Genomic DNA, 55,536 nt, shown 5'->3' on the forward strand with positions numbered 1-55,536 from the left:
GGCCGATCCGCCGCATCAGGCGCGGCAGGTCGCGCAGGATGGCGCTAAGTCCCATCAGCGCGATCTCGCTGCCGTCGAACAATGGCGCCAGGCCGAGCGCCTGCAAATGGCGGCCGCCGATGCCGACAAGCCGAACGTCGCGCCCGGTCATGCGCTTTAACGCCTGCACAAGATCGGCGCCAAGCAGGTCACCGGACTCCTCGCCGGCGACGATAGCTATCTTCAACGGCCGCTCATTCGCCATGCGCCGGCTCCGCAGCAGGCAGCCCGATCACGAACAGGCCGAGCGCATTGGCACGCCCGATGGTGGCGGGACCTTCGAGCACCAGCGAGCGGCCGGCTTCTACGGCAATGCCGGCCAGTCCGGCGGCATGCGCCGCCTCGACGGTCAGCGGGCCAATGGAGGGCAGGTCGGCACGCAGTTCCTGACCGGGCTTAGCGCATTTGACCAGGACACCGCGCGTCCTGCCCGCCAGCCTGCCGTGCCCGCGCAACTCCCTTGTCCGCTCGAGCAGCCCGTCAGTCCCTTCGACGCCTTCCAGCGCAATGGCGCGGCCGCCGACCGCAACAGCCGCTTGGCCGATATCCAGCGCGCCGATGGCTTTTGCCGCCGCGTGCGCCGCCTCGATGTCGCGCCAGTCGGCTTTGCGTGGCGCCGCCTTGGTCAGCAGTCCTTCGGCGGCGACCAGCTCCGGCACGATCTCGTGAGCGCCGACGACTTTGATGCCGCTGCGCTCGATCCTGCGCACGAACAATTTCAGCACCGTATCATCTCCCCGAGTTACACCGACGAAGAGGCTGGGCAGCCAGGCGAGCAGGCCCAAATTGAGGCGCATGGCGCTCAGCCTGGGGCGGCGCGTGATATGACCCGCGGTCACCAGATGCGTAACGTGATGCCGCTTGAGGATCGGCAACAGCGAGCCGACGTCTTCCAGCCTCAAGGTTGCCTGCTCATAGGCCTCGAAATCGGCTATGCGATCGACCTCGCCCGCCGCCATCACGATGAAGGGCAATTTGCCTTGCCGGGCGAGCGCTCGGGCAATTTCGACCGGGAGGCTGCCGCCGCCGGCGATGATGCCGACCTTGGCATCTGGCGCGAGATCAAGGCCCTTTCCGGCAGCCTCAATCTTCGTCATCTGCTCTCAGTCTTCATCATCGGTATCGTCGCCGTCGCCACCCTTGAGCGACGGCACGGCATAGTGCCGCTTGCCGCGACCGGCGATGAAATCGACGATCTTCATGGCAGTCGGCGACGAGGCGAACTCCGCCTTGGCGAATTCGATGTTTTCGCCGACGGTCCGGGAGCGATCGAAGATCGTCTTATAGGCTTTGCGCAGCAAATGGATCTCCGAACGTGGCAGGCCGGCGCGCTTCAGCCCAATGATGTTGAGGCCGCGAAGGCTGGCACGGTTGCCAACGGCGATGGCGTAGGGAATGACGTCGCCGACGATCGCCGAGCAGCCGCCGAGAAAGGCGTTATCGCCGATGCGGACAAACTGATGAACCGCGGTAAGGCCGCCGATGTAGACATTGTCACCGACTTCGCAATGCCCGCCTAACGTCGCTTGATTGGCGAAGGTGGCGTTCTTGCCGACCACGCAGTCATGGGCAATGTGGGCATAGGCAAGGAAATTGCCGTTGTCGCCGATCGTCGTTTCGCCGCGGCTGGAATCGGTGCCGACATGCATGGTGACGCCTTCGCGGATCGTGCAGTTCTCGCCGATCACCAGCGTGGTACGGCCGCCCTTGTGCTTGGTGTTCTGCGGTGGTCCGCCCAGTATCGCCATCGGATAAACCTTGGTCGATGCACCGATGGTGGTCGCGCCAATCACCGAGACATGGCTGACCAGTTCGACGCGGTCGCCGATCACGGCATCAGGGCCGACGTGACAGAAGGGCCCGATGCGGGCGCCTTCGCCGATTTGGGCGCCTGCCTCGATGACCGACGATGGATGGATGACTGTCTGGATTTTCATTAGCATTCGTTTGTCAGCCGCTTGCGACCATCATCGCCGAGATCTCGGCTTCCGCCGCCTTGGCGCCATCGACGAGGGCCTCGCAAGCGAATTTGAGAAGATTGCCGCGTTTCTTGATTTTCTTCACATGAATTTTCAGCTGGTCACCTGGAACGACCGGCTTGCGGAACTTGGCATTGTCGATGGTCAGGAAATAAACCAGCGACGGCTTTTCCGTACCAAGGCTGCGGATGCAGATGGCGCCGGCCGTCTGCGCCATCGCCTCGATGATCAGTACGCCGGGCATGACCGGCTGGTCGGGGAAATGACCTTGGAAATGCGGCTCGTTTATGGTGACGTTCTTGATGCCGATTGCGGATTCGTCGCCATCTATGTCGACAATACGGTCGATCATCAAGAACGGATAGCGGTGCGGCAGGAGCTTCATCAGCCGCATTATGTCAACCGCTTCGAGCGTCGCCGCTGCGATGTCAGCCATTTCCCCCCTCACCCTGTTTGCGCGTCCGTGCAAGTCTGCGCAAGGCCGCTATCTCGCGCATAGCTTCCGCCATCGGCTGCGCCGGATATCCTCCCCAAATCTCACCGGCAGGCACATTGCTCATAAACCCGCTTCTTGCCGCAAGCTTGGCGCCGGACCCTATGGTCAAATGATCCGCAAGGCCGACGCCGCCACCCATGGTGACGTTGTCGCCTACCGTCACAGAACCGGAAATACCCGAAAGCCCGGCTATTATGCAATTGCGGCCGATGCGAACGTTGTGCGCGATCTGCACCAGATTGTCGATCTTGGTACCCTGGCCGATGATCGTGTCGGACATGGCGCCGCGATCGACGGTCGTATTCGACCCGATCTCGACGTCGTCCTGGATGATGACGCGGCCGATCTGCGGAACCCGCTCCGGACCCTTGGCGCCGGCCACGAAGCCGAAGCCATCCTGGCCGATCCTGGCGCCGCCATGAATGATGACGCGATTGCCGATCAATGCATATTGCACGCTGGCGCCTGGACCGACATAGCCGTCGCGGCCAATCTGGGAGGAAGGACCGATAACCGCATGAGGGGCAATGACGGTTCCGCTGCCGATGGCAGCGCGCGGTCCGATGACCGCGCCCGCTTCGATGATCGCACCGGGCTCGACATGGGCGGTCGCATCGATATGGGCGTGCGGCGAGATACCGGTTTCGCCGGTCATCGGCCCAGGCGTTGCAGCCGCCGGGAAAAGCAGGCGCCCGACCATTGCGAAAGCCTGCTGCGGGCGCGGATGCACCAGAACCGCGATGCCCGCCGGCGCCTTGGCGGCAAATTCGGCAGGGCAGAGAACCGCTGCCGCCCGCAGTGACTGCATCAGGGCGAAATTGCGCCTGCCATCGACGAAGACAAGGGCGTTCTCGCCGCCTTCGTTGGCGGGAGCCAGAGCGTCGATCGAAACATCGGAGAGAGCGGAATCGACAAGCATCGAGCCGGTCAGATTCGCGACTTCGCCGGCCGTATACCGGCGTGAGGGCGCGAAGAACACCGGATCGGTCATTCCAGAAGCAATATCCAGCTAGCGCATGACCCCGAAATCGGAAATCGATCCTCGGAAAGGATCATGCGCAAATCAAGTTGCTACAACGTTCTTTGAGCGTCCGATAGGACGCACTGCGCTGTAGTGTCGGATCACTGACATCCCGATCCAAACGAGCCGGAAGCATCGTTACCCGCACATCAGAAGCGGGTCGATATGCCGAAGTTGAATTCCTGCACGTCGTCGGTCTTTTCCTTCTTGACCGGGATCGCATAGTCGATGCGAATCGGGCCGAAAGGCGATGCCCACATCAAGCCGACGCCGACAGAAGCGCGCCATTCCATGCCGGTCGTCGACTGATTGACGAGGTTGGAGGCAATCTTGCTGCCGTAGAGCGTTGCCGCATCGGCGAATACCGCGCCGCGCAAACCGAAGCTTTCCGGGATGACCGGCAGCGGGAACTGCGCTTCCGCCGAGGCATTGAAGTAAGTGGTGCCGCCGAGATGGTCATTGCTGTTGTCCGAGGCAACCGGACCGATGCCGCCATATTCGAAACCGCGGATCATGCGATCGCTGCTCTGGAAATGGTCGAAGACACGCAGGTCGCCGCTGCCATATCCCTGGACATGGCCGGCACCGCCAGAAATGAGGCCTACCAGATCCAATTGTTCGGACAACGTCTGATAAATGCTGCCGCGCGCTGTCACCTTGATGAACTTGGCGTCGCCGCCCACGCCAGCCACTTCCGTGCCGACGTTGGCAAAAATGCCTTCATGGGGATTCTTCATGTCGTCAATAGTATTGTAAACTAGGCCGAGACTAACCGACGATTTGAGCCACGGACTCTCTTCGACACCGTTTATAATCGCCTGGGAGACATCGCAGGTGGCAGGGTCGCAGTTCTCGTCGAACTCATACTTCTCCTGAGCGATATTATACGCGAGCTGAGTCGAGATGTTGTCGGTAATCGGCAGACCGAAGCGCACTGTCGCGCCCGTCGTGTCGCTATCGTAATGGTCATAGTTTCGAGTCTGCTTGTAGATGTCGAATCCGGCAGCGATACGGCGACCAAGGAAGTACGGTTCGGTAAACGAGAAGCTGTAGTCGCGCGAGTTCTTGCCGCCGCCAGCCGCCACCTTGATGAATTGGCCGCGGCCGAGGAAGTTGCGCTCACTGATTGAACCTTCGACGGACGGACCAGCCGTCTCGCCACCAGTCGAATAACCGGCACCGACCGAGAACTCACCGGTCGATTTCTCGACCACGTCGACCACCAGTACGACTTGATCAGGCTCAGAGCCCGGAACGGTGGAAATCTCGACTTTCTCGAAATAATCAAGCGCTTCCAGCCGCCTCTTCGCGCGCTGGATGAGAACCTGATTGAAAGCGTCGCCTTCGCTGACATCGAACTCGCGGCGAATGACGTAGTCGCGCGTCCGATCGTTGCCGCGGATCTCGATGCGCTCGATATAGGCCTTGGTGCCCTGGTCGATCGTATAAACGACAGAGATGGTGTGGTTTTCGAAGTTGCGGTCACCGCGCGGCGTCACCTGGGCAAAGGCATAACCAGAACCGGCGACCTTTTCGGTCAGCGCGATGATCGTGTCCTCGACATCCTTGGCGTTATAGACATCGCCCTTGTGGGTCTCGACCACCGATTCAAGCGACTTGCTGTCGACCTCGGGGATCGTGCTTTCGACGCTGACGTCCCCAAACGTATACCGCTCGCCCTCCTGCACCGTGATGGTAACGGTGTATTTGTTGGTTGTGTCGTCGAGTTCGCCGACAGCCGAGACGACCTGGAAGTCGGCATAGCCGTGATTATAATAGAAGCGGCGCAGCAGCTCCTGGTCGGCGCGCAGCTTGTCCTCGTCATAAACATCGTCGCGCAGCACGAACGACAGGAAGGACGAGCGCTTGGTGGAGATGATGTCCGACAGACGGCGGCTCGAATAGGCGCTGTTGCCGACGAAATTGATCGCCGCAATCTGGGTGCGGCCGCCTTCGTTGATGTTGAAGACCACGTTTACCCGGTTGTCGCCGAGATCCATGATCTGGGTGGTCACGGCGGCATCGTCGCGGCCGATACGCCGGTAGGCGGCCTTGACCGCCTCGACATCGGCGTCGAGCTGTTGTTGCGAGAAGGTGCCGCGCGGCTTCAATTGCACCGCGGCTGCAAGCGCGTTGTCCTTGAGCTTCTTGTTGCCCTGGAACAGCACCTGGTTGACGACCTGGTATTCGGAAACCTTGATGACCAGCGTCGATCCGACCTGGTTGATCTGCACGTCCGAAAACAGCCCGGTGCCAAACAGCGCCTTGACCGCATCGTCGATGTCGGAGCTGGAAAACGCCTTGCCGGGCTTGATTGTCACGTAATTGCGGATGGTGTCCGCGTCGACACGCTGATTGCCGGTGACTTCGACTCTGGAGACGACAGCCGCCTCGGCGGCCGATGTGGCAACGAACTGCACTGCGAGCGCGCCTGGTACAACCAGAGCAGCGGACATAGCCACCGCGGACGCGGCGCTCAGAAACTTGGATGCTGCCTTCATCGGGCTTTTGTACCTTTTCTCGAAGTCCCCACGGCGAGAAAACCGGACGTGCGGTAATTTCCCCTACCGTATTAACCGGATTTTCCCTACACGCAAGGCTTCTGGTTAATTTGTATTTACTTAACCCTGTGGCGTGGCTTTCGCGTCACGCATATCCCCACGCATGGTAAACGGCGTCTCAACATTGGTCGCGCTGAAGCCAAATTTCTTCATGATTTCAGCACCCAAACAGATCGTTCCAGAAAACAAAACCCATGAAGCCGAGCACCAGGATGAGGCCGCTCCGATAAGCCATTTCCATCATCCGTTCGGACACCGGCCGTCGGATGACAGCTTCCACGCCGTAGAACAGAAGATGCCCTCCGTCGAGGGGGGGAATCGGCAGAAGATTGAGAATTCCTATCCCGACTGACAGATATGCAACAAGCTGGACGAGCAATTCGAAGCCGAGCTTTGCCGCCTGGCCCGACATCTTGGCGATCTTGATAGGCCCGCCCAGCTGGCACTTGTCCTCGCGGCCAACAACGAAACGCTGCAGGAACTGGCCGGTGCGCTGGATGACGTGTCCGGTTTCCTGGACGGCCGCCCCGACTGCCCCGGCCGGGCTGTAGGTGATCAGCCGCGGCTGGCCGAGTTCCTTGTTGTTGACGACGCCGATCACGGCCACCTGGGCTTTGTTGCCCAATGCGTCTTGTTGTTCCATCAAGCGCGGCGTCGCCGTGACGGTGATTTCCTTGCCGCCGCGTAACATAACGAAGGTGATGCTGTCGCCGGCGCGGCCCGAAACCAGACGCTGGACGTCGGCAAAGGTCTCGACCTTGCTGCCGTCGACGCTGACGAATCGGTCACCGGACATGATGCCGGCCGCCGCTGCCGGACTGCCTGCGGTGACTTCAGCCACCATCGGCTCGTAAACCGGCCGACCATATATGGAAAACAGCACGGCAAAGACGGCGATCGTCAGCAGGAAGTTGAACAGCGGCCCCGCCACGACGGTCGCCGCCCGCTTCCAGATCGGCTGCGTGTGGAAGGCAACCTTGCGTTCGTCGTCGCTCAGCGCCTCGACCTCCTCCGAGCTGGGCTGGCTCGACGTCGCGTTCATATCGCCGACGAACTTGACGTAGCCGCCGAGCGGTATGGCGCAAAGCTTCCAGCGCGTGCCGCGGCTGTCGTTGAAGCCGATGATCTCAGGGCCGAAACCGATCGAAAAGGCTTTTGCGCCGATACCGCACCAGCGGCCGACGAGGTAATGGCCCATTTCGTGGACGAACACGACCACGGTCAGCACGAACAGGAAAGGCACCAGCGTGCCGAGGACAAGGCCGTCCGTGCTGAAAACCGCGTGAAGAATCTCGTTCAATTCATGCCCTCAAATTCATCCACGGCGCAGATCACGCCGCGACTGTGACATCAATCCAGGCGAATCCATGACGCAGCCCCGCGCCGGCCCACCGACGATGCCGTTCAAACCGGAAACAGCCCCTGTGCCGGATGGTCGGCGGTCGCGGAAATCCAGCCGATGACGTATAGGGCGAAAGCCGCCGCGACAAGCCCATCGACCCGATCCATGATGCCGCCATGGCCGGGTATCAGCGTGCCGGAATCTTTACGGCCGTGGCGTCGCTTGACCCATGATTCGAACAGGTCGCCGGCCTGCGCGACGATCGAAAGCACCAGTGCGACCACGCCAAGCACGGCGAGGTTGCCCATTCCGGCTACTGCGGCCAGAAGCAGACCGGCCACTACGCCGCCGACCACCCCACCGAGCGCCCCGCTCCGCGTCTTGCCCGGCGAGATCGACGGCGCCAGCCTTGGGCCACCGACGGAGCGGCCGACGAAATAAGCAAAAATATCGGTCGCCCAAACCACGGCGAATAGGAACAGAATGGCCAGCAGCCCTGAATAGTCGCCATCACGCAAGAAGGCCAGCGACAAGCCGGACACGGCCGCATAGGCAAGGCCGGATGCTTCCCACGGTCCTGCCTTGCGCATCGACGCCGCGATGGCAGTGACAGCAACCAGAGCTGCGACAAGCGGCAGCAGCAAAGACGCAGGCAGGCCGGCGACGAGGGCACCAATAAAGACCACGATCAGCGCCTCGGGCAGAAAGCCGAGACCTGCCATAGCGCCAGCACCTGCCGCGGCAACGGGGCGGCTCATCCGCGTCCACTCGTAGAAGATCACCGCCGCCATGGCAGCGCAAAGCAACCGGAAGGGCAGTCCGCCGAGCCAGGTCAGGCCAAGCGTGACGATGGCAAGCACGACGGCCGAAATGACCCGGAGCTGGAGGTTGCTCATTCCTCAGCCTGAGGCGACATCTTGGGCGGCAAGTCCGCCGAAGCGGCGCTCGCGGCCGGCGAAATCGCGCAGTGCATCGGACAGGTGCTCGCGACTGAAGTCGGGCCAGTAGCAAGGCAGAAAAACGAGTTCACTATAGGCAGCCTGCCATAACAGGAAATTCGACAACCGAAGCTCGCCGCTGGTGCGGATGACCAGTTCCGGATCCGGAATGCCCTCTGTATCGAGCGAGCTGGCAAAGGACTCGGCCGTGATCGCCTCGCTGTCGATCTCACCGCGCGCCACCGCTGTGGCGAGCTTGCGCGCCGTGCGCACGATCTCGTCGCGGCCGCCGTAATTGAAGGCAATGACCAGTGTCAGCGCCTCGTTGCTAAGGGTGAGCGTTTCGGCTTCCTCGAGCAGCCCCCTTATGTCGGGCTGCAGCCCTGCCCTGTCACCGATGACCCTGATCCGCACCCCACTCTGGTGCAGCTCGGCGAGGTCACGTCGGATGAAAAGCTTCAGCAGGCCCATGAGGTCGCTGACTTCGGATTTCGGTCGTGACCAGTTTTCCGACGAAAAAGCGTAGACGGTCAGGAAGGAGATGCCGAGGCCGGGGGCGGCGCGCACTGTCTTGCGCAGCGCCTCGACGCCGGCGCGGTGACCAGCCAGCCGAGGCAAGCCGCGCGCCTTGGCCCAGCGTCCGTTTCCGTCCATGATGATCGCGACATGCGCGGGCGTTGCCATGTTCTCACTTCCGGGCCAGCCGTGGCCAGACCCTAGACCTGCATGATTTCCGCTTCCTTGTCGGAAAGCAGGTGGTCGATGGTGCTGATTGTCTCGTCGGTCAGTTTCTGAACCTGGTCGGCCCGTTTGCGATGGTCGTCCTCACTGATGTCGCCGTCCTTTTCCGCCTTTTTCAGAAAGTCCATGCCGTCCCGGCGAACGTGTCGTGCGGCGACGCGGGCATTCTCGGCATAACCGTGCGAGATCTTGACCAGCTCCTTGCGGCGCTGTTCGTTGAGCTCGGGCAGCGGAATCCTGAGATTGGTACCGTCGACGATAGGATTGAACCCGAGATTGGCTTCACGGATGGCACGGTCGACCGCGCTGACCATCGACTTGTCCCACACCGAAACCGAAATCATGCGCGGTTCCGGAACCGACACTGTTGCCACCTGGTTGATCGGCATGGTGGTGCCATAGGCCTGCACCTGGACGGCATCGAGCAGGTTGCTCGACGCGCGGCCGGTGCGCAGCGAAGCCAGATCATGCTTGAACGCGGCGATCGCCCCGTCCATGCGCCGTTTGAGATCGTCGTATTCGCCACTCATCATCGTCTCCTCGACCCGTTAACCCGGGTTCACTGCTTAGGGTAAGCCCTGTTCGAGCCTCATCCGCAACCGATCCCTTTCGGGTTCATGGTCCGGTCAATCGTCTGCGACGACCGTGCAACGGCCGCCACCCCTCAGGATATCGCCGAAACCACCCTTCTCGTGGATCGAATAGACGATTATCGGAATGTTGTTTTCGCGCGCAAGTGCAATCGCCGCCGTATCCATGATCGAAAGCCCGCGTTTGATGACTTCGTCATGGCTGATCCGCTCGAAACGTGTCGCGTGCGGGTCCTTCTTGGGATCAGCCGAATAGACACCATCGACCTGGGTGCCCTTGAACAGAGCATCGGCTCCGATCTCGGCGGCGCGAAGGGCTGCAGCCGAATCGGTGGTGAAGAACGGATTGCCGGTGCCGCCGGCGAAGATAACGACCTTGCCCTGGTTCATGTAGGCGGTCGCCTGACGCTGCGAAAAACTTTCGCAAAGCTCGGGCATGGCGATCGCCGACAGCACCACGGCGTCGACGCCGATCTTGTTGAGCGAGGTGCGCAGCGCCAGCGAATTGATGACGGTGGCAAGCATGCCCATATGGTCGCCGGTGACGCGGTCTCCGCCTTTTGACGCGACTGCGACGCCACGGAAGATGTTGCCGCCCCCTATGACGATACCGACTTCGATGCCCAATGCGCGGGCCTCGGCGATGTCGGCGGCGATGCGGTCGACCACCGATACGTCGATGCCGAAATGCTGCTCGCCCATCAACGCTTCGCCCGATGCTTTCAGCAAGACACGTCGGTAGAGGGGCTTCACCGTCATCTGGTCCTCGTCATCGTGCGTGTGACGCGTTTCGGCACGCCCCGAAACACTGGGCGTTCCGATACACGAAGGGCGCCACGATGTCACGCGGCGCCCGAGCCGGAAAACTCTCTTCCAGCTTCAGCTTACACGGCAAAAGCACCTTGCATGAACAGGTTCGGCATGTAGCCCGCCGGCTTGTCACCGACTGTCTGACCTCCGGTAAGGCCACCCTGTATTTCCGAGCCGAAGAACGAATACGAAAAAGGGTGTGAATGACCGGCTCACCGCATCGAGCCGTGCCCGAACGTCCTGCGCAATGTCGAAATCGAGCGCGCCGAGGTTGTCCTTGAGTTGATCCTACACCGCGCAAGAACTCGGCCGGGCATCCTCGCGGACACCCGGCCGAAAAAGCCTTTTAAACGAATAGTTTACTTCTTGACCGCTGCCGCGACTTCCGCCGCGAAATCGGTCTCTTCCTTCTCGATGCCCTCACCGAGCGCGAAGCGCAGGTAGGCAGCGATTTTGGCTGGCGCGCCGATCTCGCTTTCGGCATCCTTCAGCGCCTTCTCGACGGTGATGTCGGGATTGAGCACGAAAGCCTGCTTGAGCAGCACGACCTCTTCGTAGAACTTGCGCAAACGGCCCTCGACCATCTTCTCGATAATCGCTTCTGGCTTGCCGGACTGGCGTGCCTGGTCGGCGAAGATCGCCTTCTCGCGCTCCACCGCGGCCGGATCGAGCTCTTCAGTGGTCAAGGCCATCGGATTGGTGGCAGCGACATGCATGGCAACCTGACGGGCGAAGGCGTTCGCGGCATGCGCGTTGCCTGTCGTCTCGATGGCCACCAGCACGCCGAGCTTGCCGAGGCCGTCGGCGACCGCATTGTGAACGTAGGTTGCGACAGCGCCGTGCTCGACGGTGAGCTTGGCCGAGCGGCGGAAGCCCAGATTCTCGCCGATGGTGCCGACGGCGTCCTTGATGGTCTCGGCGACCGACTTGCCCGAGCCCGGATAGGGAGCAGCGGCAACGGCCTCGGTCTTGCCGCCATAGGCAAGCGCGACCTTCGCGACCTTGGCGACGATCTCCTGGAACGCAGCATTGCGGGCAACGAAGTCCGTCTCGGAATTGACCTCGACGATCGCTGCCTCGCGGATGCCCGAATCGACGCCGATCAGGCCTTCGGCAGCGGTACGGCCAGCCTTCTTGTCGGCCTTGGAAATGCCCTTCTTGCGCAGCCAGTCGATGGCTTCTTCCATATTGCCGTTGGTCTCGTTCAACGCCGCCTTGCAGTCCATCATGCCCGCGCCGGTCAAGTCGCGGAGTTCTTTGACCTGTGCAGCCGAAATGCTCATTGTCGCCTCTTTGTCTAAATGCACTGACGCACCATCGATTTTCGATGATGCGCCTGGTGCCGGTAGCGCTTACCGCGCCAACATATTGGAAAGATGAAGGCCGCAGCCGGCCTTCGCTACTATGCTTCCGGGGTCTGGGCTGCCGGGCTCTCGGCGGCCGGGGTCTGCTCGAGCGCCGGCTCGACCGGAGCCTCGACCGATGCGCCGATATCGACACCGAGCGCGCCCTGCTGACGGGCGATGCCGTCGATAGCTGCCTTGGCGATCAGATCGCAATACAGCTGGATGGCGCGGGCCGCGTCGTCATTGCCGGGGATCGGGAAGTCGATCTTGTCCGGGTCGCAGTTGGAATCGATGATGGCAACGACCGGGATGCCGAGACGCTTGGCCTCAAGAATGGCGATCGCTTCCTTGTTGGTGTCGATCACGAACATCAAATCGGGCGTCGAACCCATATCCTTGATGCCGCCCAGCGCCTTGTCGAGCTTTTCACGCTCGCGATCGAGGTTGAGGCGCTCCTTCTTGGTTAGGCCCTGAGCCTCGCCGGCCAGCATCTCGTCGAGCTTGCGCAGGCGCTGGATGGAATTCGAGATCGTCTTCCAGTTGGTCAGCATGCCGCCGAGCCAGCGCGAATTGACATAGTACTGGGCCGAGCGCTGCGCGGCATCGGCGACAATGTCGGAGGCCTGGCGCTTGGTGCCGACGAACAGCACGCGGCCGCCCTTGGCAACAGTGTCGGAAACCTGCTTCAGCGCCTGGTGCAGCAGGGGCACCGTCTGCGAGAGGTCGATGATGTGGATGTTGTTGCGGGCGCCGTAGATATAGGGCGCCATTTTCGGGTTCCAGCGGTGGGTCTGGTGGCCGAAGTGAATGCCAGCTTCCAATAGCTGGCGCATGCTGAAATCAGGCAGAGCCATTCTTATTTCCTTTCCGGTTAGCCTCCACGGACACAGGCATTTTTGGACTTTGTCCTCAAACGCCACCGGAGGTTTCAGCCGGATTTCTCCCGGGCAGACACCAAAGTCCGTGTGTGGAATGAGCGCGCATATAGAGGGGAAGCACGACAAACGCAAGCGCTGTGGCGTCTTGCGGCTCAGCGTGCGGCGATCAGCGCACCGGTGTCATTGTCGCATCTTCCCCTTCCGCACCCGCACACGCCGGAAAACAGCGACGATCTCCTCGCGGCTGCATTCGATGGCGCCTAACCGCACTGCGCGGTCACGCTCCAGCCCGGTTATGTCATAATGCGGCGCCGATGTCTTGGGCGGCCCTTGATAGGACGAGCGCTTGACGCCGAGCTGCGCGGCGAAGCGATGCAGCTCGTCAGTATCGTCTGCCAGCAGATGACACCAGCGGTGGCCGACCCATTTCCAGATCGCCGCATCGACATAGACCGCCATGAGGTTTGCCGCACTCCTTCATCTTGCGCCGACCAGCACGCCGCTAACGATGATAGAAGGGATTGGCATAGAAAATGAAGGCGCCGCCGGCCTCGAGTTGCGTCATCGTCCTGGTGACGGTCTCCTGCATCCGGTCGTGCAGTTCGGCGAGTGCCTCCTCGACGGAGCCTTGATAGGCGTGCAAGCCTAGCGGCTCCGGTACCCGAACATAGGCGCGGCGTGGGCCTGCCGGCTTCGGCACGAAACGGTTGATCGTATCGCGCAGCGTACCATTGCAATAGTCGTTGCGGATCCGCTTCAAATGTTCGGCGATCTCCTCCTGCGTGATGCGCGGACTGGTTGAGGCCCACGGCCCGACACGCTGCAGGCGCTGGATCGTATCTGCCAGCGTTCGGACCTGCGCCTGGTTTTCGGTGCCATCCGTGTTTTCCCGCAGCCGGCGCCGCGACCGGCGCAAAAGCTCGGCAGTGTCGAGCGTGTCGGCGTCGACCGAGACAAGTTCAGCAAGGCGACGGCCGAGTTCCGCGAGCAGGTCCTTTTGACGTGCGTCATACGAAACCCGCTCATCTGACCGCAGGCCATACGCAGCCTCATCGCGCGACAGCAACGTCGCATAGATATGATGGATGCGCTCCGGCAGCGAATCGGCGGCACGGCGTTCGATCTTCAGGCTGTGCTCGACATAGGCGCATTCCTTTGCCAGCGCTGCCTCGACATTCCCCGTGAAAGCAAGCTTCCAGATCACGGGCGCTATCCAAACCTTGAAGTCCGGATCGGTCAGGCGGCCGCGCTTCAGCGCCTCGTATCCCATCTCGACCGCGCCTGGCAGCAACGGGGCAACGATGTTGGCATGCCAGCCGACACCGCCTTCGGGATGCAGGAGCACGCCGTGCCCCTTCAGCGCCCAGGTCACCGAATGTTCCTTGGCGGCCGCGCTGTTGCCCGGGATTTGCGCGATCAGATTGTTGGCCAACCAGAATTTCTGCATCAGCCGGCCAAGCCCGTTGACGACGCCGTGCGTGGCCCAGGATGCCGCCAGCGGGCTTACCCGCGAGACGACCTCCTTGTCGATCATCCAGTCGGTAAAGAATTCGGGATGGTTGGGCGTGATGAACGTCGCCTTGCCCGCACCGCAACAAGCCTTCAGCCTTTGCCGGTCATCCTCCGGAAAATCGATGTGGCGGACATTGGCGACGCCGCGCAAACCGGCCAGACGGTTGAACGGCAACAGGTCGCGAAAGCCTGGAATGCCGTGCAGCATGACAATTCGGTTGACGAACGTCATGGCCTTGATCAGCGTCGCATTGGGCCGCGGCGCCACAAAAACGTCGATCCTGCTCAACCTGCTCCCCCACGGCGCTTACCGTCGTAAGACGATGATAGGCAATTGCGGCATGCTCAAGTCGATACGACACGCCCCGCAAGATCAAGCGCTACTATCCCGGATAGCGGCCGGCGGCTTGTCGTTGGTTCGAGCCTATTTCGACGGGCAGGTCTTTGGCTGATCGAACAGCGACAGATTGACCAGTTTGCCGGTCATCGAGAACTCGCCATAGTCCATGACGAGATCGCGCGTGATGCCGTTCTTGTGCAGCTTGAAGCTGATCCGGTATTCCGGCACCTCCTCGCCGCCTTTGTCGGCATCATCGAAATAGGCGATGTCGACCGGCCAGTATTTGTCGGTGGCGAGCTTGGCCAGCGCCGGCGCTTCCGGATCGGCGTTGTCGGCATCGGCTTGCTTGCCGACGACGACGGTGGTGGTCACCACCTTGTTGGCATCCTCAGAGCCGTCGAACAGGTTGGTTTCGTAGAAACGCTCGCCCTTTTCCGCCTTGCCGATCATTTCGACCATTTGCTGGGTCGGGAACTGGGTCGGCGCGAGTTCCAAGCTGTTCTTCTCGGGCTTGTCGATATCGACCTTGAGACCGTTGGCCTCCTTCGTTGCAGTCCCCTTGACCTCCTTGTCGAGGTTCTGGTCGACAAAGGACTTATTCACGAAGGAGAAGGTCTTGCCCTCGGCATCCTCGAAGGTGGTCATCTGCTGGTCGGTCAGCCTGGTGTTGTCGCTGGTTACGATCTGGGTCACCAAACGGAACTTTACCGTATAGCCCTCGCAAGGCGAGCCGTTGAACTCGTAGACCATGCGGCCAGTGATGCCGGTGATGCCGGAGCGGTCGGAGGCTTTGTCGAGTGAAATGTCGTAAACCGCGCGATGCGCCTGCAGCGCCGGCACCGCAAAAGCGGGAGCCGCCCAGGAAGCCGCTGTCAAGAGAACGGCGTTGAATGCGAGGCGCGTTGCGCGCATGGGGTGCTCCGATCATCGCGGCTAATGGCAGGCCGCATGGAAAGATGGTCCAGCTTAAAAAAAGTCGTGGCGGAAGCGAGGCAAAAATAGCAATTTCGGCCCGGCCTGCGCGGCACCTTCAAGCAATAGGGAAATAGCATGAGCGAAACAATCGAAAAGCGGCTAAGCGGTCTCGGCGTGACGCTGCCGGCCGCCGCCGCGCCTGCCGCCAATTACGTGCCCTATTGCAGGACCGGCAATCTGCTGTTCACCGCCGGGCAGTTGCCGCTCAAGGACGGCAAGCTCCAAGCGAGTGGACTACTTGGCCGCGATGTCGACACCGCGACCGGCAAGGAAGCCGCAAAATACTGTGCAATCAACATATTGGCGCAAGCCCAGGCAGCACTTGGCGATCTCGAGAAAATCCGTCGCTTGGTGAAGATCACCGTCTTCGTCGCCTCGGCACCGGATTTTGTCGAACAGCATCTGGTTGCCAACGGTGCCTCGGATTTTCTCGCCGCGGTGCTCGGCGATCGCGGCAAGCACGCTCGCTCCGCCGTCGGCACCGCCTCCCTGCCGCTTAATGCCGCAGTGGAAATCGAAGCGATCTTCGAAGTCGAATGACCGGGACTGCAACCATGACCGATCTTTCCTGGCTGACCGCCCGGCCCGTCGCCCATCGCGGCCTCCACGACATGAACAAGACGCGCTGGGAGAACACCCTTTCCGCCTTCGCCGCGGCGGCCGAGCGCGGCTACGCGATCGAATGCGACGTGCACCTGTCTTCCGACGGCGTCCCCGTCATCATCCACGATGGCGATCTGCGGCGGCTGACCGGCGAAAACGGCTTCGTCTGGCAGCGTACGGCTGCCGAGACCACCGCGCTGAAGGTCGGCGGCACCGCTGACCATCTGCCGACGCTGCAGCAGGCGCTTGATCTGGTCGACGGCCGTGTGCCGATGGTTGTCGAGCTGAAAGGAGCTGCCGGGCACGACGAAGGCCTGGTCGAAAGCGTCGGCAAGATGCTCAAGCAATACAACGGCAAGGCTGCGATCATGTCGTTCGACCATTGGCTGATCCGTGAGTTCCCGAAATATGCTCCCGGCATACCCGGCGGTTTGACCGCCTACGGCAACGACAACCACCTGATCGAGGCGCATTTCGCCATGCTGGCGCATGACATCGCCTTCACCTCCTACGCCGCCGGCGACCTGCCGAACCGGTTCGTCTCCTTCGTGCGAGAAAAACTCGGCATGCCGGTGATCACCTGGACCGTGCATGACCAGCCTGCCGTCGAACTGACCTTCAAATATGCCGACCAGATGACGTTCGAAGGATTCGAGCCAGATCTGGTACGGCTTGCTTGAGCGGGCTTGTATGGGTCCGCAGCGAGCTTAAGTAAGCCTCATGGATCAAGGGGACGACTGCGAAAGACAAACGGCGAACGCGGAGCTGTCGATCCGCATCGCAGCGGGCATCGGGGCCTTTACCGGCGCTGAATGGGACAGCCTCGGCGGCACTACACGCGGCGATGCAGAAAACGGCTACAACCCACTCGTTTCATTTGCTTTTTTGAGCGCTCTGGAAGATTCCGGCTGCGCTGTTCGGCGCACCGGCTGGCAAGGCCATCACCTGAGGCTGGAAACCGCCCGAGGCAAGCTGCTCGGGGCGGTCCCCTGCTATCTGAAGTCGCACAGCCAGGGCGAATATGTATTCGACCATGGCTGGTCGGACGCATTCGAACGTGCCGGCGGGCGCTACTACCCGAAGCTGCAATGCGCGGTGCCGTTCACGCCCGTCACCGGCCCTCGCCTGCTGGTCGGCAAGGGCGAGGACAGTCCCACCGTCAAGGCCGGTCTTGCGGCCGGCCTGAAGGCGGTGACGGATAAGCTCGGCGTGTCTTCCGCCCATGTCACCTTCGCGCCGGAGGACGATGTCCAGATATTGGCGGCGGCCGGTTTCCTGCATCGCACCGACCAGCAGTTTCACTTCTTCAACGAAGGTTTTTCGAGCTATGACGATTTTCTCGCGACGTTAGCGTCGCGCAAGCGCAAGGCAATGAAGAAAGAGCGGCGCGAGGCGCTCGCCGACGGCATCTCGATCGACTGGCTGACCGGCAAGGATCTGACCGAAAAGGCCTGGGACGACTTTTTCGCGTTCTACATGGATACCGGCAGCAGGAAGTGGGGCCGGCCCTACCTCAACCGCGATTTCTTCTCCCTAATCGGCGAGCGCATGGCCGACGACATCCTGCTGGTCATGGCCAAACGCAACGGACGCTACATAGCGGGCGCCATCAACTTCATCGGCTCAGACGCGCTCTACGGCCGCAACTGGGGCTGCATCGAGGACCACCCCTTCCTGCATTTCGAAGTCTGCTACCATCAGGCAATCGATTTCGCCATCTCGCGCAAGCTGAAGGTGGTTGAAGCTGGTGCTCAGGGCGAGCACAAGCTGGCGCGCGGCTACCGGCCCGTGACGATGCATTCGGCGCACTATATCGCCCATCCAGGTCTGCGCAATGCAGTGGCCGACTACCTCCAGCGCGAGCGGCGCGAAGTCGAGCGGATGAGCGAATATCTGGAGGAGCACACCCCGTTCCGCAAGGACATGGCGGAGTAGGGTAGCGAGCCCCAATCGCTCAGCCGCGCGGGCCCGCATGGCCGATGTCGATCGATCATCTTGCCCGCCCGGAACAGCTTCGCTACACGAGACAGCGACCCAAGAACCGGAGCGCGCGCCATGGCCGAAGCAACCTACGACAGCAGCAACATCTTCGCCAAAATCCTGCGCGGAGAAATCCCTTCGCACCGCGTCTACGAGGATGAAGCGGTCATTGTCTTCATGGATGTGATGCCGCAAGGACAGGGTCACACGCTGGTGGTGCCGAAAGCGCCATCGCGCAACCTGCTTGACGCGGATCCGGCGGTGCTTGGCCCGCTCTTCGCTCACGTCCAGAAAGTTGCGCGGGCCGTAAAGAAGGCCTTCGATGCCGATGGCGTCACGGTTATGCAGTTCAACGAACCAGCTTCGGGGCAAACTGTCTTTCACCTTCACGTCCATGTCATTCCGCGCTTCGAGGGGATTCCCCTGAAACCACACAGCGGACAGATGGAAAAGCCTGAAATCCTGGCCCAGAACGCCGGCAAAATACGGATGGCACTGGCAAGCTGAACCGGCGCAAACCGCTCCGGCGGGCGCCGGGTGCTTGACCGGAGGGTGTCACAAAAAAAGCCCCGTTTCCGGGGCTTTTTTACTGGCTGGTTCGTCAGTTCTTGCGCGGCAGTTGCGGCACGAGACTGCGCTTGCCCCCGTCCTTACCTTTGGGCTCCGGCTTCTGCGCCACCGCCTTTTTCGCGGCGGGCTTCTTTGCCACCGCCTTCTTGGCCTTCGGCACGTCGTCCGGCTCTTCCTTCTTCGGCTTCACCGGCGCCTCGTCGGCGAGCGATTCGAGCTTCAGGCCGGTCTCGCCGGTTTCCTTCTTCTCGACGGTGACACGCACCGTGCCGCCCTTCTTGAGCTTGCCGAACAGCACCTCGTCGGCCAGCGGCTTCTTGATGTGCTCCTGGATGACACGGCCAAGCGGCCGGGCGCCCATGCGCTCGTCATAGCCCTTGTCGGCCAGCCATGCGACTGCATCCTGCGACAAGTCGAAGGTCACACCACGCTCGGAAAGCTGCGCTTCCAGCTGCATGACGAACTTCTGCACCACCTGATGGATGACCGGCACCGGCAGCGAGCCGAACGGAATGATCGCATCGAGACGGTTGCGGAACTCCGGCGTGAACAGCCGGTTGATCGCCTCGACATCGTCGCCTTCGCGCTTGGTCGAACCGAAACCGATCGCCGCGCGCTGCGCATCGGATGCGCCCGCATTGGTGGTCATGATCAGGATGACATTGCGGAAGTCGATCTGCTTGCCGTTATGGTCGGTCAGCTTGCCGTGGTCCATGACCTGCAACAGGATGTTGAACAGGTCCGGATGCGCCTTCTCGACTTCGTCCAGCAACAGCACGCAATGCGGATGCTGGTCGACGCCGTCGGTCAGAAGGCCGCCCTGGTCGAAGCCGACATAGCCTGGAGGCGCGCCGATCAACCGCGAAACGGTGTGGCGTTCCATATATTCCGACATGTCGAAGCGGATCAGCTCCACGCCGAGCGAGGCGGCGAGCTGCTTGGCGACTTCCGTCTTGCCGACACCGGTCGGGCCCGAGAACAGGTACGAGCCGATCGGCTTTTCCGGTTCCCGCAGGCCGGCCCGCGCCAGCTTGATGGCCGAGGTCAGCGCTGTGATCGCGGTGTCCTGGCCGTAAACGACACGCTTCAACTCGATGTCGAGGCCTTGCAGCACCTTCTCGTCGTCGGCGGAAACCGTCTTCGGCGGGATGCGCGCCATCGTGGCGATCGTCGCTTCGATCTCCTTGATGCCGATGGTCTTCTTGCGCTTGGCTTCCGGCACCAGCATTTGCGAGGCACCTGTCTCGTCGATCACGTCGATCGCCTTGTCCGGCAGCTTGCGGTCGTTGATGTAACGCGCCGAGAGTTCGACCGAAGCCTTGATCGCCTCGCTCGTGTAGCGGACCTTGTGGAACTCTTCGAAATAAGGCTTGAGGCCCTTCATGATCTCGATGGCGTCCTCGACCGTCGGCTCGTTGACGTCGATCTTCTGGAAGCGCCGCACCAGCGCGCGGTCCTTCTCGAAGAACTGGCGGAATTCCTTGTAGGTGGTCGAGCCGATGCAGCGGATGGCGCCGGACGACAGTGCGGGTTTTAACAGGTTCGATGCATCCATGGCGCCGCCGGAGGTGGCCCCTGCCCCGATCACGGTGTGGATTTCATCGATGAACAGCACGGCGCCGGGATAATCCTCGAGCTCCTTGACGACCTGCTTCAGCCGCTCCTCGAAATCGCCGCGATAGCGGGTGCCGGCCAGCAGCGTGCCCATGTCGAGCGCGAAGATGGTGGCATTGTGCAACACTTCGGGAACGTCGCCCTCGACGATGCGCTTGGCGAGGCCTTCGGCGATAGCCGTCTTGCCGACGCCGGGATCACCGACATAGAGCGGGTTGTTCTTGGAGCGGCGGCACAGCACCTGGATGGTCCGGTTGATCTCGCTCTCGCGACCGATCAATGGATCGATCTTGCCGGCCTTGGCCTTGTTGTTCAGGTTGACGCAATAGGCAGTCAGCGCGTCCTGCTGCTGCTTCTTCTTGCCGCCTTCCTCCTGCGGCTCGGCTCCGCTCTGGCTGCCTTGCTCGTCGTCGGCGCCGCGCGGGGTACGCGTCTCGGAAGCGCCGGGCCGCTTGGCGATGCCATGCGAGATGTAGTTGACCGCGTCGTAGCGGGTCATCTGCTGTTCCTGCAGGAAGTAAGCGGCGTGGCTCTCACGCTCAGCGAAGATGGCGACGAGCACGTTGGCGCCGGACACTTCCTCGCGGCCTGACGACTGCACATGGATCACCGCGCGCTGGATGACGCGCTGGAAACCGGCAGTCGGCTTGGAATCTTCATCGTAGCCGGTGACGAGATTGTCGAGCTCGGTGTCGATATAGGTGAGAACCGTATGCTTCAACTCGTCGAGATCGACGTTGCAGGCACGCATGACGGCCGCCGCCTCGGTGTCGTCGATCAGGGCGAGCAGCAAATGTTCAAGGGTTGCATATTCATGGTGCCGCTCATTGGCGAGCGTCAGCGCTTGGTGAAGCGCCTTTTCCAGGCCTTGGGAGAAAGCCGGCATGTTACCTCACTTCTTCTCCATCACGCATTGCAGCGGATGCTGATTCTGTCGGGCGAAATCCATGACCTGAGACACTTTGGTCTCGGCCACCTCGAATGTATAGACCCCGCACTCGCCCACCCCATGATTGTGAACATGAAGCATTATGCGCGTGGCGGCTTCGCGGTCCTTCTGGAAAAAGCGCTCCAGCACGTGGACCACGAATTCCATGGGTGTGTAGTCGTCGTTAAGAATGAGGACCCGATACAGACTGGGCTTCTTGGTCTTGGTTTTTGTGCGCGTGATGACGGCCGTGCCGCGACCGGCCTCATTGCCGTTGCCGCCGTTCTGCATTCGCACCACGTAGCTCGTGGCAGTCAAACCTGTAGTCACGTAGTCCTGCCTCTTTCGAATCCTCATGCATGCTCGACATGTAGGTGTTCGATGGACGATTTTAAGCCCTTCTGTTTAGCTGACAATATGGCTAGGTGGCCAAACTTGACCGATTTTTCAAATCGTGAAGACCGTAGGCCCCCGATTTCGAGCTGGCATGAAAAAACCCGGCCGTGCGTTCGCGACCGGGTCTGTCTTTGCAAGCCCAGGGGCCGGCTCGGAATGTTCGTCGAATTTACTTCGCCTTGGCGACGATCGATTCGAACGGCTTGTAAGCTTCCTTGGCGAGTTCGGCATAGAGATCGCCAAGCTTGGTGGCCTCGGTGACGAAGCTCTCATAGGACTGCTTGGCATAGTCGGACTGGATCTCGATCGCCTTGTCCAGCGACTTGGCGGAAAAGAGCTTCTCGACAGCGGCGCTACCGGCTTCGAAGCTTTTCTTGGTGTACTCGCCCGCCTCGGCGGCGATAGCCTGCGCACCCTTGGACAGCGAGGCGAAGCTCTTCAATCCGGTGTCCGCAAATTCCTTGCCGTATTTGCTGAAATCTTCATAGGTCTGGGTCATTTCACGCTTTCCCTTGAACGGTTGCCTTGGACGATAGACGCGCCTTGTCCGGGCCGCGTTGTGCAATGCGTGTAAATATATTGTGCAGTGCACAAAAAGTCAAGATTCCCGCGGCAATGCGCATCGTGAGCTGCCGGCAATCGCTAAGATTCGAATAAAGAGAAGCTCAATCCCGCAGAAAATGGTGAACGCGGCGGTTACCATAAACGGATTGGTAACGCTGCCCGCGTTAGCGTGGCCGAAGGTGAGGCAGGACCCCTTTGCCGCCTCCAAGGCAACGGAAATTCAAAGGAACTATCAGTGCGTAAGGCGTTGTCGGGCTTCGTTTCCAAATCCGCGTCCCCCCTCAAAACGATCATGATCCTCGCTATGGCGATGAGCTTCGTCGTCGCGGACGCGGCTTCATCCATGGCGGCCAAGTCGGCGGCCATCGTCATCGATGCCAAGACCGGCAAGGTGCTTTATTCGTCGGATGCCGATGGCCGGCGCTATCCGGCCTCGCTTACCAAGATGATGACGCTTTATCTGACGTTCGAGGCATTGGCGAAGGGCAGGATCAGCAAGAATTCCCCGGTCGTGTTCTCGGCCAATGCCGCTGCCGAGCCGCCGACGAAGCTAGGCGTCAAGCGGGGCGGCTCGGTCACGGTCGAGACCGCGATCCTGTCGATGGTGACCAAATCGGCAAACGATTCCGCAACAGCGCTTGGCGAGATGCTCGGCGGCAATGAAGCCAATTTCGCCCGCATGATGACCGCCAAGGGGCGGGCGCTGGGCATGAGGGGAACCGTTTTCCGCAACGCCAACGGCTTGCCTGATCCCGGCCAGTTCACAACCGCGCGCGACATGGCGATGCTCGGCATCGCCCTGAGAGAGCATTTTCCGCAATATTACGGCTATTTCTCGCAGCGCTCCTTTCTTTATGGGCGGCAGCGCATCAACGGCCACAACCGTCTGCTCGGACGCATCAAGGGCGTCGACGGCATCAAGACCGGGTACACCCGCGCCTCCGGTTACAATCTGGTCTCCTCGGTCTCGGATGGCGATCGGCGGATCGTAGCGGTGGTCATGGGCGGCAGATCCGGCGGCAGCCGCGACAGCCAGATGGCCGGGTTGATCAATGCCTACATGCCGAAGGCCTCGTCGAGCGGCGGCGGCGTGCTGATTGCCAAGGCTGGCGGTGGCAATCCGATTTCAGCCTTGGCCAAGGTGTTTCTACCGAAGCATGACGCGCCTACACCGGACAGTAAGCCGAACGACGATGCCGTTGCCTCCCTTGTCGAGGAAAATGCGCCCGCCGTTGAAGAAACCACTCCGGTCGTTCAGGCTAAGAGGGTCAAGACGACGGCGGTGGCGACGGTGGACGACGTGGCGACAGCCCGGGTCGCCGCAGCCTATGCCGAACCGGCGGCAGAGGTCGATCCGGTCAGCACGGCATCGGTGCCATCCGGCTGGGCAATCCAGGTCGCCTCTTCGCCAAAACAGGCCGAAGCGAAGGCTTACCTCGACAAGGCGACGAAGCAGGCACCCTCCGTTCTGGCCGATGCCTCCGGTTTCACCGTCGCCTTCGACAAGGACGGCGTCACCTACTACCGCGCCCGGTTCGGTGGTTTCGGTTCGAAGACCGCTGCCTGGAAGGCCTGCAACGCTTTGAAAAAGAAGAAGATCGAGTGCTACGCCGTCCAGCAGTAAGCGGCGCGCGAAACGATATCTTTCCCGAAAGTTCTGCGTCGAAGGAGACTAGTTGTGATTGGAGAGCAAGACGTCCTTGGCTTCATTGATCCGCGCCGCCAGGAAAGACGTGCCACCGATATCGGGGTGCAGGCGCTGCATCAGGCGGCGGTGCGCCTTGCGGACATCCGCCGCGGCAGCCCCCGCTTCAAGACCAAGGATCTTGTAGGCCTCCTCCTTAGTCATGGCGCCAGAACCTGGCGCAACACCCAGCCCTTCGCCGTCATTCGCATCAGCGTCTTTGCGCCAGATGGGAAATCTGCCGTCAAGATACGTCTCTAGCAATTGGCGGCTCTCCGGATCGCCGGAGAGTTCGCGATAGAGTTGCTGCAACTCGGCACCCCCCATCGAGCCAAGCATCTTGCCTTCATGGCGCCCGGCCAGCACGAGGCCTTCGAGGCCGCCGGTATCGTGATCGAGTTCCATTTCAAGCGCCGCGGTACGAACTGTCGAACGCTTGCCTTGTGCCAGTTTTGCCGCCGGCCGATTCATGCGCATGGAGCCGTACCAGGCGAGCGCAACCGACAGGATCAAGCCGCCGATGCCCTCGCGCCCGACCAGCAGCACGGCGACGCCGACCAGCCCGAGCAGTACAGGTCCAAGCGTTCTCATGCCGCCTGCAAGCTTCGCCGCATCGGTGCGCAGGAAGATGGTGAGCATGCCGAGAAGCACTAGAAGCAACGCTACAAAAGCGATAATTGCGCTCATCAGTTTCCGCCGCCCCGCATATGCTCGATCATCAGCCGGTCTTCCGGTCTGCCCCGGGCCTCCAGTGCTTTCAGCCCGCCGGTCGCAAACACGGCGACGGACGAAAGCAGGCCGGCCAAGGTTGCGGCAGCCCGCCGATCGAAGCGGAACCAGGCCCCTTTCGACAGCCGCGCAATCTCCTTGAACGCCTTTTCCGCGGCGGCATCATGGCCCTCCTGAAAGACGAAGACAGGAACGCCGTGCAGACCGAGGCTGCCGGCCTTTTCGGCCAGATCATCTATGTTTTCTTCCATCGCGTCGCCGATATAGACCAGCGCGTTGACCTTGGCCGCCGCCGTCTGTTTCAGGGCATGGGCGAGCACCTTGCCGATCTGGGTATGGCCGCTGCGGCAGTCGATGCGCGTCATCAGCTGCTTCAGAGCTTCGGTATCGGTGACGAATGCGGAGGAGCGGCACTCGCCAAGGCCGCGAAAATAGACAAGTTGAACCTTGAGCGCCCCGGCCTTGCCGACGGCGTCGAACATCTCGGCCTGCAACGCACAGGCGAGATCCCAGGTCGGCTGGCGGCTCATCGTCGCGTCGAGGGACAGGATCAGCCTGCCTGAACCGGTGGCGGATGCAGCGAGCGTCCTTGCCTGACGGAGAAACGCGTCGATCTCGCCGGTGCTCGATTGAGACTCGACCGGTGCAGGATTGGCCCTTGCAGGCACGGGCTGCTTCTTGTCGCTCATGACATTCAAGATGTGGCGTTGTTCCCCCGCTTGCAAGCCCAGATGAGGCGACCTGGAGGACCGATGATGGCAACTGCGTACAAGCACTTCGGCTGGTGGTCTTGGCGTTGCGGTTCCCCGGCGTCAGAGCAGGCCGAGATCGGCAAGCTCACGCCTGAGCTTCGGCGGCATCTCGATCAGCCCGGCTTTGCCCTTGCCGAGATCGGCCGGCGCGTCCGTCTGCTTCAGGTAGCGCCATCCCTGGAATGCGCGGCGCGGTTGCCAGTCAGTGCGCACGACCTCGGGATCGAGAATCAGATGGCAACGGCCGATGCCCTCGTCATCGGTGAAGGGGCGGATTTCGGTGATCAGCTGGCGGCATTGGACATTGCCCTTGATCACCCAGTAGAGCGAACCGCCGTCGGTAATCTCGGCACCGCGTGTAGGCACCATGCGGGTGGTGTGGTAGTGCTCGGCCGGTTCGCCGGCGCGGCGCCGCTCGTCGAGACGGAAGGCAATCCACTCTTCCAGATCCTCGACGCTGTCACAGCCGACGCAAAGCTTTATGAGATTGAGAGACATCGTTTAAGGTTTAGTCCAGCACGCGAACGCGTCAACGGCCTGATCGACTTCTCCACAGTGGTGGTCCAGGCCACCAGATTGGCGCTCAGCACTCCACTACATTCACTGCCAATCCGCCAAGGCTGGTTTCCTTGTACTTTTCGTTCATGTCGAGGCCGGTCTGGCGCATCGTCTCGATCGCGGCATCAAGCGGCACGAAATGAACGCCGTCGCCCTTGATGGCCAGCGAAGCGGCGGTCACCGCCTTGACGGCACCAAGCGCGTTGCGCTCGATACACGGCACCTGCACCAGCCCGCCGACCGGATCGCAGGTCATGCCGAGATGATGTTCCAACGCGATCTCGGCAGCGTTCTCGACCTGCTCGGGCGTGCCGCCCATGACGGCGCACAATCCCGCCGCAGCCATTGCCGAAGCCGAACCGACCTCGCCCTGGCAGCCGACTTCCGCCCCCGAGATCGAAGCATTGGTTTTGATGATGCCGCCGACGGCCGCCGCCGTCAGCAGGAAATCGCGGATGCTGGGCTGGTCGGCTTCTGGATGGAAATGCAACCAGTAGCGCAGCACCGCGGGCAGAGTGCCGGCCGCCCCATTGGTTGGCGCGGTGACGACACGGCCGCCGGCGGCGTTCTCCTCATTGACCGCCATCGCATAGATCGACAGCCAGTCGTTGGCGAGCAGCGGGTTGGGCCGGTTCTGCTGCCATTGCTCCTGCAGCTTGTCGTGCAGCATCCGGGCACGGCGGCGCACCTTGAGTCCGCCCGGCATGATGCCGTCTTGCGACAGGCCGCGCTCGATGCAGCCCTTCATGGCGCTCCAGATGCCGTCGAGGCCGGCGTCGAGCTCCTCGCGCGACATCTGCGTCTCCTCGTTGACGCGCTTCATCTCGGCAATGGAAAGCCCGCTTTTCGCTGCCATGGACAGCATTTCGACGGCGTTCTTGAACGGATACGGAACCTTCTTGCCTTCGGTTGTCGCCGAGCCCCTTGCTTTCATCCGCTGCAGTTCCTCCTCGGACATTACGAAGCCGCCGCCGATCGAATAATAGACGCGCCTCAGCAGCAACCGGTCGCCGGCATCATAGGCAGAGAAGGCCATGCCATTGGCGTGACCCGGCAGCGGCGTCTTGCGATCCAGCACCAGATCCATTGCCGGGTCGAAACGATAGGACGGATGGCCGGGCGGCGAGATCCGCTTCTCGGCGGCGATGCGAGCGACGATGCCGTCCGCCTGGTCGGGATCCACCGTCTGCGGCGTCTGGCCGGCGAGGCCGAGCACCACGGCACGATCGGAGCCATGGCCGATGCCGGTATAGGCGAGCGAGCCATGCAGGCTGGCCGCGATCCGGTCGACCTTGGCGCCGGCCGGGCGCGGCCAGTCGTCTCCCGCAATCTCGTCGAGAAACCGCCGCGCAGCCGTCATCGGCCCCATCGTGTGCGAACTCGATGGGCCGATGCCGATCTTGAACAGGTCGAAAACCGAAAGGAACACGTGGGCGTTTTCTCCTGGGACCTTGTTGAGGTCTACATATAGGAATTCCCATGGTGTTTTCCGCTGTTTTGACGATTGCGGCGCTGCGCCTGCCGACCTTGTTTGCTCCGGCAGCGACATTCCAGCTTCGGCCATCGAAGCGTCCCCTCCGCCTGTGGTAAAAGCACCGCATGAGCGATTCCTTTCATCTATCGATGGCCGACCTTGCGGCGCTGGGGTTCTTCCTTGCCGCGTGGGTGCTGCATACGCTCGCCGCCGACGGAATGCTGGTCAGCCGCATGTCGCTGACGAGGGCGATGAACGCGCAGCGCGAGGCCTGGATGCGGACCATGGCCGAGCGCGAGATCCGCATCGTCGACACCGCCATCATGAGCGGCCTGCAGCAGGGAACCGCCTTCTTTGCCTCGAGTTCGCTGATTGCGATCGGCGGCTGTTTTGCTTTGCTCGGCGCCTCCGACCAGGTTCTGACCGTGCTGGGTGACCTGCCGTTTGGCGCTACGCCCTCACGCGCGGCGTTCCAGACGAAGGTGTTCGGCCTGGTGCTGATCCTGGCCTTTTCCTTTTTCAAGTTCGGCTGGGCTTACCGGCTGTTCAACTATTGCTCGATCCTGATCGGCGCCGTGCCGATTCCGCATGGCGAGGCGTCGCGCAATTCGGTCACCGAAACGGCAGTCTGGCGTGCGGCGCGCATGAACATGCTGGCCGGGAAGCATTTCAATTCGGGCCTGCGCGGCGTGTTCTTCTCGATTGGCTATCTTGGCTGGTTCGTCGATCCCGCCGTTTTTGTGCTATCGACGCTGCTGCTGCTGGCGGTGCTGGTGCGCCGCCAATTTTTCTCGGCGGCGCGGCAGGCGGTGCTCGGTCAGCCGCCCGGCCCGGGAAAAGGCCGATCGATGCGGCCCGACAGCCAGTAGGCGGTAAGCCCTATCCATTCGCGGATCGCAACAGTGGTGACCTCCAGCCAGTCGCCGGGATAGGGGAACGTGGCGATGCCTTCCCCACCGGAGGTGCGATAGTCGACTGGCCACGGAATGGTCGAAAAGCCGGCTTTGTCGAACAGCGCCTTGGCGCGTGGCATGTGGAAGGCCGAGGTCACCAGCAACCAGGTCTCGCCCGGTTTCGGCGTCACCAGTTCCCTGGTGAAGACAGCATTCTCGTAGGTGTTGCGGGATTTGTTCTCGAGGATCAGCCGATCGGCCGCCACGCCGAAAGCGGCAAAAAGACGCGGCGCGGTATCTGCATCGCCTTCGCCGCCGCGGAAGGTTTCGATGCTGCCACCGGAGATAACGACTTTCGCTGTCGGAAACCGCCGCGCCAGCACGGCCGCCTCGACCATCCGGTCGCCACTGGAGTTCATTTCATAGCCGCCACGCACCAGATTGACGGCGCCATCCAGACTGCCGCCAAGCACTATGATACCGTCGACCTTTTCCGGCAGCGGCGGCCTGGGGAAGCGCTCCTCCAGCGGATTTAGCATCATGGGACCGAGTGGGCTCCATGTCGCAACAACAAGGATGAGGAAGGCAAGAGTGCTGCCGACGGCCGCCAATCGCCGCCGGCCGAACATCGTCGCGACCAGCCCCGCCAGCAGCAGGAAGATCGCGAGATTCAACGGCTGAACGAAGAACCAGAGAATCTTGGAGACATAGAAGAACATCCCTCACCCCCTCAGATGAGAAACGATCCTACCACCATTTTTCCGGCTGAAAGGTGCCGGCCGCCTGTTCGATGACATGGGCAGTCTGGAACAGCGTTTCCTCGTCGAAGGGCCGGCCGATCAGCTGCAGGCCGAGCGGCAGCCCCTTGGCGTCGAGCCCAGCCGGAACCGCTATGCCGGGCAGTCCGGCCATGTTCACTGTCACCGTAAAAATGTCGTTGAGATACATCTTGACCGGGTCGGCGGCCATGTCCTCGTCGGCGATGCCGAAGGCGGCGGAAGGCGTTGCCGGCGTCAGGATGACGTCGACGCCTGCGGCAAACACATTTTCGAAGTCGCGCTTGATCAGGGTTCGAACCTTCTGCGCCTGCAGATAGTAGGCATCGTAGTAGCCGGCGGAAAGCACATAGGTGCCGATCATGATGCGGCGCTTGACCTCGCGCCCGAAGCCGGCGGCGCGGGTCTTTTCATACATGTCGACAATGTCCCTGCCGGGCACGCGCAACCCATAGCGGACCCCGTCGTAACGGGCGAGGTTGGACGAGGCTTCGGCCGGCGCCACGATGTAATAGGCCGGCAGCGCGTATTTGGTGTGCGGCAGCGAGATATCGACGATCTCGGCGCCGGCATCCCGCAGCCAGGCAATGCCTTTCTGCCACAGCGCCTCGATCTCCGCGGGCATGCCGTCGACTCTATATTCCTTGGGGATGCCGACCTTCATGCCCTTGATCGGGCGGCCGATCGCCGCCTCGTAGTCCGGCACCGGCAGGTCGACGGACGTCGTGTCCTTCGGGTCGACCGAAGCCATTGACTTCAACAGGATCGCGGCATCGCGGACGTCGCGCGCGATCGGCCCGGCCTGGTCGAGCGACGAGGCGAAAGCTACGATCCCCCAGCGCGAGCAGCGGCCATAGGTCGGCTTGATGCCAACTGTGCCGGTGAAGGCGGCGGGCTGGCGGATCGAGCCGCCGGTGTCGGTGGCGGTGGCGCCTGCGCACAGGAAGGCCGAGACGGCTGATGCCGAGCCACCGGACGAACCGCCCGGCACCAGTTGGGCATTGTCCAACGTGCGCGCGGTCCTGGTGCCGCCCGCCGAAACGAAGCCGCCCTCGCCCTGATGTGTCGTCGGCATCACCACCGTGTCGAGGCGCGAACGCCGCCACGGGTTGATGACCGGCCCGTAATACGAGGTCTCGTTGGACGAGCCCATGGCGAACTCGTCCATGTTGAGCTTGCCGAGCATGACGGCGCCATCCGCCCACAGATTGGCCGTGACCGTCGATTCGTAGCGCGGCATGAAGCCGTCCAGCACATGGCTGCAGGCCTGGGTGTGCACGCCTTCGGTGCCGAACAAATCCTTGATGCCGAGCGGGATACCCTCGAGCGACCCGCTCTCGCCCTTGGCCAATTTCGCGTCGGAGGCCTTGGCCATGTCGCGCGCCTTGTCGTCGGTGACCGCGACATAGGCATTGAGCGCCGGATTGGCTCGCTCGATCGCCGATAGATAGGCCTCGGTGATTTCGGTGGCAGTGATCTCCCTGGAGCGCAGTTTGGCGCGGGCCTGCGAAATCGTCAGCTGGGTCAGGTCGCTCATCAGGCAAGGCTCTTTTCGTAAAACACCGACCACTCGGAATCGGGATAATCCAGTACCGGGCCGCATCGCGAAAAGCCGGCGCGTTCGTAGACGGTCCAGGCGGCGGGATGACGGTCCCCCGTCTCCAGCACCAGACGCTTAAGCCCTTCTTGGCGCGCCAGCGCCTCGATACGCTCGACAATCTTCGCGCCGATCTTGCGGCCGCGATGCGACGGTCGCGTATACATTCGCTTGACCTCGCCGACCACAGCATCGTGGCGCTTCAGTGCGCCGCAAGCGATGGCAAGGCCGTTATCGCGGGCGACGAAAACGGTCGTGTCGCGATCCGCCATCTGCTCGACGGTCAAATGATAGCAATGCTCCGGCGGCGTCAGTTCCAGCAATGTGGCATTCAGCTCCTCGACCAGCCCACGCACATCGTCCTGCAGCGGCGTCTCAGCGGCGATGTCGATTGCCATCGGCCTGCTACTCCACGACCTTCGGCACAAGGAAGAAATTCTCTTCGGTCGCAGGCGCGTTGGCGACGATGTCAGCTGCCTTGCCGCCGTCGGTGACGACGTCCTGGCGCTTTTTCATTGCCATCGGCGTGACCGAGGTCATCGGCTCGACGCAGGAAACATCGACCTCGTTCAACTGCTCGACAAAGCCCAAAATGGCGTTCAATTCGCCGGTCATACGCTCTGCATCCTCCTCGCTCACCGCAATACGGGCAAGGTGCGCGACGCGCTTCACGGTTTTTATATCAACGGACATGTTTGTGCCTCGGGGAAAACCAGCGCTATAGCGGCGCAGCGCGTGCCGCGCAACATGCATCGTGCCGACAACTGCCCTATGGCATCGTGACGCCGTCGCAGAGGAAATAGCTGCCGCCGTTACCGCTCTGCTCGCCTTCGTCGGCGGCAGGCCGAACCGATACCAGGTCGATCTGCTTCGGGCTCATCTGTGTCAGTGAGAGAACATCGGGAAAGACGTAGCCCGGCTCCTGGCATATAGCGGTCACCGCCCAGCTTGGTGAGCGTGTCGCTTTGGTGATCTGCAGGAATTCACAATTATATTCGATGCTTTCCAGCCCATTTGCCGACAGCACGATATTGCCGCCCTCTATCACCGTCTGCAGCGTATCCTTTTTGGCCTGCGCGCAGAGATCCTCCGATTGCAGATAGACCCCGTTGATGAAATCCTCGGCGGCCAGCGCCGGCGACGCGGCAACCAGCATGGAAATGCAAAGAGAGTTTCTCAGATCCATGTCGTCATTCCGGTTCGCTGTCGCTACAGCGTAATCGTCTCGCCGATCTTCGGCAACGCCACTTTCACACCCGATCCGTCCAGCCCGGCCACGAATTTGTCGGCGGTCTGATCTATCATCGGAAATGTGCCGAAGTGAGCGGGAACGACCGTCTCGAACTTGAAGAAACGCTGGCAGGCAAGAGCTGCCACCGCGCCACCCATGGTGAAGCGGTCGCCGATCGGCACGATGCCGATCTTCGGTTCATGCAACTCGTTGATCAGCGCCATGTCGGAAAAGATGTCGGTGTCGCCCATATGGTACAGCGTCTTGTCTTCGGGGAAATGCAGGACAAGCCCGCCCGGATTGCCGAGATAGGTATTCTGGCCGCCTTCGCCCGGAAACGACGATGAATGCAGAGCCTGAACGAAGGTGGTGGTGAAGCCGCCGCAATCGACCGTACCGCCGATATTGCCGGGATTGATCTGCTTGTTACCGACGCCCTTGCCGACCAGGTACATGCAAATCTCGAAATTGGCGACCACCATCGCGCCGCTCTTCTTGAGCACTTCGATGGCGCCGCTGATGTGGTCGCTGTGGCCATGGGTGAGCAACACGTGAGTGACCCCTTCGGCCGGCCCGTCCCACCCACCCGTCCACGACGGATTACCGACCAGATAGGGGTCGATGAGGATTTTCGCGCCTTCGATTTCGATTCCGAATGCCGAATGTCCGTACCAGGTCAGTTTCATCAATGCTTTCCTCGATTTTTGCTTCGGTAGAGGATAGAACGCCGACGGCGAAATTAAAGTGCCGCGCACGCTTTGCGCGTATAGGACGTGCGGCGTCGCGGTCAAAGGAAAAGCCGTTGGGCATCATCACCATCGAGGAGTTGCCGGCCCGGCTCGGCGGCGGCAAGACCTTGGCCGGTCTTGACCTCGGCGACAAGACGATCGGCGTGGCGGTTTCCGATCGCGGCTTGTCCTTCGCCCACCCGCGCTCTGTCATCATGCGCAGGAAATTCTCGCTCGATGCCGCAGTGCTGCTCGCTCTGCTGCAGAAGGAAAATGCCGGCGCCGTGGTGATCGGCCTCCCCATCAATATGGACGGCTCGGAAGGCGCGCGCGCCCAGAAATCCCGCGCTTTCGTCCGCAATATGGCTGGATTGACCGATCTGCCCTTCGTCTTTTGGGACGAAAGGCTGTCGACGGTGGCGGCCGAGCGGACGCTGATCGAGATGGATTTTTCCCGCAAGAAGCGCGCCGGCAAGATCGATTCTGCGGCGGCAGCTTTTATCCTCCAAGGCGTTCTCGACCGGCTTCAGGTGCTCGGCGTCGATGCCTGGTCGAAATAGCGGTTGCGCATCGCCGTGATCCAGCCACCAATCGCCTTGCGGCGGCGAAATGCCCAGAACCCCGTCAGCAGCAGCCCATCGAACACGCAAGCTTTCGCCACCATGCCCGGAATGAGTGCCGGATCGACGCCGAGCATCTGTCCATAGAGCTGGAAGACGAGATCGTGTAATTGACGGCTCAGCATGACGTAGCCGAAATTGATGTCGTTGAGCGACAGAAAGAACCAGCCCCAAAACAAGAGGAGCGGAGCCGCCCACAGCGCGAACAAGGTGCGCATCAGCGGTCGTCCCTCGAATCCAGCCGGCCGGAAATGCGGGCAAGCGAGGAATTATGCGCCGCTGCCTTGGCCATGACATGCGCGGCCGCTCGGATTTCGCCGGTCCCTGGAACTGCCGCGGCAACGGCCGACCGCCTCTCGGCGAGCATCGCGACATAGGACGCCAGAAGTGCCGCCAGTTGCACCGCGACAACCATGAACAGCCCATTGATGCCTTGCGCGGCGCCGCCGATGACTATCAGCGACAGCACGCCCAAGGCGGAGATGAAGGCGATCCGCACGACGCTGTCGGCAGGATCCGGGTTGGTCGCGTGGCTGGTCAGTGCTTCAACAAAAGCCCAGCAGAACAACACCGCGACGACAAGCAGTGCCACGGCGAGCGGTGCCACGACGACGGCGTTTTCGAGATCGGCAAATCGAGTGTTCTGGACGGGAACGCCCAGTACGCCAAGGGCCGTCGCCACGCCTCGATTCCCGTCGATGCAGATGAACGCCAGCAGGGCGAAAACGGCCGCCCAATGCAATGCCAGAAAAGAGCTCAGAATATGCCGCATGACGCTCCCGCTTCGCAGGGCAAAGCCGCTCAAGCTGAACAGTCCTTGCCTTAACCATAACATTGGGCTTTGCCATCGGCGGCCGCAACGGAAACCATTCGTTAAGGTTAACGGCCATCCACAGGGGCGCGAGAGCGGCAGCGAATTTGGCGACAGCACCTAGTTGATCGGCGGGTAGAGCGTATCGATGATCATGCGGGCATCATGGCGCGAATCGATCATGCCATAGGTATTGCGCCACTGGCCGGCGAGGCGCGTTTCGACGAAGGCGTCGGCGATCCGCCCTGCCCCCAGCCTGCGAAGCTCTGCCGCCGCCGCCGACAATGCCAATTGCTCAGTCAACAGCCGCGCCGAGCCCTCGTCGGTTGCTGCGACCTGCATTGCCGCCTTGAGCACGCCGACGGTGCCGCGTCCGCCGGCGCCTAGATCGCGGTCGATGCCGGCCAGCACGTCGTCGAACAGGCCTGGCGCGCGGCCGAGCACGCGCAACACGTCGAGCGCCATGACGTTGCCTGAACCTTCCCAGATCGCGTTGACCGGAGCTTCGCGATAGTAGCGGGCGAGCGGCCCCTCCTCAACATAGCCATTGCCGCCGAGGCACTCCATCGCTTCATAGAGCAGCGGCGGCGCAATCTTGCAAACCCAGTATTTGACGACAGGCGTCATGGCGCGGGCGAAGGCCGCCTCGCCGCGGTCGCCGGCCGCCTCGTCGAAGGAGCGCGCCAGCCGGAACGACAGCGCGGTAGCGGCGGCAACGTCGAGCGCCATATCGGCCAGCACACGCTGCATCAGCGGCTGCTCGATCAGATTGGTTCCAAACACCTTGCGGTGGCGCGTGTGGTGGACAGCCTCGGCCAGTCCGGCCCGCATGATCGCCGACGAGGCGACAGCGCAGTCGAGCCGCGTCAGGGTCACCATATCCATGATCGTCTTCACGCCGGCGCCGGGCTCGCCGACCATCTCGCCGATGGCACTGACGAATTCCACCTCCGACGAGGCATTGGAGCGGTTGCCGAGCTTGTCCTTCAGCCGTTGAAAACGGAAGCCGTTACCGGATCCGTCGCCGAGCAAGCGGGGCACGAGAAAGCACGACAGTCCCTCCGGCACTTGTCCGAGCACCAGGAAGGCATCCGACATCGGCGCCGACATGAACCATTTGTGGCCGGTCAGGCGATAAAACCCGCTGCCGGCGCGCTCGGCCCTGGTGACGTTGGCGCGGACATCGGTGCCGCCTTGCTTCTCGGTCATGCCCATGCCGAGTGTCAGCCCTGCTTTTTCGACCGGCGGCTTTTGGCTTTGATCGTACTTGCGCGTCGTCACCCGCGGCGCCCATTCGCGAAACAGCTTCGGGCTGGCCATCAGCGCTGCCAGCGAAGCGCTGGTCATGGTGATCGGGCAGAGATGCCCGGTCTCGAGCTCAGCCGTGAGATAAAAGCGCGCGGCACGCACCTGGTGGCGACGGCCGATCTCGGCGTCGCCATTCTCCCAGACCGACGAATGCAGCCCGTTGGCAACAGAGCGGCGCATGAGCGCGTGATAGGCGGGATGGAACTCGACCTGGTCGATGCGCCGGCCCTGGCGATCATGGGTCCTGAGCTTCGGCGTCTCGACATTGGCAAGACGAGCCAGCTCCTGCGCCTCATGGGTCAGAACGAAACGGCCAAGCCCGTCGAGGTCCTTACGCACCGGATCGGAAAAGCGCTCGGCAAGCTGGATCAGCAACGGATCGCCCCGCCAGGCGTTACCGCCGGCCAGCGGCGGCGGCTGGTTGGTCACGTCGTCAGTCACGCTTCGTCCTTATCACCTGAAGGCTGCGAATCCAAAGCCAAGGCGGTTTATAGCCTATGGCCAGCGGCGCGCGACGAAAATCCCGGGGAGAACCGATCCAATCCCAAGCCGATGCTTGCAGCCGCGGAGCCTCCCCCCTATAGCAGCGACTTGAGATGACCGACGCATCGTCCCTGCCACTTTATCCCCACCGCCATCTTCTGGGCATCCGCGATCTTTCCCCCGCCGACATAGAGCTTCTGCTCGACCGGGCGGACCGGGCCGTTGCCATCTCGCGGCAATCGGACAAGAAGACATCGACGCTGCGCGGCCGCACCCAGATCAATCTGTTCTACGAAGCCTCGACCCGTACGCAATCGTCGTTCGAGCTGGCCGGCAAACGGCTCGGCGCCGACGTCATGAACATGTCCGTAGCGAGCTCTTCGGTGAAAAAGGGCGAGACGCTGATCGATACTGCGATGACGCTGAATGCCATGCGTCCCGACATATTGATCATCCGCCATCAATCGGCCGGCGCGGCAGCACTTCTTGCCCAAAAAGTCGGCTGCTCGGTGGTCAATGCCGGCGACGGCGCCCATGAGCACCCTACCCAGGCGCTGCTCGACGCACTGACCATCCGCCGCGCCAAGGGTCCGCTGTCGAAGCTGATCGTGGCGATCTGCGGCGACATCCTGCATTCGCGCGTGGCCCGCTCCAATATCATCCTGCTCAACGCGCTTGGTGCCCAGGTCAGGGTCGTCGCCCCTTCGACGCTTTTGCCCGCCGGCATCGAGAAGATGGGCGTCATCGTCACCCGTTCCATGGCCGAGGGTCTGAAGGACGCCGAGGTGGTAATGATGCTGCGCCTGCAGCGCGAACGCATGGAAGGCGCTTTCGTACCGTCGGTGCGCGAATATTTCCGCTATTTCGGCCTCGACGCCGAGAAGCTGAAGGCGGCCAAGGACGGTGCGCTGGTTATGCATCCCGGCCCGATGAACCGCGGCGTCGAGATCGCCTCGGAGATCGCCGACGGCCCGCAAAGCGTCATCCAGGAACAGGTTGAGATGGGCGTCGCCGTACGCATGGCGGTGATGGAAGCGCTGCTCGACCCGCGTCGAAACCACGAGGGTCGGGGCCGATGAGCATAACGGTCTTCAGCCGCGCCCGCATCGTCGACCCATCGCGCGGCATCGATGAGATCGGCACCGTCATCGTCGAAGGGCGCAAAATTGTTGCCGCTGGCAAGGCGGCCTTGAACCAGGGCGCGCCCGAAGCCGCCACGATCATCGAGTGCGCCGGCAAGGCGATCATCCCCGGCCTGATCGATGCGCGTGTCTTCATCGGCGAACCGGGCGGCGAACACCGGGAGACCATCGCCTCGGCCAGCGTGGCGGCAGCGGCCGGCGGCGTCACCTCGATTGTGATGATGCCCGATACCGACCCGGTGATCGACAATGTCGCATTGGTCGAGTTTGTGCTGCGCACCGCCAAGGATACAGCCATCGTCAACATCTTTCCGGCAGCGGCGATCACCAAGGGTCTCGAAGGCCGTGAGATGACCGAGTTCGGCCTGCTCCTCGAAGCCGGCGCGGTCGCCTTCACTGACGGTCGCCACACCATATCCAGCGCGCTGGTGATGCGCCGGGCGCTGACCTATGCGCGCGATTTCGGTGGCGTGATCGCCCACGAAACCCAGGATGCCGATCTCGCCTCGTCAGGCGTGATGAATGAAGGCCTATATGCAAGTTGGCTCGGCCTTGCCGGTATTCCGCGCGAGGCCGAATCCATCCCGCTGGAGCGCGATCTGGCGCTGGCGCGGCTGACCGGCGGCGCCTATCACGCGGCCAAGATCTCGACGGCGATGGCGGCGGCTGCTGTGACGCGAGCCAAGGCCGAAGGCGCCAATGTCACATCCGGCGTGTCGATCCACAATCTGTCGCTCAACGAGAACGATGTCGGCGAGTACCGCACCTTCTTCCGGCTGACGCCGCCGCTGCGCGCCGAGGAAGACCGGCTGGCGATGATCGAAGCGATCAAAGACGGCACCATCGACCTCATCGTCTCCTCGCACGACCCGCAGGACGTCGACACCAAGCGCCTGCCCTTTGCCGATGCTGCGGCCGGCGCCATCGGGCTGGAAACGCTGCTGGGCGCAGCGTTGCGGCTCTATCACAATGGCGACGTGATGCTGCTGCGGCTGATCGAGACGCTGTCGACCGCGCCGGCAAGATTGTTCAGCCTGCCCGGCGGCACGCTGAAACCGGGGGCATTGGCCGACCTTGCGCTCGTCGATCTGGACGAGCCATGGATCGTTAGCGAGAGCGGCATCCGCTCACGCTCGAAAAACACCTGTTTCGAAGGCGCGCGACTGCAAGGCAAGGTCTTGCAAACGATGGTGGCGGGTCGCACAGTGTTTTCGGCCTAGGACGAAGCGGGTGTCACGTCTTCAAATTCGCTCAGCCAAGGAAAGTTCGGGGGAACAATGGTTTACAGTCCCGTCTTGGCATCGGTGTTCGGCTATCTTCTCGGCTCGATCCCGTTTGGCCTGCTGATCACCCGTGCCGCCGGCCTCGGCGACGTGCGCAACATCGGCTCCGGCAACATCGGCGCCACCAATGTGCTGCGCACCGGCAACAAGGGCTTGGCCGCGGCCACGCTGCTGCTCGATGCGCTGAAGGGCACCGCGGCGGTGTTGATCGCAGGCCGCTTTGCGCCCGAGCTCGGACTTTGGGCCGGATTCGGCGCGTTTTCAGGTCATCTTTTTCCGGTCTGGCTCGGCTTCAAGGGGGGCAAGGGTGTCGCCACTTACCTTGGCGTGCTGATCGGCCTTGCCTGGCAAGTGGCGCTGATCTTCGCCGTCGTCTGGCTGGCGGTGGCCTTCCTGTTCCGCTTCTCCTCGCTTGCGGCACTGACGGCAGCGGTCGTCGTGCCCGTTGCCCTGTATTTCCTGAGCACCCAGCAGATTGCCGGGCTTTTCGCGGCGATGAGCCTCATCGTCATCGTAAAGCACCGCGCCAACATTGCGCGGCTGCTTGCCGGCACCGAGGGTAAGATCGGGGCCAAGGAGTGAGCGAGCCCGACTCCGGGCCGCGCCTCAGCGACCGGCAGCGGCTGAGCTGGCTTCGTCTGATCCGCACGCCGAATGTCGGCCCGGCTTCCTTTCGCGACCTGATCAACCGGTTCGGTTCGGCCGAAGCAGCATTATCGATGCTGCCCGAGCTGATGATTTCGGGTGGCGCCAAAAAAATCGTCCGCATCCCGTCCATTGCCGAGGTCGAGGCGGAGCTGGAGACGGCCCGGCGGGCCGGCGCCCGCTTCGTCGGCATCGGCGAGGCGGATTATCCGCCGCTGATGAAAAGCATGGATCATCCGCCGCCGCTGCTCGCGGTCAGGGGCAACAGCGCGGTGTTCCGCTTGCCAGCGGTCGCTATCGTCGGCGCTCGCAACGCATCGCTGGCAGGCATCAAGATGGCGCGGATGTTGGCGGCGGATCTCGGCCGCGACGGCTATGGCATTGTTTCCGGCCTGGCGCGCGGCATCGATACGGCCGCGCACCAGGGCAGCCTTTCGACCGGCACGATCGGCGTGCTCGCCGGCGGCCTCGATTTGCCCTACCCGCCCGAAAATGCCGGCCTGTGCGACGAGATCGCCAAGGGTGGCGGCGCCATCATTTCCGAAATGCCGTTCGGCTGGCAGCCGCGCGCACAGGATTTTCCGCGCCGCAACCGGCTCGTCGCCGGTGCTGCATTGGGATTGGTGGTGGTCGAGGCCGCACAGCGCTCCGGCTCGCTGATCAGCGCCCGCCTCGCCGGCGAGATGGGGCGGCTGGTTTTCGCCGTTCCCGGTTCACCGCTCGATCCGCGCGCCGCCGGCGCCAATGGCCTGCTCAAGGACGGCGCCACCCTTGTGACCGAGGCCGCCGATATCACCAGTGCCATAGCGCCGCTGGTCGGCGGCTGGTCGCCAAGGACATCGCCGCTTGAAGAGCCGCCCGACTTTTCGGCAACACCGCCGCCGCGCGAGGACGATCGCGACCGCGTCGTCGAAGCGCTCGGCCCGACGCCGGTATCAGTGGACGAGATCATCCGCCACACCGGCCTGCATCCCGCCCAAGTGTTCATGGTGCTGCTGGAGCTCGACCTCGCCGCCCGGCTCGAACGCCATGCCGGCGGCAACGTCTCACTGATTTGACCCAGAACTTGCGCATGTCCCGGCAAGCAATTCCGACGTGATCCGATGGCCGATCCGAGCAACAAACCAAAGCAGACGCTGTTCACTCGTATGACGGCCCTTGTCTGGTCAGCTCTGAGCGTCATGCTGGCGCTGCAATGGTCGATGGATCTCGGCATGTCGGGTTTTCCCGACGGCTACATAACGCCCTTTGCAAGAGCGACCAGCACGTTTCTGGGCATTCTGACGGCAGCCTGCATGGCCCAGGGTCTCTACTTTTTTCTGGCCGGCGCGTTCGGCAGGAAGGTAAGCGCCGTCGGTCTTTTCCTGCAAATCCTTGCCGCCGCGGTTCTTACCGTGGCGCCAGTGCTTATCGTGAAGGATTGTCCGGGTTCTCAGGTGTGCAGCAGAGCCTATGAGGCGCTCACCGGCACGATGATGGACGATGGCGCGGGCGGCTAACGCCACTGCATGCGTTGGGCACGAGGCTGTCACCCATTGGCCTGCACCCCTTGGGTGAGACAGTAATTAGGGACAGTTCTCCAGGTTTTGGATTGCGGCTAGGGGCCTACAGGAGTGAAGGCCTGGACGGTCGTATACACCCGCTCGAGCGATGCCACGAAGCGACGCGTAAACGCTTGGCAAGTTCCCCGCGGTTGGTTTGGAGAAGGCCCGTGCGAAGGCGCTGCGACCATGACGGCCATTTCTGAGGGCAAGCATCCGGCCGGCGACTTGTCTGGTCGAACCTCAGATCGCTCTGCAAACACCATCACAGCCAACGCACTGCGCGCATCCAAGGGTTTGCACAGTCGAAAAACGGACAGGCTGATGCTCGCTAGGCAAGTATCACCATTGGATAGTAAGCAGGTCCTCTGAAAGCGGTGGTGGTCGCTTGGCTTCGATCTCATTGATTGCCGTTGCAAGCCTTTCGACTGTCTCCATAAAACACCGGGCCAAACGACTTAGGTAGTCTACAGTCACGCTATCCAAAATCTTGCCGTCAAGATCGCGACCATTTCGATGCACGCAGTGGTGGCGCCCTTGGACGGATTGTAGAATCAGGTCTCGTTTAACTTTGTCGTTTGGCAGAAGATGATGGCCAATAGCTGCACGCAGCATACCATTCAGGAATTCGAACCGGTGGAACTGGGTCTTTTTCCGGAGCTGGGCGACAACGACGTCGCGCACCAAATTCGGCTGTGACGCCACCGTCATCAGCGATACTTGCTCTACTTTCAAGTCGGGGTGCCACTCCACCATCGCTTTGGCGACAACACGATCTTCGAATGCAAGCTTGATCACGGCATCGGACAGGTAGGCTTCGATAATCGAGAACAGTTGGACAAGCAGCATTCTATTGATGCCGGCTGCGCCCGACCTCTTGTCGCCAACTGCGTGTAGCAGACCTAGCCACTCGCCAATTGCTTGGTTGAATATGACACGAGGATGAGGCTCCGGCTCCATGTCCTCGAGCCATTGGTCATACGAATAGTCCAACTGTTCGAATTCGGCTTTCGTCTTGGGATCGTCGGTGAGATGAGCTTCCCATCCAGTTAAATGAGCCGTGATCGTGACCGGAAACACGTTCCCGCAAGTCTCACATTCTATCTCGATATCTGAAGTTGCTATCGCATCCGATGCAGACTCGGCGGAGAGGTCCGCAGTGGGCACTTCGTCAAGCCAGGCCTGCGCCGGGATCCCGCAGACTGGGCAACGCGCCACGACGTGGAATTCACCTTCGGCCATCAGAGTCCCACCAAGCGTCCCGTTTCGGTCAAGCAAACCACGGCGGGAGCTCGGGCGTCAAAGTAAGCGAGGCCGTACCTGTTTCGAGCCTCGATTTTCCCGGCCCGCAACATCGCTACCACGTTATCGGCAGCGCAAGCTTCCGCGGGTGTCGTTTTGGTGAAGTGCACGACGTAGTTCGACATATCTTGCCATTCGAGCTTGTGCCGCCCGCGCGGTTCGATCGCCATTCGCGCCTCCCGCTTTTTTAGGGCAGGTCAGCCGACGCGGCCATCCAGATCGTGATACCTGTTTTCGAGTTCCTCGAGATCGTCGTCAGTGTCTGTGATGACTTTCTCTAAGGCGCGACACAGCATGTCGAATGCCTTCTCCAGGTGACCTGCAGCCTTCAGAGCTTCTGCGTCCTGGAGCGCTTCTTTAGCAGTCTGGAAGCGAACGTATTCTTCAATCTGGGGCGTGGGGGGGTCGCGCGTTGGCAATTTTCGATTCGCCATTCTCATGCTGCTGGCTGGTCGGATCAAGGGGGGTCGCTCCGGACTACCGCTTTCGAATTTTCTCGTAGCCCTCCAGCGTGAACATTTCTTGGGTGATGGTCCCAAGGAAGACGTTTGATAGCTGTACCATATCGAAGAATGCCGCCAGATTTGTCAGGCTGACCGTTATGTGGCGCGATCGAATATTGCCATCTGGCAGCATTTTCATGTGGTGAAGGACGATCTCCCCTTTGTCCGCGTTGAAGGATGCAGGGATGGCGTGCAGCAAGATGTTGCGGCTAAGCGCAATCTCTTTTCCGTCATGGTTGGCGAGAATTTTCAGCCGGGAGGTCAGTTCGCGCATATCGGTCTTGTATCCGCGCAAGGGCGGGTACTTGTTGAACCACTTTTTTAGCAAGTCGATCTTTTTCGAGAAGGAAACAGGGTGCGTTTCGAATAGCACTTCAGAATGGTCCGGCTTGTTAACTTGAATGATGAGCGCATCTAAGTGATGCTCCATTCGAGACCATGCAGCGGCAACCCTTCCTAAAGCCTCTAGCGCCGGCGCGGCATGGGCAGGGTCCTCGTCGACCAGGCTGTGATAGAAAGCAAACTCGATACCGCTTCGTTGCCACCCATCTTTATCAGGCGCGCCCCAAGATTCAGACATGTCAAGCCCTCTCACGATGATGGAAATCAACGATCTGCGAAATGCATGTCACATACGATAAATTCCGCAAACCGCAGCAATTCTAGAGATATTAAATGAAAATGAAATAAAGCTTCGAAATAGTATTGTCTAAAGCGAACAGTTTTTGGCCATACTCTATTGCCAATGGCAACGAACATGGCTAGCCGTAGTGGACGGTGCTGTAACACCCGTCCACTACTTCTCTCGCAAAGGCACTGGAGTGCCTTCACATGAGCAATTCAGCTAATATCACATTTGCGTCTGAATTTACACGCCGTTCGATAATGAACGGTCTAGCTGCCACGACCATCGCCGTGGCTACCGTCCAGGCTTCGGACTCCGCAACACTCCAATGGAACGTATGAAATCTTCTTGCCGGGAGTACATGGATGCGCTCGAGGAACACCTCTCGGCAAGGGCATGAAGCCGGTCTGGTACAGCCTCGCGGATGATTTTGACTTCGGCTTCGTTTGCAGGATCGAAACCACAGAAGCCTGAATCGATCAGCTTCGCAGTGCCGCCCCTTCGTCGCGGCGGCATTTGTGCGACTGCCCTGCGGAACCCCCACCGGAACCCTGATGGCGACCAGCACGAGGTTATCAGTAGAAACAGCTACGTAATTTATTGATTTTGTTGGCTTATTTGGTGAGCGCGATGGGATTCGAACCCATGACCTACTGATTAAAAGTCAGTTGCTCTACCGGCTGAGCTACGCGCTCCCGCGGGCTCAGAAAGGCCGCCCTCGAAATTGCGCGGAACATAGGGAGAGTGCCTCTGCCGGTCAACCGGAAAAAGACGGCTCCCAGACCGGACCTTCCTGCCGCGTCATCATGCCGTGCGGTGCGCTTCGGCGTTGACGGAATTGCCTCCGTCTCGCGCAAGGGCCGAAGCTCGCGCTTGGCGGGACAAGCGCAAGCAGCGAATCGAGAGAACCTTTGCAGATCAGCAACTTGGGATTCTTAGCGGAACAATTTGCGCAGCCTGCCCGTTTTTCCGCGACAAGGGACACGCGTTTCAAGGAGAAGATCATGAATAGGATCATGTCGGGCCTGCTGGCGACCACCCTTTCGATCTCATTCGCTGCCGCGGAGATCGTGCCAGTCAACGCTCAGCCCAGCTATGCGCCCCCTGCCCAAGGGCTCACCTCGAATGTCCAGACCGTCCAGTACGAGCCGTGGCGGAGGCACCGGAATTTCAATCGCGATTTCTCGCGTCGCGATTTCTCCCGGCGCAGTTTTGCGCGTGACGACGGCATGTATTGGCGTGGCCATCGCGGCTATCGCGAATATCGTCGCGGCTATCGCCGCCATGGCGACTACTGGTTCCCGCTGGCCGCTTTCGCCACCGGTGCGCTGATTACCGGCGCTATCATCAACAACCAGAATCGTGTCTATCGTGGCGATGCACACGTGCAGTGGTGCTATGACCATTACCGGAGCTATCGTGCGTCTGACAACACGTACCAGCCCAATTACGGCCCGCGCCGGCAGTGCCGGTCGCCTTACTGAGTCGTGATTAGAGACTGTAAGCCCGCGCCCGCAACGGCGCGGGTTTCTCATGAGTGCGAATCGGTGCCATCCCTGCTTATGGCGCACTTAGCGTCCTGCGCACAGCGTGGCGCCAGCCGGCCAGCTTGGCGGCACGTGTCGAAGCATCCATCTCCGGCTTGAACCGGCGCTCGAGCGCCCAACTCCTGGCGAATTCCCGCGCCTTCGGCCAGGCACCCGCCTTCGAGCCGGCCAGCCATGCCGCGCCAAGCGCGGTCGTCTCGAGAATTGTCGGCCGGTCGACCGGCGCATCGAGAATGTCGGCCAGCCGCTGCATGGTCCAGTCCGACGCCACCATGCCGCCATCGACCCTGAGCACGGTCTTGGCCGAAGCGCCCTTCCAGTCCTTGCGCATAGCGTCGAGCAGATCGCGCGTTTGGAACGCAACGGATTCCAGCGCCGCGCGGGCAAATTCCGCCGGCCCCGAATTGCGGGTCAGCCCGAAGATGGCGCCCCGCGCCTCGGCATCCCAGTGCGGTGCGCCGAGCCCGACGAAAGCCGGCACCAGATAGACGTTCTGCGTCGGATCGGCCTCCGCCGCCAATTTGCCGCTCTGCTCGGCCTTGCCGATCACCTTGATGCCGTCCCGCAGCCACTGCACGGCGGCGCCGGCGATAAAGATCGAGCCCTCCAGTGCATAGGTGGTCTTGCCGCTCAGCCTGTAGGCGATGGTGGTCAAAAGCCGGTTCTTCGAACGCACCAGATCGCTGCCGGTGTTGAGCAGCGCGAAGCAACCGGTGCCGTAGGTCGATTTCATCATGCCTGGCTCGAAACAGGCCTGGCCGATCGCCGCCGCATGCTGGTCGCCGGCCACACCGAGGATTCTGATCTCTGTGCCGAACAGACTTTTGTCGGTGATTCCAAAATCATCGGCACAGTCTTTCACCTGCGGCATCATTCTTGCAGGTATACCAAGAATGGCCAGCAACTCGTCATCCCAGGCGTTTTGTTCGATGTTGTAGACCAGCGTGCGCGAGGCATTGGTGGCGTCAGTGGCGTGGACCTTGCCGCCAGTCAGGCGCCAAATCAGGAAGCTGTCGATGGTGCCGGCCAGCAGTTCGCCCTTCTCGGCGCGTTTTCTGGCGCCCTTCACCTTGTCCAGCATCCAGGCGATCTTGGTGCCGGAGAAATAGGGATCGAGCAGCAGGCCGGTCTTTTTCGTGAATTTCTTCTCCAGCCCCAGCTTCTTCAGTTTCTGGCATAGCGGCGCGGTGCGGCGGTCCTGCCAGACAATCGCGTTGTGAATCGGCTCGCCGGTCTCCTTGTCCCAGATGACGACGGTTTCGCGCTGGTTGGTGATGCCGATCGCGGCGACGTCCGCTGCGTTGCGGCCGGCTGTCTTCAGCGCGGCCCTCACCGTTTCCACGACGCTTGACCAGATTTCCTCGGGATCATGCTCGACCCAGCCGGAGGCCGGATAATACTGGGTGAATTCCTTTTGCCCGCTGCCGACGACCTTCATCTTGTCGTCGAACAGGATCGCCCGGCTCGATGTCGTTCCCTGGTCGATTGCAAGGATGTATCCGGTCATTCTCTCTCCCGTCGAAGCGAATTCAAGGTGCTGCGATGTCTCGGCGCCAGATAGCGCGGAGCCGTTCACGCAAACAGGGGAGACGGCAACATGCCGCCTCCCCTGCGTATGGCGATGCGGGCGCGAACGCCCGCATCAAACAGCCCTATTGCTGCCAGCTCTTCACCAGCTCGTCATAGTTGATGGTGACCGGTTTTTCCTTCTCGTTCTCGATCTTGAGCTGAGGAGCGAGATTGCCCTTCTTGACCGCGTCGGCGTTCCAATAGGCGAGGTCATGCTCTTCGGCCATCTTCGGGCCGATATCGCCCTGGACGCCCGACTTCTCGATGCGGCTCATCACTTTTTCCTGCTCGGCGCAGAGCGAGTCCATCGCTTCCTGCGCGCTCTTGGCGCCCGATGAAGCGTCGCCGATAGCCTGCCACCAAAGTTGTGCCAGCTTCGGATAATCCGGCACGTTGGTGCCGGTCGGCGACCATTGGACGCGTGCCGGCGAGCGGTAGAACTCGATCAAGCCGCCGAGCTTCGGCGCACGCTCGGTGAAGCTCTTGTCGTGGATCGTGCTCTCGCGGATGAAGGTCAGGCCGACATGGCTCTTCTTCACGTCGACCGTCTTCGAGGTGACGAACTGCGCGTAGAGCCAGGCGGCCTTGGCGCGGTCGGTCGGCGTCGACTTCATCAGCGTCCAGGAACCGACGTCCTGATAGCCAAGCTTCATGCCGTCCTTCCAGTAGACGCCATGCGGCGACGGCGCCATGCGCCACTTCGGCGTGCCGTCGTCGTTCAGCACCGCCTTGGCGCTGGCGTCGACCATGCTGGCGGTGAACGCGGTATACCAGAAGATCTGCTGGGCAACCGCGCCCTGCGCCGGCACCGGCCCTGACTCAGAGAAGGTCATGCCCTGGGCTTCCGCCGGTGCATAGGCCTTCAGCCAATCGAGGTACTTCTGGATGGCATAGACAGAAGCCGGACCATTGGTGTCGCCGCCGCGCGCCGTGCAGGAACCGACCGGTCGCGAATTCTCGTCGACCTTGATGCCCCATTCGTCGACGGGCAGACCGTTCGGAATGCCCTTGTCGCCATTGCCAGCCATCGACAGCCATGCGTCGGTGAACCGCCAGCCGAGCGACGGGTCCTTCTTGCCATAGTCCATATGGCCGTAGACCTTCTTGCCGTCGATCTCGCGGCCGGTGAAGAACTCGGCGATGTCCTCATAGGCCGACCAATTGACCGGCACGCCGAGGTCGTAGCCGTATTTAGCCTTGAAGTCCGCCTTGTTCTTCTCGTCATTGAACCAGTCGTAACGGAACCAGTAGAGGTTCGCGAACTGCTGGTCGGGAAGCTGGTAGAGCTTCTTGTCGGGCGCGGTGGTGAACGAGGTGCCGATGAAATCCTTCAGGTCGAGATTCGGGTTGGTGACATCCTTGCCGTCGCCTGCCATCCAGTCGGTCAGGTTGCGCACCTGCTGGTAGCGCCAGTGCGTGCCGATCAGATCGGAATCGTTGACCCAGCCGTCATAGAGGTTCTGGCCGGTCTGCATCTGGGTCTGGATCTTCTCGACGACGTCGCCTTCCTGGATGACGTCATGCGTGACCTTGATGCCGGTGATGGCCGTAAAGGCCGGCGCAAGCACCTGCGATTCATACTGATGCGTGGCGATGGTTTCGGAGACCACCTTGATATCCATGCCGGCGAAAGGTTTCGCGGCATCGATGAACCATTGCATTTCGGCTTCCTGGCCGGCGCGGTCGAGCGTCGAGAGGTCGCCGATTTCCTTGTCCAGGAAGGCCTTGGCCTCGTCCATTCCGGCATAGGCATTGCTGGCCCCTAGCAACAGGACAAGCGCAGTTGTTGATGTCAAGAATTGCCGTCGCATGTATTTCCTCCACTGTTAAAGTTCAAAGCGCGATCTGGATCGGCGGCCGGCACGCCGCCGTTCCAACAGTTTCCCCCTCTATACGTAGCGGAACACACCGACGGCGTAGACCACGGAGAGAGCGAGAGCCCACCACAGATTGGGTCCGACTAGACCCAGCCAAGCGAGATGGATAAAGGCGCTGCCCAGCAGCGACAGGAACAGGCGGTCGCCGCGCGTCGTTTCGAAGCGCAGCACGCCGACGCGCGGATTGCCGCCCGGCGAGACGTATTCCCACACCGCCATGCCGCAAAGCAGCAGAAAGATGGTTCCAAAGAAGGCCGCGGTCGGCCACGTCCAGGCCATCCACGAAAAATCGAGGTTGGACGAGAGGTTAAATCCCCACAGGCGGATATTGGCCGGATCGCTGAAGCCTACCGTTATTGCCACGAAATCGATTTGAAGTGCCACCCAGGCCACGACGACCAGGGCAAGAAACAGCACGGCCCACCACCATGGGCTTCTGTCGACCTGCTCCATCATACCCTCCCCAGGGCAAAGCCCTTGGCGATGTAGTTGCGCACAAACCAGATGACGAGCGCGCCGGGAATCAGCGTCAGCACGCCGGCGGCGGCAAGCAACCCCCAATCCATACCGGCGGCCGAAACGGTGCGGGTCATGGTCGCGGCGATCGGCTTGGCGTCCGTGGTCGTCAGCGTGCGGGCGATCAAGAGCTCCACCCACGAGAACATGAAGCAGAAGAAGCACGCCACGCCGATGCCGCTCGCAATCAGCGGCATGAAGATCTTGATGAAGAAGCGCGGGAACGAATAGCCGTCGATATAGGCGGTCTCGTCGATCTCCTTGGGCACGCCCGACATGAAGCCTTCGAGGATCCACACCGCCAGCGGCACGTTGAACAGGCAATGCGCCAGAGCCACGGCGATATGGGTGTCGATAAGGCCGAAGGCCGAATAAAGCTGGAAGAATGGCAGCGCGAACACCGCCGGCGGCGCCATGCGGTTGGTCAGCAGCCAGAAGAACAGATGCTTGTCGCCGAGGAAGCGATAGCGCGAAAAAGCATAGGCAGCAGGCAGTGCCGCAGCCACCGAAATCACCATGTTCATAACCACATAGGTGATCGAGTTGATGTAGCCCGAATACCAGGACGCGTCGGTGAAGATGGTGCGGTAATTCGCCAATGTCGGCGCGTGCGGGTAGAGAGTCAGAGACGAGACGATCTCGCCATTGGTCTTGAAGCTCATATTGATGAGCCAGTAGATCGGCAAAAGCAGAACGACGATGTAGAGCGTCGGCACGATCCACCACCAGCGCGACTCCTCGCCGCGACGGCGCATCAGCCGTGCGATCTCGTCCTGTCGCAGCGTGCTGGCGAGCCCTTCCGAAGCTGTCGTCTCGCTCACCCTATCGGCTCTCTCTTCGGTGCGGCTCATCTCAACGCTCCGCGTCGTAATTGGTCATCACGGTGTAGAACACCCACGACAACAGCAGGACGATAAGGAAGTAGACCAGCGACATCGCCGCCGCCGGGCCGAGGTCGAACTGGCCGAGCGCGGTCTTGACGAGATCAATCGAAAGAAAGGTCGTCGAGTTGCCGGGGCCGCCACCAGTGACCACGAACGGCTCCGTGTAGATCATGAAGCTATCCATGAAGCGCAGCAGCACGGCGATCAGCAGCACGCGGTTCATCTTCGGCAGCTGGATGTAGCGGAACACCGCCCAGCGCGAGGCACCGTCGATCTTGGCTGCCTGATAAAAGGCATCCGGGATCGAGACCAGGCCGGCATAGCAGAGCAGGACGACGAGGCTTGTCCAATGCCAGACGTCCATGATGATGACCGTGACCCAGGCGTCATATGGGTCTTGCACATAATTATAGTCGATGCCGAGCGCGTTGACGTAATAGCCGAGCAGGCCAATGTCGTTGCGCCCGAACACCTGCCAGATGGTGCCGACGACGTTCCACGGGATCAGCAGCGGCAACGCCATCAAAACAAGGCACACAGGCACGCCCCAACCCTTCTTCGGCATATTGAGCGCAATGAAGATGCCGAGCGGCACTTCGATCGCCAGGATGATAAAGGAGAAGACAAGGTTGCGGATCATCGCCTGCCAGAAGCGGCTCGAGGAAAGCAGTTCCTCGAACCATTCCGTGCCGGCCCAGAAGAAGACGTTATTGCCGAAAGTGTCCTGCACCGAATAATTGACGACCGTCATCAGTGGTATGACCGCCGAGAACGCCACCAGCAGCAGCACCGGCAGCACCAGGAACCAGGCTCTATTGTTCCAGGTCTTTTCCACTTCAGGCCCCCATCTCGACGCGCCAGGAATCGGCATAGATGTTGATACCGGCTGGGTCGAACCGCACCTTCGGATCAGCCGGAACCGTCTCGTCCTCGCCGATGACGGCGGCGATCTCGCGCCCTTCGAGATTGGCACGGACCACCTTGTGGCGGCCGACGTCCTCGACCTTGCTGATCCGGACGGCCATGCCCTGGCTGCCCAGGCGCACATATTCGGGACGGATGCCGAGCTCGATGGCGCCGCCACCGGCCTTAGGCACGCCCGGCAGTTCGATCTGCTGCGAGCCCAGCCGCGCAGTCTTGCCGTCGATCGCCACCGGCATGACGTTCATGCCGGGCGAGCCGATGAAATAGCCGACAAAGGTGTGGCGCGGGCGCTCGAACAGCTCTGCCGGTGTGCCGATCTGTACGATTTCGCCGTCATACATGACGACCACCCTGTCGGCGAAGGTCAAGGCCTCGGTCTGGTCGTGCGTGACATAGACCATGGTGTAGCCGAAGCGGCGGTGAAGCTGCTTCAACTGGGAGCGCAGCATCCATTTCATATGCGGGTCGATGACGGTCAAAGGCTCGTCGAACAGGATGGCATTTACGTCGGAGCGCACCAGCCCGCGTCCGAGCGAAATTTTCTGCTTCTGGTCAGCGGTCAGTCCGCGCGCCTTTCGTTTGGCCATATCGGCCAGCCCGGTCATCTCCAGCGTTTCGCGCACCTTACGGTCGACGTCAGCCTCCGGCACGCCGCGATTGCGCAGCGGGAACGCCAGATTGTCGTAGACCGTCATCGTGTCGTAGATCACCGGGAACTGGAAGACCTGGGCGATGTTGCGCTCTTGGGTCGACAGATTGGTCACGTTCCTGCCGTTGAACAGCAACTGGCCGTGTGAGGGATGCAGCAATCCCGAAATGATGTTGAGCAGCGTAGTCTTGCCGCAGCCGGACGGGCCGAGCAGCGCATAAGCGCCGCCATCCTCGAAGGTGTGGTGCACTTCCTTCAACGCGAAATCGGCATCCGTGCGCGGGTTCTGCAGATAGGAGTGGCGGATATGATTGACATCGATGCGCGCCATCGCTTCCTCCTAAGCCGCCAGCTTCGGCGCGGCCACGGCGCGGCCGTGCTCGTCGAAGACCATGATGTGGCGCGGGTCGATAAACACCTCGACCTCCTCGTCCGGCTCGAAGTCGCGAATGCCGTGGGTCAGCATGACCCAGCGCGCATCGGCAAAATCGAGATGGATGAAGCTTTCCGATCCGGTGATCTCAGTGATCGTCACCTTTGCGCGCACCGGCACTGCGGCGGCGTTGGGCCGATCGAGGGAAAGATGATGCGGCTGGAAGCCGATCGTATAGATCGCATCGGCAATGCCGAAGAGTTCGGCCGGCACCGGCAATTTCACACCGCCCTCGAGCAGGAAATCCAGGCCCTTCTTGGCAAGCACAATGGTGTTGAGCGGCGGATCGGCGAAGGTTCTCGCCGTCACCAGATCGACCGGTTTGCGGAACACTTCGATGGTCGGCCCGAACTGGGTGATGCTGCCCTCGGAAAGCGTTGCCGTGTTGCCGCCGAGCAGCAAGGCCTCGTGCGGCTCGGTCGTGGCATAAACAAAGATTGTGCCGGCGGCCGCGAAGACTTTCGGCAGTTCCGCGCGTAATTCTTCACGCAGCTTGTAGTCGAGATTGGCGAGCGGCTCGTCGAGCAGCACGAGGCTGGCATTCTTGACGATGGCGCGGGCCAGCGCGGTGCGCTGCTGCTGGCCGCCCGACAGACTGAGAGGCGTCCGGTCGAGATAGGGCGTGAGTTTGAGAAGGGCGGCCGCATTGCGCACCTCCCTGTCGATCGTTGCCTGATCTGTGCCGGCTACCCGCAGCGGTGAGGCGATGTTTTCGTAGACCGTCATCGCCGGATAATTGATGAATTGCTGGTAGACCATGGCGACGTTGCGCTTTTGCACCGGCATGCCGGTGACATCCTTGCCATCGAACCAGACCGAGCCCGAGGTCGGCACGTCGAGGCCCGCCATCAGCCGCATCAGGCTGGTCTTGCCGGAGAGCGTCGGCCCGAGCAGGACGTTGAGCGAGCCGTGCTGAAGCGTCAGCGAGACATCGCGGATATGGTCCGCCGCACCCACCGTCTTCGTCACGTTTCTCAGTTCAAGCATGATGCCTCCTCCCAGGCTTTCTGCATCAGTCGGCCGTCCCTATTCGGCAGCCGCTACGTGCTGCCGGCTTATTCCGCGCATGAACTCGTCGAGCACTGCCGCCTGCTCACGGCTGAGACGCAGGCCGCGCTTGGTCCGGCGCCACAATACATCCTCGGCAGTCATCGCCCATTCGTTTTCGGCGAGGTAGCGCACCTCGGCTTCGTAGAGATCGGCGCCGAAGTTGCGGCCAAGATCGACGTTCGATTTGGCGAGGCCCAGCAGCTTCCTTGCGCGGGTGCCGTAGAGCCGGGTCAACCGGCGGGCCAGCCGCGCGTCGAGGAACGGGTACGCCGTTTTCAGTTTCGCCACTTCGGCATCGAAGCCGGTAACGGGAAAGTCACCGCCGGGCAGCGGCGCGTTTGCCGTCCATGGCTTGCCGCGCTTGCCGAGAAAACCCTCGATCTTCTCCAGCATCGATTCCGACAATCGGCGGTAGGTGGTGATCTTGCCGCCAAAGGCATTGACGATCGGGGCGGCACCCTCGCCTCCATCGGCCTTCAGCACATAGTCGCGGGTGGCTTCCTGCGCCTTTGAGGCGCCATCGTCGTAGAGCGGGCGCACCGCGGAATAGGTCCAGACGATATCCGACGGCTTGACCGGCTGCGCGAAATATTCGCTTGCCGCAGCGCAGAGATAGTCGATCTCGGCATCACTGATCCTGACGTCGTGCGGATCGCCGGGATAGTCCCGGTCGGTGGTGCCGATGAGCGTGAACTCGTCTTCATAGGGGATGGCGAAAATGATGCGCCCGTCCTTGTTCTGAAAGAAATAGGCGCGTGGGTCGTCGAATTTCTTGCCCACGACGATGTGGCTGCCTTGTACGAGGCGGACATTGTGCACGTCGTTCAAGCCGACGGTGGCCGACAGCACCTGATCGACCCACGGGCCGGCGGCATTGACCAGCAGCCGCGCCTTGACCTCCTCGGTATCGCCGGTCCGCACGTTTTCAAGCCTGACCGTCCAGAGATTGCCTTCGCGGCGTGCGCTGACGACCTTTGTTCGGGTTCGAATGGTTGCGCCGCGCTCGGCAGCGTCGCGGGCGTTCAACACAACCAGCCGGGCATCGTTGACCCAACCGTCCGAATATTCGAACGCCTTTCGAAACAGCGGCTTCAGCGGTTTGCCGGCGGGATCCTTGGCCATGTCCAGCGTTTTCGTCGGCGGCAGCAATTTGCGCCCGCCAATATGGTCGTAGAGGAAAAGCCCGAGCCGGATCAGCCAGGCCGGACGCAGCCCCTTGGCGTATGGCAGCACGAAGCGCATCGGCCAGATGATATGCGGCGCGTTCCTCCACAGGACCTCGCGTTCCATCAGCGCTTCGCGCACCAGGCGAAACTCGTAGAATTCGAGATAGCGCAAGCCGCCATGGATCAGTTTGGTCGAACCGGAAGAGGTTCCGCTGGCCAGATCGTTCATCTCGGCAAGAAATACCGAAAACCCCCGCCCAACGGCATCGCGGGCGATGCCGCAGCCATTGATGCCGCCACCGATGACGAAAATGTCATGGATCGGTGATGCGCCCAAAGAGTCCTCCCTCGATTTCGCATTGCGGCATTTTTGGGTTCTTGCGAAACCGTACGGGGATTATTTCGAAATGATAACGAATGTCAAACGAAATATCATTGGCGACAGATGCCGCAACGGCATCTCTAGGAGAGCGACGTTTCGATCAGCTGAACTTCTGCCTCCTGGCAGATCCTACGCACCGATGGGATGTCGCAACGATCGGTGATAAAGGTGTTTACCTGCGACAGATGGCCGATGCGGACGGGCGCGGTGCGCTCGAATTTGGTCTGGTCCGACACGAGGATCACATGCCGCGCGTTGGCGATGATCGCCTGAGCGACCTTCACCTCGCGAAAATCAAAGTCGAGCAGTGCGCCGTCATGATCGATGGCCGAGGCGCCGATCACCGCAAAATCGACCTTGAACTGCCGGATGAAATCGACCGCTGCCTCGCCGACCACACCGCCGTCGGAACCGCGTACGACACCGCCGGCGATCACCACCTCGATCGAAGGATATACGCGCATCCTGTTGGCAACATTGATGTTATTGGTGATGACCATCAAGCCGCTGTGATCGAGCAGCGACTTGCTGACAGCTTCCGTCGTTGTTCCGATATTGATGAAAAGAGACGCGTTGTCGGGGATCAGCCGGGCTGCTGCGCGGCCGATCGCCTCCTTCTCCTCGGCGGCGATCTTGCGCCGAGCCTCATACTCCATGTTCTCGATGCCGGACGGGAACAATGCCCCGCCATGAATGCGAGACAAAAGCCGCTGGTCGCAGAGATCGTTGAGATCCTTGCGGATCGTCTGCGGCGTCACGTTGAAATGCGTCGCCAACTCCTCGACCAGTACGCGGCCATGGTCCTTGGCCATCTGGATGATTTCGGAATGACGCGGCGACAGATACATCTAGCAACCTCTCGTTTTCGTTTTACTTGTCTATAACGGAAAACGAAAGCCATGAACAGGAAGATCAGGTGGCTGCAAGAAAGCCCCGGCGCAACCTCGATGATGCCGGTCAACCCAGGCCACGCGCAATTTCAGTAATGACCTCGAAAGCAGTATCGACATCCGCCGCTGTCGTTTCGAACTGCCCGACCTGAAAGCGGATCGCCACCTTCCCGTCCACCCGGGTTTGCGTCAGGTAGATGCGGCCGTCATCGTTGATCGCGCTGACCAACCGCAAATTGTGCTCGTCAGAGTCGGTGCCCGCAGCCGCGAGACGCCGGAACGAGAACAGCGACAGCATCGGCTCCGTGACGATCTCGAAATCCGGTTCCTTTGCCAGCCTTGCGGCGAGGCTCTCGCTCCAGGCGACATGGTTGCGGACCATGGTCCGCAGATTTTCCAAGCCATGTGCACGCAGCAGGAACCAAAGTTTCAGCGCGCGGAACCTCCGGCCAAGCGGCACCGACCATTCGGAGTAGTTGATGACTCCGTCGCGGCCATGCGTTTTCAGGAATTCGGGCTTGATCGCCAGCGTGCGCACGAGGTCTTCCGGCTGACGGATGAACTGCATCGAGCAATCGAACTGTGCGCCCAGCCATTTATGCGGGTTGAAGACAATGGAATCCGCATGTTCGGCGCCTGCCCAGAAATGCCGGAACTCGGGGCAGATCATGGCGGAGCCAGCCCATGCGGCATCGACATGCAGGTAGAGCCCGTGCCGCTTAGCCACCGCGGCAACAGCCG

General features: G+C 61.5%; 58 protein-coding genes, 1 tRNA gene and 1 pseudogene (1 of these 60 only partly in view). 13 read left to right on the forward strand and 47 right to left on the reverse strand.

Annotated elements, in window-relative coordinates:
- From NKJ72_RS19155 to NKJ72_RS19230, 16 genes and pseudogenes are all read right to left on the reverse strand, one after another.
- Window positions 1-244, reverse strand: a pseudogene (locus NKJ72_RS19155) (lipid-A-disaccharide synthase); the annotation flags it as partial.
- Complete coding sequence (locus NKJ72_RS19160; RefSeq protein ID WP_502901866.1) at window positions 234-1,136, reverse strand: LpxI family protein; 903 nt, start codon at window positions 1,134-1,136, stop codon at window positions 234-236. The gene NKJ72_RS19160 and the pseudogene NKJ72_RS19155, both read right to left, overlap by 11 nt.
- Before the next feature lie 6 nt (window positions 1,137-1,142).
- Complete coding sequence (gene lpxA / locus NKJ72_RS19165) at window positions 1,143-1,976, reverse strand: acyl-ACP--UDP-N-acetylglucosamine O-acyltransferase (protein WP_352478915.1); 834 nt, start codon at window positions 1,974-1,976, stop codon at window positions 1,143-1,145.
- Window positions 1,977-1,989: 13 nt separating this feature from the next.
- Complete coding sequence (gene fabZ, locus NKJ72_RS19170; protein ID WP_023674942.1) at window positions 1,990-2,454, reverse strand: 3-hydroxyacyl-ACP dehydratase FabZ; 465 nt, start codon at window positions 2,452-2,454, stop codon at window positions 1,990-1,992.
- Window positions 2,447-3,505 (reverse strand): UDP-3-O-(3-hydroxymyristoyl)glucosamine N-acyltransferase, encoded by a 1,059-nt coding sequence (gene lpxD, locus NKJ72_RS19175; protein WP_352478916.1) that lies wholly within the window; start codon window positions 3,503-3,505, stop codon window positions 2,447-2,449. Before lpxD ends, fabZ begins: the two co-directional genes overlap by 8 nt.
- A gap of 179 nt (window positions 3,506-3,684) precedes the next feature.
- Entirely contained in the window at window positions 3,685-6,036 is a 2,352-nt protein-coding gene (gene bamA / locus NKJ72_RS19180; RefSeq protein WP_352478917.1) for an outer membrane protein assembly factor BamA, read from the reverse strand.
- Window positions 6,037-6,253: 217 nt separating this feature from the next.
- Complete coding sequence (gene rseP / locus NKJ72_RS19185; protein ID WP_352478918.1) at window positions 6,254-7,396, reverse strand: RIP metalloprotease RseP; 1,143 nt, start codon at window positions 7,394-7,396, stop codon at window positions 6,254-6,256.
- 104 nt (window positions 7,397-7,500) lie between these two features.
- A complete protein-coding gene (locus NKJ72_RS19190) occupies window positions 7,501-8,334 on the reverse strand; it encodes a phosphatidate cytidylyltransferase (protein WP_352478919.1) in 834 nt (277 codons plus the stop codon).
- A gap of 3 nt (window positions 8,335-8,337) precedes the next feature.
- A complete protein-coding gene (locus NKJ72_RS19195) occupies window positions 8,338-9,060 on the reverse strand; it encodes an isoprenyl transferase (RefSeq protein ID WP_352478920.1) in 723 nt (240 codons plus the stop codon).
- A 32-nt stretch (window positions 9,061-9,092) separates the two neighbouring features.
- On the reverse strand, window positions 9,093-9,647 hold the full coding sequence (frr, locus tag NKJ72_RS19200) for a ribosome recycling factor (protein ID WP_084640965.1): 555 nt from the start codon (window positions 9,645-9,647) through the stop codon (window positions 9,093-9,095).
- Between the two features lie 96 nt (window positions 9,648-9,743).
- Window positions 9,744-10,466, reverse strand: coding sequence for a UMP kinase (gene pyrH / locus NKJ72_RS19205; protein ID WP_352478921.1), 723 nt, complete (start codon window positions 10,464-10,466; stop codon window positions 9,744-9,746).
- A 410-nt stretch (window positions 10,467-10,876) separates the two neighbouring features.
- A complete protein-coding gene (gene tsf, locus NKJ72_RS19210) occupies window positions 10,877-11,800 on the reverse strand; it encodes a translation elongation factor Ts (RefSeq protein ID WP_352478922.1) in 924 nt (307 codons plus the stop codon).
- Between the two features lie 119 nt (window positions 11,801-11,919).
- Window positions 11,920-12,717, reverse strand: coding sequence for a 30S ribosomal protein S2 (gene rpsB, locus NKJ72_RS19215; RefSeq protein ID WP_254817316.1), 798 nt, complete (start codon window positions 12,715-12,717; stop codon window positions 11,920-11,922).
- Between the two features lie 204 nt (window positions 12,718-12,921).
- Complete coding sequence (locus NKJ72_RS19220) at window positions 12,922-13,200, reverse strand: DUF4031 domain-containing protein (RefSeq protein WP_352478923.1); 279 nt, start codon at window positions 13,198-13,200, stop codon at window positions 12,922-12,924.
- A gap of 43 nt (window positions 13,201-13,243) precedes the next feature.
- On the reverse strand, window positions 13,244-14,542 hold the full coding sequence (locus tag NKJ72_RS19225; RefSeq protein WP_352478924.1) for a lysophospholipid acyltransferase family protein: 1,299 nt from the start codon (window positions 14,540-14,542) through the stop codon (window positions 13,244-13,246).
- Window positions 14,543-14,677: 135 nt separating this feature from the next.
- Window positions 14,678-15,505 (reverse strand): cell envelope integrity EipB family protein, encoded by an 828-nt coding sequence (locus NKJ72_RS19230; RefSeq protein ID WP_023674927.1) that lies wholly within the window; start codon window positions 15,503-15,505, stop codon window positions 14,678-14,680.
- A gap of 138 nt (window positions 15,506-15,643) precedes the next feature.
- Between NKJ72_RS19230 and NKJ72_RS19235 the strand changes: the two genes are divergently transcribed.
- The 4 genes from NKJ72_RS19235 to NKJ72_RS19250 all read left to right on the forward strand — a co-directional run bounded on the left by NKJ72_RS19235 (window position 15,644) and on the right by NKJ72_RS19250 (window position 18,658).
- Complete coding sequence (locus NKJ72_RS19235; RefSeq protein WP_352478925.1) at window positions 15,644-16,108, forward strand: RidA family protein; 465 nt, start codon at window positions 15,644-15,646, stop codon at window positions 16,106-16,108.
- A 14-nt stretch (window positions 16,109-16,122) separates the two neighbouring features.
- Entirely contained in the window at window positions 16,123-16,851 is a 729-nt protein-coding gene (locus NKJ72_RS19240; protein WP_352478926.1) for a glycerophosphodiester phosphodiesterase, read from the forward strand.
- 40 nt (window positions 16,852-16,891) lie between these two features.
- Window positions 16,892-18,106 carry a GNAT family N-acetyltransferase gene (locus tag NKJ72_RS19245; protein WP_352478927.1) on the forward strand — a complete coding sequence of 405 codons (1,215 nt, stop codon included), beginning with the start codon at window positions 16,892-16,894 and terminating at the stop codon, window positions 18,104-18,106.
- A 120-nt stretch (window positions 18,107-18,226) separates the two neighbouring features.
- Entirely contained in the window at window positions 18,227-18,658 is a 432-nt protein-coding gene (locus NKJ72_RS19250; protein WP_352478928.1) for an HIT family protein, read from the forward strand.
- 94 nt (window positions 18,659-18,752) lie between these two features.
- On the opposite strand, the gene clpA is transcribed toward NKJ72_RS19250, so the two are convergent.
- The 3 genes from clpA to NKJ72_RS19265 form a co-directional block, all read right to left on the reverse strand.
- Window positions 18,753-21,221 (reverse strand): ATP-dependent Clp protease ATP-binding subunit ClpA, encoded by a 2,469-nt coding sequence (clpA, locus tag NKJ72_RS19255; RefSeq protein ID WP_352478929.1) that lies wholly within the window; start codon window positions 21,219-21,221, stop codon window positions 18,753-18,755.
- A gap of 6 nt (window positions 21,222-21,227) precedes the next feature.
- Window positions 21,228-21,554, reverse strand: a complete 327-nt coding sequence (gene clpS / locus NKJ72_RS19260) for an ATP-dependent Clp protease adapter ClpS (protein WP_352478930.1) — start codon at window positions 21,552-21,554, stop codon at window positions 21,228-21,230.
- 274 nt (window positions 21,555-21,828) lie between these two features.
- Entirely contained in the window at window positions 21,829-22,158 is a 330-nt protein-coding gene (locus NKJ72_RS19265; RefSeq protein ID WP_023674920.1) for a phasin family protein, read from the reverse strand.
- Window positions 22,159-22,458: 300 nt separating this feature from the next.
- On the opposite strand from NKJ72_RS19265, the gene NKJ72_RS19270 reads away from it, so the two are divergent.
- Complete coding sequence (locus NKJ72_RS19270; RefSeq protein WP_352478931.1) at window positions 22,459-23,847, forward strand: SPOR domain-containing protein; 1,389 nt, start codon at window positions 22,459-22,461, stop codon at window positions 23,845-23,847.
- A 48-nt stretch (window positions 23,848-23,895) separates the two neighbouring features.
- Here the strand turns inward: NKJ72_RS19270 and NKJ72_RS19275 are convergent, their stop codons facing one another.
- The 4 genes from NKJ72_RS19275 to NKJ72_RS19290 form a co-directional block, all read right to left on the reverse strand.
- A complete protein-coding gene (locus NKJ72_RS19275) occupies window positions 23,896-24,594 on the reverse strand; it encodes a DnaJ domain-containing protein (RefSeq protein ID WP_352478932.1) in 699 nt (232 codons plus the stop codon).
- A complete protein-coding gene (locus tag NKJ72_RS19280; protein ID WP_023674917.1) occupies window positions 24,594-25,325 on the reverse strand; it encodes a vWA domain-containing protein in 732 nt (243 codons plus the stop codon). The genes NKJ72_RS19275 and NKJ72_RS19280 overlap by 1 nt, the downstream gene beginning before the upstream one ends.
- Window positions 25,326-25,448: 123 nt before the next feature.
- Window positions 25,449-25,886, reverse strand: coding sequence for a DUF1489 family protein (locus NKJ72_RS19285; RefSeq protein ID WP_352478933.1), 438 nt, complete (start codon window positions 25,884-25,886; stop codon window positions 25,449-25,451).
- An 85-nt stretch (window positions 25,887-25,971) separates the two neighbouring features.
- Window positions 25,972-27,375 carry an L-serine ammonia-lyase gene (locus tag NKJ72_RS19290; protein WP_254817328.1) on the reverse strand — a complete coding sequence of 468 codons (1,404 nt, stop codon included), beginning with the start codon at window positions 27,373-27,375 and terminating at the stop codon, window positions 25,972-25,974.
- Between the two features lie 170 nt (window positions 27,376-27,545).
- On the opposite strand from NKJ72_RS19290, the gene NKJ72_RS19295 reads away from it, so the two are divergent.
- Window positions 27,546-28,289, forward strand: coding sequence for a DUF599 domain-containing protein (locus tag NKJ72_RS19295; RefSeq protein ID WP_352478934.1), 744 nt, complete (start codon window positions 27,546-27,548; stop codon window positions 28,287-28,289).
- On the opposite strand, the gene NKJ72_RS19300 is transcribed toward NKJ72_RS19295, so the two are convergent.
- The 6 genes from NKJ72_RS19300 to NKJ72_RS19325 form a co-directional block, all read right to left on the reverse strand.
- A complete protein-coding gene (locus tag NKJ72_RS19300) occupies window positions 28,238-29,032 on the reverse strand; it encodes a YdcF family protein (RefSeq protein WP_352478935.1) in 795 nt (264 codons plus the stop codon). The genes NKJ72_RS19295 and NKJ72_RS19300 overlap by 52 nt on opposite strands.
- Before the next feature lie 28 nt (window positions 29,033-29,060).
- The gene (locus tag NKJ72_RS19305) at window positions 29,061-30,626 is read right to left on the reverse strand and encodes an amidase (RefSeq protein ID WP_352478936.1); all 1,566 of its coding nucleotides are present in this window, start codon (window positions 30,624-30,626) and stop codon (window positions 29,061-29,063) included.
- On the reverse strand, window positions 30,626-31,084 hold the full coding sequence (locus tag NKJ72_RS19310) for a GNAT family N-acetyltransferase (protein WP_352478937.1): 459 nt from the start codon (window positions 31,082-31,084) through the stop codon (window positions 30,626-30,628). Before NKJ72_RS19310 ends, NKJ72_RS19305 begins: the two co-directional genes overlap by 1 nt.
- A 7-nt stretch (window positions 31,085-31,091) precedes the next feature.
- Complete coding sequence (gene gatC, locus NKJ72_RS19315; RefSeq protein ID WP_352478938.1) at window positions 31,092-31,379, reverse strand: Asp-tRNA(Asn)/Glu-tRNA(Gln) amidotransferase subunit GatC; 288 nt, start codon at window positions 31,377-31,379, stop codon at window positions 31,092-31,094.
- Between the two features lie 76 nt (window positions 31,380-31,455).
- Window positions 31,456-31,872, reverse strand: coding sequence for a hypothetical protein (locus tag NKJ72_RS19320; protein ID WP_352478939.1), 417 nt, complete (start codon window positions 31,870-31,872; stop codon window positions 31,456-31,458).
- A gap of 23 nt (window positions 31,873-31,895) precedes the next feature.
- The gene (locus tag NKJ72_RS19325) at window positions 31,896-32,603 is read right to left on the reverse strand and encodes a metal-dependent hydrolase (protein ID WP_352478940.1); all 708 of its coding nucleotides are present in this window, start codon (window positions 32,601-32,603) and stop codon (window positions 31,896-31,898) included.
- Window positions 32,604-32,719: 116 nt separating this feature from the next.
- Between NKJ72_RS19325 and ruvX the strand changes: the two genes are divergently transcribed.
- Entirely contained in the window at window positions 32,720-33,205 is a 486-nt protein-coding gene (gene ruvX, locus NKJ72_RS19330; RefSeq protein ID WP_352478941.1) for a Holliday junction resolvase RuvX, read from the forward strand.
- On the opposite strand, the gene NKJ72_RS19335 is transcribed toward ruvX, so the two are convergent.
- The 3 genes from NKJ72_RS19335 to NKJ72_RS19345 all read right to left on the reverse strand — a co-directional run bounded on the left by NKJ72_RS19335 (window position 33,172) and on the right by NKJ72_RS19345 (window position 35,825).
- Window positions 33,172-33,483, reverse strand: a complete 312-nt coding sequence (locus NKJ72_RS19335; RefSeq protein WP_352478942.1) for a DUF6105 family protein — start codon at window positions 33,481-33,483, stop codon at window positions 33,172-33,174. The genes ruvX and NKJ72_RS19335 overlap by 34 nt on opposite strands.
- On the reverse strand, window positions 33,483-34,037 hold the full coding sequence (locus NKJ72_RS19340; RefSeq protein WP_352478943.1) for a hypothetical protein: 555 nt from the start codon (window positions 34,035-34,037) through the stop codon (window positions 33,483-33,485). Before NKJ72_RS19340 ends, NKJ72_RS19335 begins: the two co-directional genes overlap by 1 nt.
- 159 nt (window positions 34,038-34,196) lie before the next feature.
- Complete coding sequence (locus NKJ72_RS19345; protein ID WP_352478944.1) at window positions 34,197-35,825, reverse strand: DNA alkylation response protein; 1,629 nt, start codon at window positions 35,823-35,825, stop codon at window positions 34,197-34,199.
- 155 nt (window positions 35,826-35,980) lie between these two features.
- On the opposite strand from NKJ72_RS19345, the gene NKJ72_RS19350 reads away from it, so the two are divergent.
- The 5 genes from NKJ72_RS19350 to NKJ72_RS19370 are packed head-to-tail and all read left to right on the forward strand — an operon-like array spanning window position 35,981 to window position 40,436.
- Entirely contained in the window at window positions 35,981-36,946 is a 966-nt protein-coding gene (locus NKJ72_RS19350; protein ID WP_352478945.1) for an aspartate carbamoyltransferase catalytic subunit, read from the forward strand.
- Window positions 36,943-38,229, forward strand: a complete 1,287-nt coding sequence (locus tag NKJ72_RS19355) for a dihydroorotase (RefSeq protein WP_254817340.1) — start codon at window positions 36,943-36,945, stop codon at window positions 38,227-38,229. The genes NKJ72_RS19350 and NKJ72_RS19355 overlap by 4 nt, the downstream gene beginning before the upstream one ends.
- A 57-nt stretch (window positions 38,230-38,286) precedes the next feature.
- Window positions 38,287-38,874 (forward strand): glycerol-3-phosphate 1-O-acyltransferase PlsY, encoded by a 588-nt coding sequence (plsY, locus tag NKJ72_RS19360; protein ID WP_352478946.1) that lies wholly within the window; start codon window positions 38,287-38,289, stop codon window positions 38,872-38,874.
- Window positions 38,871-39,995 carry a DNA-processing protein DprA gene (dprA, locus tag NKJ72_RS19365; protein WP_352478947.1) on the forward strand — a complete coding sequence of 375 codons (1,125 nt, stop codon included), beginning with the start codon at window positions 38,871-38,873 and terminating at the stop codon, window positions 39,993-39,995. The genes plsY and dprA overlap by 4 nt, the downstream gene beginning before the upstream one ends.
- A gap of 45 nt (window positions 39,996-40,040) precedes the next feature.
- Window positions 40,041-40,436: a hypothetical protein gene (locus NKJ72_RS19370; protein ID WP_352478948.1), complete on the forward strand. Its 396-nt coding sequence runs from the start codon at window positions 40,041-40,043 to the stop codon at window positions 40,434-40,436.
- 384 nt (window positions 40,437-40,820) lie between these two features.
- Here NKJ72_RS19370 and NKJ72_RS19375 read toward each other — a convergent pair whose 3' ends face one another.
- From NKJ72_RS19375 to NKJ72_RS19395, 5 genes are all read right to left on the reverse strand, one after another.
- Window positions 40,821-41,720 (reverse strand): hypothetical protein, encoded by a 900-nt coding sequence (locus NKJ72_RS19375; RefSeq protein WP_352478949.1) that lies wholly within the window; start codon window positions 41,718-41,720, stop codon window positions 40,821-40,823.
- Window positions 41,720-41,950 carry a hypothetical protein gene (locus tag NKJ72_RS19380; RefSeq protein ID WP_352478950.1) on the reverse strand — a complete coding sequence of 77 codons (231 nt, stop codon included), beginning with the start codon at window positions 41,948-41,950 and terminating at the stop codon, window positions 41,720-41,722. Before NKJ72_RS19380 ends, NKJ72_RS19375 begins: the two co-directional genes overlap by 1 nt.
- Window positions 41,951-41,977: 27 nt before the next feature.
- A complete protein-coding gene (locus NKJ72_RS19385; RefSeq protein WP_352478951.1) occupies window positions 41,978-42,214 on the reverse strand; it encodes a hypothetical protein in 237 nt (78 codons plus the stop codon).
- Between the two features lie 43 nt (window positions 42,215-42,257).
- Entirely contained in the window at window positions 42,258-42,863 is a 606-nt protein-coding gene (locus NKJ72_RS19390; RefSeq protein ID WP_352478952.1) for a hypothetical protein, read from the reverse strand.
- Between the two features lie 664 nt (window positions 42,864-43,527).
- Window positions 43,528-43,603: transfer RNA gene (locus NKJ72_RS19395), tRNA-Lys, on the reverse strand.
- A 309-nt stretch (window positions 43,604-43,912) separates the two neighbouring features.
- Here NKJ72_RS19395 and NKJ72_RS19400 point away from each other — a divergent pair.
- Entirely contained in the window at window positions 43,913-44,392 is a 480-nt protein-coding gene (locus NKJ72_RS19400; protein WP_254817344.1) for a BA14K family protein, read from the forward strand.
- A 76-nt stretch (window positions 44,393-44,468) separates the two neighbouring features.
- Here the strand turns inward: NKJ72_RS19400 and glpK are convergent, their stop codons facing one another.
- From glpK to NKJ72_RS19450, 10 genes are all read right to left on the reverse strand, one after another.
- Window positions 44,469-45,962 (reverse strand): glycerol kinase GlpK, encoded by a 1,494-nt coding sequence (glpK, locus tag NKJ72_RS19405; protein ID WP_352478953.1) that lies wholly within the window; start codon window positions 45,960-45,962, stop codon window positions 44,469-44,471.
- Between the two features lie 145 nt (window positions 45,963-46,107).
- Window positions 46,108-47,835 carry an ABC transporter substrate-binding protein gene (locus NKJ72_RS19410; RefSeq protein WP_254817346.1) on the reverse strand — a complete coding sequence of 576 codons (1,728 nt, stop codon included), beginning with the start codon at window positions 47,833-47,835 and terminating at the stop codon, window positions 46,108-46,110.
- Between the two features lie 78 nt (window positions 47,836-47,913).
- Complete coding sequence (locus NKJ72_RS19415; RefSeq protein ID WP_031193610.1) at window positions 47,914-48,180, reverse strand: DUF2160 domain-containing protein; 267 nt, start codon at window positions 48,178-48,180, stop codon at window positions 47,914-47,916.
- Between the two features lie 173 nt (window positions 48,181-48,353).
- Complete coding sequence (locus NKJ72_RS19420) at window positions 48,354-49,268, reverse strand: carbohydrate ABC transporter permease (protein WP_352478954.1); 915 nt, start codon at window positions 49,266-49,268, stop codon at window positions 48,354-48,356.
- A gap of 1 nt (window position 49,269) precedes the next feature.
- Window positions 49,270-50,136, reverse strand: a complete 867-nt coding sequence (locus NKJ72_RS19425) for a carbohydrate ABC transporter permease (RefSeq protein ID WP_023674893.1) — start codon at window positions 50,134-50,136, stop codon at window positions 49,270-49,272.
- Window position 50,137: 1 nt separating this feature from the next.
- The gene (locus NKJ72_RS19430; protein WP_254817349.1) at window positions 50,138-51,205 is read right to left on the reverse strand and encodes an ABC transporter ATP-binding protein; all 1,068 of its coding nucleotides are present in this window, start codon (window positions 51,203-51,205) and stop codon (window positions 50,138-50,140) included.
- Window positions 51,206-51,214: 9 nt separating this feature from the next.
- A complete protein-coding gene (locus NKJ72_RS19435; RefSeq protein ID WP_352478955.1) occupies window positions 51,215-52,294 on the reverse strand; it encodes an ABC transporter ATP-binding protein in 1,080 nt (359 codons plus the stop codon).
- Window positions 52,295-52,333: 39 nt separating this feature from the next.
- Window positions 52,334-53,860 (reverse strand): glycerol-3-phosphate dehydrogenase, encoded by a 1,527-nt coding sequence (glpD, locus tag NKJ72_RS19440; RefSeq protein WP_352478956.1) that lies wholly within the window; start codon window positions 53,858-53,860, stop codon window positions 52,334-52,336.
- A 125-nt stretch (window positions 53,861-53,985) separates the two neighbouring features.
- Window positions 53,986-54,753: a DeoR/GlpR family DNA-binding transcription regulator gene (locus tag NKJ72_RS19445; protein ID WP_352478957.1), complete on the reverse strand. Its 768-nt coding sequence runs from the start codon at window positions 54,751-54,753 to the stop codon at window positions 53,986-53,988.
- Between the two features lie 109 nt (window positions 54,754-54,862).
- Window positions 54,863-55,536, reverse strand: the end of a protein-coding gene (locus tag NKJ72_RS19450) for a pyridoxal phosphate-dependent decarboxylase family protein (RefSeq protein WP_352478958.1). The gene runs 739 nt beyond the window's last position; only the last 674 of its 1,413 coding nucleotides appear in the window; its start codon lies beyond the right edge, outside the window — the gene reads right to left on this strand; it ends in the stop codon at window positions 54,863-54,865.

This window comes from Mesorhizobium sp. M0045 (genome assembly GCF_040323385.1).
Classification (GTDB): domain Bacteria; phylum Pseudomonadota; class Alphaproteobacteria; order Rhizobiales; family Rhizobiaceae; genus Mesorhizobium.

Bases quoted from the DNA above. Each gene is read 5' to 3' on its own strand.
- NKJ72_RS19160 (WP_502901866.1), bottom strand. From the start codon at position 1,136: ATGACGAAGATTGAGGCTGCCGGAAAGGGCCTTGATCTCGCGCCAGAT.
- lpxA (WP_352478915.1), bottom strand. From the start codon at position 1,976: ATGAAAATCCAGACAGTCATCCATCCATCGTCGGTCATCGAGGCAGGC.
- fabZ (WP_023674942.1), bottom strand. From the start codon at position 2,454: ATGGCTGACATCGCAGCGGCGACGCTCGAAGCGGTTGACATAATGCGG.
- lpxD (WP_352478916.1), bottom strand. From the start codon at position 3,505: ATGACCGATCCGGTGTTCTTCGCGCCCTCACGCCGGTATACGGCCGGC.
- bamA (WP_352478917.1), bottom strand. From the start codon at position 6,036: ATGAAGGCAGCATCCAAGTTTCTGAGCGCCGCGTCCGCGGTGGCTATG.
- NKJ72_RS19190 (WP_352478919.1), bottom strand. From the start codon at position 8,334: ATGAGCAACCTCCAGCTCCGGGTCATTTCGGCCGTCGTGCTTGCCATC.
- NKJ72_RS19195 (WP_352478920.1), bottom strand. From the start codon at position 9,060: ATGGCAACGCCCGCGCATGTCGCGATCATCATGGACGGAAACGGACGC.
- frr (WP_084640965.1), bottom strand. From the start codon at position 9,647: ATGAGTGGCGAATACGACGATCTCAAACGGCGCATGGACGGGGCGATC.
- pyrH (WP_352478921.1), bottom strand. From the start codon at position 10,466: ATGACGGTGAAGCCCCTCTACCGACGTGTCTTGCTGAAAGCATCGGGC.
- tsf (WP_352478922.1), bottom strand. From the start codon at position 11,800: ATGAGCATTTCGGCTGCACAGGTCAAAGAACTCCGCGACTTGACCGGC.
- rpsB (WP_254817316.1), bottom strand. From the start codon at position 12,717: ATGGCTCTGCCTGATTTCAGCATGCGCCAGCTATTGGAAGCTGGCATT.
- NKJ72_RS19220 (WP_352478923.1), bottom strand. From the start codon at position 13,200: ATGGCGGTCTATGTCGATGCGGCGATCTGGAAATGGGTCGGCCACCGC.
- NKJ72_RS19230 (WP_023674927.1), bottom strand. From the start codon at position 15,505: ATGCGCGCAACGCGCCTCGCATTCAACGCCGTTCTCTTGACAGCGGCT.
- NKJ72_RS19235 (WP_352478925.1), top strand. From the start codon at position 15,644: ATGAGCGAAACAATCGAAAAGCGGCTAAGCGGTCTCGGCGTGACGCTG.
- NKJ72_RS19240 (WP_352478926.1), top strand. From the start codon at position 16,123: ATGACCGATCTTTCCTGGCTGACCGCCCGGCCCGTCGCCCATCGCGGC.
- NKJ72_RS19245 (WP_352478927.1), top strand. From the start codon at position 16,892: ATGGATCAAGGGGACGACTGCGAAAGACAAACGGCGAACGCGGAGCTG.
- NKJ72_RS19250 (WP_352478928.1), top strand. From the start codon at position 18,227: ATGGCCGAAGCAACCTACGACAGCAGCAACATCTTCGCCAAAATCCTG.
- clpA (WP_352478929.1), bottom strand. From the start codon at position 21,221: ATGCCGGCTTTCTCCCAAGGCCTGGAAAAGGCGCTTCACCAAGCGCTG.
- clpS (WP_352478930.1), bottom strand. From the start codon at position 21,554: ATGCAGAACGGCGGCAACGGCAATGAGGCCGGTCGCGGCACGGCCGTC.
- NKJ72_RS19265 (WP_023674920.1), bottom strand. From the start codon at position 22,158: ATGACCCAGACCTATGAAGATTTCAGCAAATACGGCAAGGAATTTGCG.
- NKJ72_RS19275 (WP_352478932.1), bottom strand. From the start codon at position 24,594: ATGAGCGCAATTATCGCTTTTGTAGCGTTGCTTCTAGTGCTTCTCGGC.
- NKJ72_RS19280 (WP_023674917.1), bottom strand. From the start codon at position 25,325: ATGAGCGACAAGAAGCAGCCCGTGCCTGCAAGGGCCAATCCTGCACCG.
- NKJ72_RS19285 (WP_352478933.1), bottom strand. From the start codon at position 25,886: ATGTCTCTCAATCTCATAAAGCTTTGCGTCGGCTGTGACAGCGTCGAG.
- NKJ72_RS19295 (WP_352478934.1), top strand. From the start codon at position 27,546: ATGAGCGATTCCTTTCATCTATCGATGGCCGACCTTGCGGCGCTGGGG.
- NKJ72_RS19300 (WP_352478935.1), bottom strand. From the start codon at position 29,032: ATGTTCTTCTATGTCTCCAAGATTCTCTGGTTCTTCGTTCAGCCGTTG.
- NKJ72_RS19305 (WP_352478936.1), bottom strand. From the start codon at position 30,626: ATGAGCGACCTGACCCAGCTGACGATTTCGCAGGCCCGCGCCAAACTG.
- NKJ72_RS19310 (WP_352478937.1), bottom strand. From the start codon at position 31,084: ATGGCAATCGACATCGCCGCTGAGACGCCGCTGCAGGACGATGTGCGT.
- gatC (WP_352478938.1), bottom strand. From the start codon at position 31,379: ATGTCCGTTGATATAAAAACCGTGAAGCGCGTCGCGCACCTTGCCCGT.
- NKJ72_RS19320 (WP_352478939.1), bottom strand. From the start codon at position 31,872: ATGGATCTGAGAAACTCTCTTTGCATTTCCATGCTGGTTGCCGCGTCG.
- NKJ72_RS19325 (WP_352478940.1), bottom strand. From the start codon at position 32,603: ATGAAACTGACCTGGTACGGACATTCGGCATTCGGAATCGAAATCGAA.
- NKJ72_RS19335 (WP_352478942.1), bottom strand. From the start codon at position 33,483: ATGCGCACCTTGTTCGCGCTGTGGGCGGCTCCGCTCCTCTTGTTTTGG.
- NKJ72_RS19340 (WP_352478943.1), bottom strand. From the start codon at position 34,037: ATGCGGCATATTCTGAGCTCTTTTCTGGCATTGCATTGGGCGGCCGTT.
- NKJ72_RS19350 (WP_352478945.1), top strand. From the start codon at position 35,981: ATGACCGACGCATCGTCCCTGCCACTTTATCCCCACCGCCATCTTCTG.
- NKJ72_RS19355 (WP_254817340.1), top strand. From the start codon at position 36,943: ATGAGCATAACGGTCTTCAGCCGCGCCCGCATCGTCGACCCATCGCGC.
- plsY (WP_352478946.1), top strand. From the start codon at position 38,287: ATGGTTTACAGTCCCGTCTTGGCATCGGTGTTCGGCTATCTTCTCGGC.
- NKJ72_RS19370 (WP_352478948.1), top strand. From the start codon at position 40,041: ATGGCCGATCCGAGCAACAAACCAAAGCAGACGCTGTTCACTCGTATG.
- NKJ72_RS19375 (WP_352478949.1), bottom strand. From the start codon at position 41,720: ATGGCCGAAGGTGAATTCCACGTCGTGGCGCGTTGCCCAGTCTGCGGG.
- NKJ72_RS19380 (WP_352478950.1), bottom strand. From the start codon at position 41,950: ATGGCGATCGAACCGCGCGGGCGGCACAAGCTCGAATGGCAAGATATG.
- NKJ72_RS19385 (WP_352478951.1), bottom strand. From the start codon at position 42,214: ATGGCGAATCGAAAATTGCCAACGCGCGACCCCCCCACGCCCCAGATT.
- NKJ72_RS19390 (WP_352478952.1), bottom strand. From the start codon at position 42,863: ATGTCTGAATCTTGGGGCGCGCCTGATAAAGATGGGTGGCAACGAAGC.
- NKJ72_RS19400 (WP_254817344.1), top strand. From the start codon at position 43,913: ATGAATAGGATCATGTCGGGCCTGCTGGCGACCACCCTTTCGATCTCA.
- glpK (WP_352478953.1), bottom strand. From the start codon at position 45,962: ATGACCGGATACATCCTTGCAATCGACCAGGGAACGACATCGAGCCGG.
- NKJ72_RS19410 (WP_254817346.1), bottom strand. From the start codon at position 47,835: ATGCGACGGCAATTCTTGACATCAACAACTGCGCTTGTCCTGTTGCTA.
- NKJ72_RS19415 (WP_031193610.1), bottom strand. From the start codon at position 48,180: ATGGCCTGGACGTGGCCGACCGCGGCCTTCTTTGGAACCATCTTTCTG.
- NKJ72_RS19420 (WP_352478954.1), bottom strand. From the start codon at position 49,268: ATGAGCCGCACCGAAGAGAGAGCCGATAGGGTGAGCGAGACGACAGCT.
- NKJ72_RS19430 (WP_254817349.1), bottom strand. From the start codon at position 51,205: ATGGCGCGCATCGATGTCAATCATATCCGCCACTCCTATCTGCAGAAC.
- NKJ72_RS19435 (WP_352478955.1), bottom strand. From the start codon at position 52,294: ATGCTTGAACTGAGAAACGTGACGAAGACGGTGGGTGCGGCGGACCAT.
- NKJ72_RS19445 (WP_352478957.1), bottom strand. From the start codon at position 54,753: ATGTATCTGTCGCCGCGTCATTCCGAAATCATCCAGATGGCCAAGGAC.